This window comes from Winogradskyella costae, from assembly GCF_013403865.1.
Taxonomy (GTDB): Bacteria; Bacteroidota; Bacteroidia; order Flavobacteriales; family Flavobacteriaceae; genus Winogradskyella; species Winogradskyella costae.
This window is the reverse complement of sequence record NZ_JABFDK010000001.1, coordinates 1,614,798-1,672,468: the sequence shown is the minus strand read 5'-3', so window position 1 is coordinate 1,672,468 and position 57,671 is coordinate 1,614,798. Positions and strand designations below refer to the sequence as shown.

Sequence of the window (57,671 nt, the reverse complement as noted above, 5' to 3'; positions counted from 1 at the left end):
GATCCCAAATCGGCTGATTTACTGAAGTGACTGCACTTTTTAACATTTTAAGAACCAAACTTTGGTTATTCACAACTTCTGTTCCGGATGTATTATCTACCGTCGTAGCATCGACACCATCATTGGCAAATTCACCCACCTGAAACACCTCACCTCCAATAGTATATTGAAATGCAACAGCCAAAACTTCATCATTAAGTAAACGTTGATTTAAAGAAATATATCCTAATTTTTCATTTAAAACATACTCTTGTCCTTCAACTAACTTTCGCGCAGATTCTAATTTTCCATAATCGAAACCTTCGTTTGCACTAACAGAAATACCAGCTTCTACATTAGTGATATCTCTTACATTTTGATTCAATATAGATGTCGTTCCAATTGCTGTTGGGTCTAAATCATTATTTTTATTGTTTGGAAATGAATTTGCTGGGACGTTAAAAAATGTTGCAGCTGGAAAACCTGGAATTGGGTTGCCCAAGTTATCAAAAGGTAAGCCTGTTTTATCTGGTGAATTGTTTGATTCACCTAAATCTTGAAATGCTACAATATTTCTTACATTATCAGTTTGATTGTTTCTATTGGTTACCCAAACTTCTACTCTCGTAATTTGAAGTCCTTGGTTATCTATAAAAGGATATTGTAGTAACGCTTTATCATAAGTTTCGCTAAAATGTTGCGCTAAAAAGAAGTGTCTATTTTCATCGTAGTCTTGTGCAAAAAACTCAAATTCTTCAACAGTTCCACCACCTTCAGCTACAACTGATGTAGATTGCGATTGCTGCTCAGAAAATACTGCCGTAACTCTAGTTTTACCAAATTGCAATTCTGTTTTAACACCAAAAAGACTTTGAGCACCTGTAATTAATGAACTATTAAGAGGCATACTAACATTACCGACTTCAATTTTACGGATGATATCGTCTTCGGTTGGAGTATACTCTAACTTTACAACTTGCTGAAAATCAAAAGTAGCTTCGGTATCATAATTAGCTGTTACTTGAAGACGAGTTCCCACTTTACCTAATAAACTTAAACTAATTCTTTGGTCAAAATCGAAAGTAAAATTCGTTCTGTTTCTTGGGGAAAAGGAAGGGTTATCTTGTTTTGAGAATAATATTCCTAAATCGACCTCCACAGAACCTTGTGGAATAATATTTATGGTATTGCCACCAAATATGGTTTCAAATAAGCCTGAATTCACGTAAAATTCGGGCAATAAATTTTTCTGATCTTCTTCTGAACCCTCTTTTTGTCCAGCTTTAGCATCAGCCATTTTCTTATAATAGTCCTTTAATTTTTCTTCTAACACTAGTTTTTGGAATTCTTCTGGTGTAAGTATTAAAGGGTAGTTAATATTAAAATTCCCTATTTTTTCAGAGTAGACATAACGGTCTAAAACAGGGTCATAGGTGTATTTTGAAACAATGCTATTTGGATTTGGCATCTTTAATTTTCCAAATGCAAATGTTGTCTTTGTAGAGTCTTGTTCTGTTTCTGTTTCCTGAGCAATAACCGAATTACCAATTAGCATTGTAAAAGCTAATATGCATAAGTATCGATAGGAGAAGCGCTGTTTATGTAGAGTTTTATTCAATTGCATTATAAGTTTTTTAGAGCTTCTTTTATAATTTGCTCCACTTGGGCGTCTGGTTGGGCTTGTAAAATTTTATCGACAACTTTTTCGGATTGTTTTTTATTAAATCCTAAAACATCTAATGCTGATAACGCTTCATCTTTGTGTGTATTGTTTGCTATAGCAGAAAGTTCGTCCATACCATAGACTTTTAACACTTTATCCTTGAGATCAATAATAACACGCTGTGCTGTTTTTAACCCTATACCTTTTACGCTTTGAATTAAAGCTACATCTCCACCCGCAATACCTTCTTTTACTTGATCTGGGGATAACGACGACAGCATAGTACGCGCTGTGTTAGTACCAATGCCACTTACAGAAATTAGTAGTTTAAAAATTTCGCGTTCAACATTAGACGAAAACCCATATAAACTGTGAGAGTCTTCACGAACTTGAAGATATGTGTAAACTCTTATATGCTCTTTATCTGGAATTTGAGAATACGTATGTAATGATATATTAATAAAATAACCGACACCATTGCAATCTATAACAATGTCTGTCGGATTTTTTTCTACAAGTTTACCCTCTATGTGTGTAATCATTTATGACGAAATGTTGAAAAACCAAATGTAATAAAATTATTTTCATTAGAACACTTAGAATTCTAGTATGAAAGATCGATGCAATTACATTAGGCTTTTTAAGAGCTTAGTCACATTTCAGTAAATCTTAAAAGACAAGATTACCCCAACCTAGGCGTCCTTTTTTCTCGTTCTTGTGCATCAATAACTGCTATTGCAGTCATGTTTACAATCTCATCTACGCTGGCACCTAGTTGCAAAATATGAACAGGCTTGCGCATTCCCATCATAATTGGCCCAATAGATTCTGCATTATTAAGTTCCTTTAATAATTTATACGTAATATTTGCCGAATCTAAATTCGGAAAAATTAAGGTATTAACTTTTCGACCTGCCAGCTTTGAAAATGGAAAAATATCCTGAAGCATTTTCTGATTAAGTGCAAAATCCGTTTGCAATTCACCATCAACAACCATTTCTGGATGTGCTTTATGTAAATACGCAACAGCTTCTCTTACTTTTTCCGCCCTTGGATTGTCTGAAGAGCCGAAGTTAGAATACGAAATCATTGCCGTAACCGACTCTATTCCAAACATTTTTGAAACTCGCGATGTCATACGCGCAATTTTAGCCAAGTCTTTAGCTGAAGGATCAATATTTATAGAGGTATCACTTAAAAACATTGGACCACGTTGCGTCATCATTACATTGGTCGTTGCTACTCTTGAAACACCATCTGCCATACCTATTAGCTCTAACATAGGTCTTACCACTGATGGATAATTACGAGAGTACCCTGTAATTAATGCATCTGCATCACCAACATTGACCATCATTGCGGCAAAATAATTACGCTCGCGCATTACTTTTTCTGCAGAATAAATGGTGACTCCTTGACGTTTTCGCTTTTCCCAATATGCTTTTGCATATCGATTTTTACGATTGGTTTCTTTGTCTGATTTTGGATCTATAATAGCAACATCGTCAGCATTAAACTCAATCTCTGCCATCAATTCTAAAATGACTTTCTTTCTACCCAGAAGGATGGGATGCGCAATGCCTTCTTCGTAAGCAATCTGTGCTGCTTTTAAAACATCTAACTGATCTGCTTCAGCAAAAACAACACGTTTTGGGTTGGTTTTTGCTCTACCCATCAGCATACGCACCAATTTATTATCGGACCCTAATCGTTCTAATAATGAGTTTCTATAACGATCCCAATCTTCTATAGGCTCTTTTGCAACTCCACTTTCCATTGCTGCTTTAGCAACTGCTGGCGGCACTACAGCAATTAATCTTGGATCAAATGGTTTTGGAATAATATACTCCTTACCAAAAGTTAATTTTGTTTCTGCGTAAGCGATATTCACTTGTTCTGGCACGGATTCTTTTGCCAGATCAGACAAAGCTTTAACGGCTGCCATTTTCATAGCTTCGTTAATTTTTGTTGCTCTAACATCTAAAGCTCCTCTAAAAATAAAAGGAAATCCTAAAACATTATTCACTTGGTTAGGATGATCACTACGACCCGTTGCCATAATGATATCTTCTCTAGTATCTATCGCTAATTGGTATTGAATTTCTGGGTTTGGATTTGCCATCGCAAACACAATAGGATTAGCCGACATAGTTAGCAGCATCTCTGGCGTTACAATATCTGGTTGAGATAAACCAACAAACACATCTGCATTTTGCATCGCTTCTTCTAAAGTATCTATTTTTCGATGGGTTGCAAATTCAGCTTTTTCAGAGGTTAAACTAGTTCTATCATCTCTGATCACGCCTTTACTATCTAACATCACTATGTTTTCACGCTTTGCACCAAATGCTTGGTATAAACGTGTACAAGAGATTGCCGCAGCGCCTGCGCCACTAACCACTATGGTGACGTCTTCTATTTTCTTTTTAGCAATTTCTAAAGCATTTAGCAACGCTGCTGCCGAAATGATTGCTGTACCATGCTGATCATCGTGCATTACAGGAATATCTAATTCTTCCTTTAAGCGGCGTTCTATTTCAAAAGCTTCTGGAGCTTTTATATCTTCTAGGTTAATACCACCAAAAGTTGGTGCTATATTTTTAACTGTTGCAATAAATGCTTCAACATCTTCCGTGTCAACTTCAATATCAAACACATCAATGTCTGCAAATATCTTAAACAGTAACCCTTTACCTTCCATCACTGGTTTAGAGGCTTCTGGACCAATATTTCCTAAACCTAAAACCGCAGTTCCGTTAGAAATTACGGCGACGAGGTTTCCTTTAGCCGTGTATTTATAGACATTTTCTACATCTTTGGCTATCTCTAAACAGGGCTCAGCAACACCTGGTGAATAGGCTAAAGACAAATCGCGTTGCGACGCATATTTTTTTGTTGGTACAACTTTAATTTTACCAGGAGTTGGTTTTGCGTGATATACTAAGGCTTCTAAACGTTTGCTTTGTTTGCTCATAATTTGAATGGGTTAGATATTAAACAAAAATGCATTTAATACAAGCTGCAAATATAAGAAAATGAACGTTCGTCTTTGGTTTCTGTCTTTTTAAAAATAAAGATTACGTTTAATCAATTCATCGATAATTTACTACATTGTTGCACCTAACACGTTGTAAAATGAAAAAAGTAGTAGCATTAACCATTGTATTCGTTTTTTTAAGTTTAACAAGTTATAGTCAATCCTTAAAAAAATTCAAACTTATTGATGAAGATAGTGGTACCGTAATTCCATTTGCTAATATTATTTTTAATGACTCCCCTCATAAAGGGACTGCAACTGATATTGATGGTGTCTTTTTTGTTAATTCAGATATTAAGCAAATCACCATAAGTTATGTCAGTTATGAGACAAAAATCTTAAGGATCGCAAATATAAAAAGCGAAATCATTACGCTAAAGCAAGCTGTTAGCGAACTTGATGAAGTGGTTATTGATAGAGAAAATCCGGCACATCGGATTATTAGATTAGCGGTGGCTACTAAAGAGCGTAATAATCCTGAAAACCTAAATTCCTTCACCTATAAATCTTATGACAAAGTTTATGTCGACATCAATGAAGACCAACTCGAAAGTGATTCGCTTAAAGCCGTTGATTCAATTTTTAAAGATTCTTATTTTTTTATTACAGAAACCATTGCTAAGCATAAATATTTAAAACCAAAATTTTCTGAAGATAGTGTTATTGCTAGAAGAACTTCAGGTTTTAAAAATCCTAATTTTGCTGTTTTAGCCAATAGTTTTCAACCTTTTTCTTTTTACGATGAGCACATCTCTCTGTTTGAAACAAACTACCTAAATCCCATTTCAAAAGGGAGTACGAACAAATATAAATTTAGACTAAAAGACGAATACGTAAAAGGACAAGACACTGTATTTGTTATTTCTTTTGAACCTAGAGCAAATCGCAACTTTGAAGGCTTAGAAGGTTTGCTTTATATTAATTCTAACCAATATGCAGTAGAAAGTGTTAATGCCTCAACTTATAATTCTGGAAAAATAGATTTTATGATTCAGCAGAAATATAAATTTATAGACAACGACCATTGGTTTCCAGAACAGTTAAATTTCGTTATTATTCTAGGTGAAGGCTTTGGCAGTTTTAAGTATGTCGGTAAAAGTTATTTATCTGAAATTAACCTAAATACTCCACTAGAAAAGAAAGACTTCCCATTAGTTTCGCTCACCTTACCTGATGGAGTAGAAGGTCGATATTCTCAATATTGGGATCAGTACAGAAAGGATACATTAGATGTAAAAGAACGGCGCACTTATGTGTTAATGGATAGTATTGGGGAGGAATTGAAATTGGACAAGTTTTTAAAGTGGGCTCCTAGTTTGGCTAAGTGGAGAATTCCATTAAAATATGTTGATCTAGACCTAAAACATCTAATTAGATATAATAAATACGAAGGCACAAGATTAGGGCTTGGACTTTATACAAATGATGATATTTTTAAACACGTGTCTATTGGTGGCTATGGTGCCTATGGGTTTAAAGACCACACTTGGAAATATGGAGGAGAGGTTTTAGTCAATGTTCCTGGAGAGAAAGATATTTCAGTAAGCTTAAAATACAAGAATGATTTACGAGAAACAGGAACCTATTCTGGAAATACTACTGATAACCCTTTTGTTCAACGCAATTGGATTGCAAGTCAAATGGACGCTCTAGAATCCTTTAGTATTCATACAGAGATGAAACTTTGGCGGAATATAAATTGGAATTTGGGTTTTAATACTGCTGATGTGACTCCGCTTTACGATTATCAATTTATGACTAATGGATTACCAATGACAAATTATACCAATTCTGAAATCAATGTCGGTATTGGCTATCATGTTAATGAACAACTAGTAAGAACCTTCGGAATAACAACCAGACTACCTAGCGATGCACCCGTTTTTAACCTGATTTACTCGAGAGGATTAAAAGGTACTTTTGACAGTGATTTTAATTATAACAAATTACGCTTTACATTAGATCATAGTTTTATAACTAAAGGACTTGGAAAAACAACATATCGCTTAGACTTGGGTTATATAGATAGTGCGCTACCTTATGGATTACTATTTACAGGCGAAGGAACTTTAGACAAAAAAATTCCTTTTGTGGTGAAGAATTATTTTCAAACCGTAACACCCTATGAGTTTTTATCTGATCGCTATGCTAATTTGTTCATAACACATAACTTCGGACGGCTATTTAACAACAAAGGCCAATTTCAGCCTGATGTTCTGCTCTATAATAATCTCGGAATAGGAAGTTTAGATCATACGGCATATCATCAGAATATTGAATTTAAAACCAAAGAAGAGTTATTTTTAGAAACAGGACTAGAACTTCAGAATATTATTAAAATTCCGTACTTAAATATTGGTTACTTAGGGATTGGTGTTGGTGCTTTCTATCGGTATGGGTATCACAATCTTGACAAATCGAGCGATAATTTTACTTTTAAATATTCTATGGGCTTTACGTTTAAGTAATACTATTTAATCTTTTAAAAACTAAGTCCATTTCAAATCTGATTTTTACAATATCTATAATGTAAAATTCAATCGAGTATCGTTATTGCTTCAATAGATCGCTCAGACGCTCTGGATTCATTTTATTATTAAAAAAGTAATTAAGTAAATGTTGTTTTTATCTTCCTTGTAAAATAAGGAGACGTTTTTGCGAAGAACAATTTTTCTAATTCCTAATGCTTTATTGACAATAGAGAATACAATTTGCCTTTTTTGAATTTTGAACAAAACATCGTTAGTTAATTCCTTAAAAGCTATTAACTACCTTTTTGTCCATTGTATTTTAAGGTATTCTAAAATCTCTTTATAATTCCATGATTAAATATCATAAGCAGCCTTAATTTCTTCCATTACTTGGTTATGAGTCTTTGTATTTCCTGCTTCAATATCTTTAAATCCAGCTTCAATTAGCAGTTTTTCCGTATCTGAAATACCCTCATTCCAATCCGAAGTATTAGATAAATTTGATTTAATCTCTTTTAATTTAGAAATAATGGTTTCGTCATTCAAACCAACCATTCCATTAACTTATATTTTTCTAATTGAATATCCATAGTATATTATGTTCTTATACAAATATAACGAAATTAATGATTTGATATTTTGGGTATATTAATCCTTCAAAAACTTAATATTCCACTCTAAACCAAGAAACTTAGTGCGTTTTACAGCCGATTTCTGAAACACTTTTTTAAGGGTGACTTCAGTTATTTATTCTTTTATCATTTCTAGTGTGATCGTAGTATCTTCAATTGTAGAAAACTTCATTTTTACAAAACCCAATTCGTCATTATATAAGAATTCTGCTGTCGTTTTACCAATACGACTCTTAGTTATAGCATCAACCAAAATACATTTAAGCTGACCTAAATTGGAATCATAAATGCGCTCTTCATTTTTCTTGTAATGATGCGTTAACTCTACGCTCTCATAACTACCATAAGTACCGACAAGTTTCCATTTCCAATTTTTAATAGCATTCAATTTTATATATGGAAAAGCAGAAAGCTGCAATACATGCAAGTCTGTTTGACGTGGCGGATGTAACCATATATTGATTTTATTTTCAACCAAACCTGTTCTTTCTCTAGTAATCTGTTTTTTGCTGTGATCTAAATATTCATACTTAACAACTGTTTGATTATAAGTCGGATCAAAACTAGAGAAAGGTTTTGTGGTTCCTTGAATTATCATCCTTACATATCTCAAATCTGTATCTAAAAGCTTGTTATTATGTTCAATAGTGCATTGATATAAGACCTCTCTATTTACTGGGTAAACTACATTATCCAAATCAAATTTATAGTCATTATCAGCATATTGACTGGGAATACTCTCAAAATAAACAGAATTTCTTTTAGAGGAACAACTAAAACATAAAATTAGAAAAACTAAAATATAGTATAATTTCATACTTACTATTTTAAGAATTTAATATTCCGTTCTAAACCAGGAAACTTAGTCCGTTTTACAGCCGATTTCTGAAACACTTTTTTAAAGGTATCTTCTGTAATTTCTTCCCAATCCTTTTTGGTCATATCCAGTAATTCAGGATGCGGATTAAATAAAGGCTCATTGTGTGGTTTGCTAAATTTATTCCAAGGACAAACATCTTGGCAAACATCACATCCAAACATCCAATCGTCAAATTTGCCTTTAAATTCTGTGGGTAAATTTTCTTTAAGTTCTATGGTGAAATAGGAAATACATTTACTTCCATCCACCACATACGGTTCTGTAATGGCTTCAGTTGGGCAAGCATCTATGCATTTAGTGCACGTACCACAATGATCTGTCGTTATATGGTCGTATTCTAATTCTAAGTCTATGATTAATTCGGCTATAAAATAAAAAGAACCTACTTGTTGGGTTAATAAATTTGAATGTTTACCTATCCAACCCAAACCAGACTTTGCAGCCCAAGCTTTATCTAAAACTGGTGCGGAATCAACAAAAGCACGTCCGCCAACCTCTCCTATTTCATCTTGAATAAAATACAATAATGACTTTAGCTTGTGTTTTATGACATGATGATAATCGTTTCCGTAAGCATATTTGGAAAGCTTATAAGAATCGTCCGTTTGAGTTTCTGACGGATAATAATTCAACAGTAAAGACACCACACTTTTTGAACCTTCAACAAGTAATGTTGGATCTAAACGCTTATCGAAATGGTTTTCCATATAATGCATTTCACCATTCATATTCTTATTTAACCATGCTTCTAATCGTGGTGCTTCGGTTTCTAGGAATTCAGCCTTACTAATGCCACAAGACAAAAAACCGAGGCGTTTGGCTTCGGCTTTAATCATCTCACTGTATTTAGCTTTATGGTTTAACACTACTATCGTTTTTCAAACTTTAAAAAAGCATTTTTAGGTTTTAGAGTGATTAATGGTGTGATATCAATGGTATCAAACTTTGGAATTACCTTAAAGGCAGAAACCAATTCTGAAACCGCAATAATCATTTCGAACATGGCAAAATTATTTCCAATGCATTTCCGTGGACCTGCTCCAAAAGGAAAATAGTGAGATGAAAATTTACGACCACCTTCACTAAAACGTTCAGGTAAAAAGGCATCGGGTTGCTCCCATAATTTAGGATGACGATGCATTTCATAAACAGAGAATAAAAGATTACATCCAGCTTCAAAATCCATGTCATTAAAAGTATCCGCTTCTTTGTTTACACGATCTATAAAGTACACTGGTGGATATAATCGCATGCCTTCTTCTATAACTTGCTGACAAATTTTAGATTGGGTTACCAAGTCCATTAAATCATCGCTATTTGAAAGAATTATAACCCGTTCTTTTAGAATTTTTTCTTGCCACTCAGGATGTAACGCCAAGAGTTGTGTTATGAATGTGAGCGCGTTAGACGTAGTTTCATGACCTGCCGTAAATAGAATTAAGATTTCATCAATGAGCTGCTCTTCTTCCATTGGATTGCCATCATCATATCTAGCCTCTAACAGCATGTCTAATAAATCATTTTCCTTTACTTCAGAAGCTCTTCGTTCGTTGACAATACGTTTTAGTATTTGTCGTGCCTCACCGGTTAAATCTATGTGTTTTTGAATTTCTCCACTCACATTAAACCACCATCCTAAATACGGTTGGCGTAACTCTTTAACAAGCATTTTTTGAGCAGCTTCTGTAATATATTGCAACCGATTAATATCGTCTTGATTAGCCGCACTACTAAACAATGATTTTACAACGGCTTGAAATGCCAAGTCATTAAGAATGGGAAATATGTCTATAGTAGCATTCGTAGTAATCTTGCTATATTCGGAAAGAATAGCATTTTTAATACTATCTAAAAGATTTGCTAATTGTTTTTTATGAAAGGCTGGCTGAATGAGTTTGCGTTGTTTCTTCCAATGCTCTCCTTCTGCAGTTAACAATCCGGTACCAACATATTTTACTAAATCTTCTGTTTGGATTTTAGATTTGGTATAATTCTTTTGATTCTTTTGAAGGACATATTCTGCAAAGGCCGCATCTCTAACAAAGACCACACTATTTTTAAATCCAATTTTTAATCTGAAAACATCACCTTGCGCTTCAAAGTTTTGATGATGAAAAGGCAGTGGATTTTTAAGAATCTCTAAAGAGTGTTTAAAAAATCGACTTAAAGGAACCGTAGGTATGTTGCTTTCTGATTTCAATATATAATTAGCGGTATTTAAATTAAGTTTAAAACAGGTTAGCTACTAAGAATCTATACGATTTTAAAACAAACCTCCTTGTGTTGGTCCTTTTACCTTGCCCAAATGTTTATAAGCTTGTTCTGTAACTTCACGTCCACGAGGTGTTCGCATTATAAAGCCTTGTTGAATTAAAAAAGGTTCATATACTTCTTCTATCGTTTCTGTACTTTCACTTACAGCCGTAGCAATAGTGCTGATACCAACTGGCCCACCTTTGAATTTTTCAATGATAGTAGTTAATATCTTATTATCCATTTCATCTAATCCGTAAGCATCAACATTCAGCGCTTTTAATGCAAATTTAGCGATGGCGATATCAATCTTACCATTCCCTTTTATTTGAGCAAAATCTCTAACACGTCTTAATAAGGCATTGGCAATACGAGGTGTTCCTCTACTTCTACCCGCAATTTCAATAGCAGCTTCCATAGATATTGGCATATTTAAAATAGACGCACTACGTTGCACAATTGTTGTGAGCAAATCGGTTTTATAATATTGTAACCGACTTTGAATACCAAATCGAGCACGCATGGGTGCTGTTAACAATCCTGAACGTGTCGTGGCACCAATTAATGTAAATGGATTTAGACTCAATTGAACCGTTCTAGCATTTGGCCCAGATTCAATCATGATGTCTATTTTGTAATCTTCCATTGCCGAATATAAATACTCTTCTACAATTGGACTTAAACGATGAATTTCATCAATAAATAAAACATCACGTTCATCTAAGTTAGTAAGAAGACCTGCTAGATCACCAGGCTTATCTAAAACTGGCCCAGAAGTAACTTTAATACCAACATCTAACTCATTAGCCAAAATATGTGCTAAGGTTGTTTTCCCAAGACCGGGAGGTCCGTGAAATAAGGTATGGTCTAATGCTTCACCTCTTAAATTAGCAGCTTGTACAAACACCAGTAAATTTTCGAGTACCTGATCCTGGCCTGTAAAGTCTTCAAACGTTAATGGTCTTAATTTCTTTTCGACATCTAGCTCTTCTGGACTGAAATTATCGCTATTTGGATTTAGGTTTTCGTTCATCTATACTTCTCACGCAAGTGGGAATCTTATTTAAATTATAAAAAAACATTCTGAAACATATTTAGAATGCTCAACTATGGTAAACAAATATAAAGAAAAAGACCTTTGGATAGCTATCCAAAGGTCTTTTCTAATCTATTATAAAGTTCCTTTTTTCAAAGGAAATTATCTAATGTTGAAGCTCTTCTTCACCTTCCATTAAAGGCACATTCTGAGGTACAAAATCCACATCATGTCCTGGCTTACTATAATCGTAAGACCAACGGTAAACGTGTGGTATCGCACCTGGCCAGTTACCATGTATGTGTTCTACTGGTGTTGTCCACTCTAAAGTTGTAGATCTCCATGGGTTTTGAACCGCTTTCTTACCATAGAACATACTCACAAAGAAGTTGTATAAGTAAATAATCTGAGCCAAACCTCCAATGATTGCAAATATCGTAATGATCACATTAGTGTTTGCTAAATCATCAAATAATGGGAAGTTAGAGTTAGTATAATAACGTCTTGGTAAACCTGCCATTCCGATAAAGTGCATTGGGAAAAATACTCCGTAAGCACAAATTGCCGTAATCCAGAAATGTAAATACCCTAAATTTTTGTTTAGCATACGTCCAAACATTTTTGGATACCAATGGTAAATCCCTGCAAACATTCCATAAAGAGCTGAAATACCCATTACTAAGTGGAAATGCGCAATTACGAAATACGTATCATGAACATTAATATCTAAAGCACTATCTCCTAGGATAATTCCTGTTAAACCACCTGTAATAAATGTAGAAACAAAACCGATAGAAAACAGCATAGCCGGATTCATTTGTAGGTTCCCTTTCCAGAGTGTTGTTATCCAGTTAAAGGCTTTTACAGCTGAAGGAATCGCAATTAATAATGTTGTAAATGTAAATACAGATCCTAAGAAAGGATTCATACCAGAAATAAACATATGGTGACCCCAAACAATAGTTGACAAGAATGCAATAGCTAAAATTGAAGCAATCATTGCACGATATCCAAAGATTGGCTTACGTGAACTCGACGCCATAATTTCAGATACTAATCCCATTGCTGGTAAAATAACGATATATACTTCCGGGTGTCCTAAGAACCAAAATAAGTGTTCAAATAATACTGGTGATCCACCTTGATAATGTAATACTTCACCTTGTATAAAAATATCTGATAAGAAGAATGATGTACCAAAACTTCTATCCATTATTAATAATAATGCCGCTGATAATAATACAGGGAATGATACCACTCCAATAACAGCAGTTACAAAAAATGCCCATATTGTAAGAGGTAATCTCGTCATAGACATACCTTTTGTACGCATGTTAATTACTGTTACAATGTAATTTAACGACCCAAGTAATGACGATGCAATAAAGATAGCCATGGATACCAACCATAAGGTCATACCTAATCCAGAACCACCAGAAGCCATTGGTAACGCCGATAATGGCGGGTAAATTGTCCAACCTGCAGCTGCTGGTCCAGCCTCTACAAATAACGAACTAATCATTATAACACATGATATGAAAAATAACCAATACGATACCATATTAAGGAATCCTGAAGCCATATCACGTGCACCAATCTGCAATGGGATTAATAGGTTACTAAAGGTACCACTCAATCCTGCCGTTAATACGAAGAATACCATGATAGTACCATGTATAGTTACTAATGCTAAATAAACATCAGCATCCATAACTCCGTCAGGAGCCCATTTACCTAATAATGCCTCAAATAATACATTTGGCTCTTCTGGCCATGCAATTTGCATACGAAACATTATAGACATCAAAACACCAATAACACCCATTAGAGTACCTGTAACAAGGTACTGCTTAGCAATCATTTTGTGATCTTGACTAAAGATGTACTTGGTTACAAATGTTTCTTTGTGGTGATGTACGTCGTGATCGTCGTGACCGTGTGTATCTAATATTGCTGACATAATCTGTTTATCTTTTTCTTAAAACCTTAGTTAATTTAATGAATTTGGGAATGTAGTTTGTTCTTTCATCCATGCATCAAATTCTTCTTGAGTCTCTACAATAATCTTCATTTGCATATTGTAGTGCGACTTTCCACAAATTTTATTACATAATAGTAAGTAATCAAATTCGTATATTAATTCTTGACCCGATTCTTCAATCTCTACTTTTCTCTCATTTCTAAGGTCATTAATGTTTTTAACTTTCTCAACAATGTCTGGATTTTGACGCATATCAGCCGTAGTTACTGTTGGAGTAAAAGCGAATTGTGTTACCATACCAGGAACACAGTTCATTTGGGCTCTAAAATGCGGCATATAAGCTGAGTGTAAAACATCTTGAGAACGCATTTTAAAAACTACTTGTTGACCTACTGGTAAATGCAGTTCTGATACTATAACATCATCCTGAGCATTAGGATCTTCTTCATCTACACCCAAAACATTAGCACGATCTATATCAATTAATCTTACATTAGCTTTACCTAAAACATTATCATTACCACTATATCTAGCTTTCCAGCTAAATTGTTGTGCATATAATTCAATAACCATTGGGTCTTCATCTTCATCGACATTCATAATATCGTTCCAAGTAAATAAACCGTAGATAATTAATCCAGCCAATACGATAACAGGAATAATTGTCCATATAAACTCCAAAGTATTGTTATCGGCATAGAAAAATGCTTTCTTACCTTTTTCACCTTTGTATTTAAAAGCGAAATAGTGTAATAAAAACTGTGTTATGGTTTGTACTACAAAAATAACAACCATAGAGATAATCATAAGATTATCAACTTCTGAACCATGTTCTGATGCCGCATTAGACATTAAAGGTAGATCTCCAATATACCAAAAGCAAAGTATAGTAATCAAATAGATGAATACTAAGAACCCCATCATTAAGTAACCATTGATCTTGTTATCTTGATCGTCTGCAACTTGTGTATTTGTTGTACCTACTTGGGCTAGATCAAATATCTTCACCATTTGCCAAATGGCAACCGCTACAAAAATTACAATTATTATCGTTAATAAAGCCGTCATTATCGTTTCTTTTCTTATTTAATATTAATAATGGAAATGTTCACTTTCCTTAATAAAAGGACTCCCTTTTGCTAATAATGGATATTTACCAAGTGATGTAAATACGATAAGCATAAATAACCCACCGAAAAACAATACTGATCCTATCTCAGGAAAACCAATAAACCATCTATCTCCTACTGTTGCTGGCATAATCATATTGAATATGTCTAGATAATGTCCAAATAGTATTACAACACCTGCCATCACTACAAACCAAGGAATACGTTTATAATCGCTATTCATTAAAAGTAATAATGGGAATAAAAAGTTCATTGCAACCATACCGAAGAATGGTAAATTATAATCCTCTATACGTGTAACAAAGTAAGTCACTTCTTCTGGAATATTAGCATACCATATTAGCATGAATTGAGAGAACCATAAATACGTCCAGAAAATACTAATACCAAACATAAATTTAGCTAAATCATGAATATGACTATCATTTACAAATGGTAGTAATCCTTTAGATTTTAAGAAAATAGTAATTAAAGCTATAACTGTAATACCACTTACAAACATACTTGCAAATACATACCATCCAAATAAGGTACTAAACCAGTGTGGATCCACACTCATTATCCAATCCCAAGACATAATTGACTCAGTATAGATATAAAATACTAAGAATGCTGCAGATATTCTGAAGTTCTTCTTAAAGTTGCTATTATCATTAATATCAGCAAGGTCTTGTGCTACAGAAAATTTTCTTGAGAAATGACGGTAAGCTGACCAACCTCCTAAGAAGATCAATCCTCTAATCATAAACCAGGTTTTATCTAACCAACCAGACTTATTTTGAATTATGGCATCATGTGCTACCACATTTTCATCCATCCAAATAAATATATGACTATCTGCAAAAAACGCAATTAGTAATACAAGTGCACCACCTGGCAAAACATATGATGTAATACCTTCCATGACTCTAAATAGTACTGGTGACCATCCTGCTTGAGCAGCATACTGAATTGCATAGAATGCTAAAACACCAAGTGAAATCATAAAGAAAAAGAATGCCGCTACATATAGCGCTGCATATGGTCTATTATGTAATTGGTGTAACACATGTTCTTCATGAGTCATTTCATGACCTTCAGCTTCAACTTCGGCACCATGTGCATCATCTGCATGACTTTCCTCAGCATGTGCTGTGGACATATCGTGCTCTTCTCCATGCGATTCGGTAGCATGTTCATCTCCATGATGATCCTCGTTTGCTAGAAATTCAGTTATATTGTCTTCATTAACACTATACGCATCCATAAAGCCATAACCAACACCTAATACTCCCAAGATCATTAAAATGATAGCTCCTGTTCTTAATCGATTTGAAATTTTATATTCCATTTATATAATCTTTATCTAAATCTTACTTTTCTAAATCTGCCTTAAGCTTCTGAACATATGCAACAACTTGCCAACGTTCTTCTTCATTCAATTGGTTAGCATAAGAACCCATTGTATTCTTACCGTAATAAAGGGTATGATAGATACTACCTTCTGTAATTGCTCTACCAACATCTGCATAACTCGGCACACCTAAAATCTTTTCACGTTGTACCAATTTACCTTTTCCATCACCTTTGTTACCATGACAAATACCACAGTATATACCATATAACGGACCTGCTCTATCATAATCAACTTGAGTAGAATCTAATGGACTTGTTAGGTTCGCTTTAGCAAATGCGTAGCCTTCATTAGTGTTTTCAATTTCAAAAGGCATAAAATCACCTCTTGGTATAGAACCTTCAGCTGGCAATTGTGCTTCAACACCGTTTGCAAATGCATCAGATTCTTGATAGGCTTCATAACCAATTGATTCGTACATGTTAGGCATATACTGGTAGTTCGGCCTAGAGTTCTTTTGGCAAGACATAAAGCTAACCAACACTGCTAATACAACGATATATTTTGTGGCTTTCTTCATATTAATGTGCATCTTCATCTTTGTTAACAATGTTTATCTCAACTGCACCTGTATCTTTCAACAGATTGGTTAATGATTCTTCGTTATTATGAACTGCAATTTCCATTAAAAAATGGTCATCTGTAGTTCTAGGATCTGGATTTTCAGCTTTTTTAAATGGCCATATTTTACTTCTCATGTAAAATGTTATCACCATTAAATGCGCTGAAAAGAACACTGTAAGCTCAAACATAATTGGAACAAAAGCTGGCATGTTTTCTAAAAAACTAAAACTAGGTTTACCACCAATATCTTGAGGCCAATCTTGGATCATTATATAGTTCATCATTACAGTGGCAACTGCTAAACCAACAGCACCATATAGAAATGCTGTAATAGCTAAACGCGTTGGTGCTAATCCCATTGCCTTGTCTAGTCCATGAACTGGAAAAGGTGTGTATATCTCTTCAATGTGATATCGTTCTGCCTTTACCGTTTTAACGGCTGACATTAAAACATCATCATCGGTATAAATAGCATGAATTACTTTCGAAGCTTCCATAGACTATATTAGTTGTTTATTAAGTTTTTAGCTTGTCCTGACCAATCATCACGTTCTGCTCTTCCTGGGAAAGAACCTGTAATTTCGTCTAACAAGTCATATTCTCTCTTTGTCATTTTACTTACTTGTGCATAAGTAAAGATACCAATGTTATTAAGTACTTCTTCCATTTTAGGACCGATTCCATTAATAACTTTTAAATCGTCAGCCGTTTGTAATGAAGCATCGAATCTACCAACACCTTCCAATAAGTTACCTAATTTCTCAGTGGTATCTTGAAGTGGCTTTGAAGCTGTCGTTTGCTCTGGAATCTTAAAATTAGATGTTCTAGAATCTGCACCAGTACCAGAAAGTGTTTCTCCATTCTCTCTTATGCGCTTATAACGTTCACCTGAAGATTTTAATATTGTTTTAATTTCAGCCTGTGCAATTACAGGGAATGTACGTGCATATAACAAGAACAATACAAAGAAGAAACCAATAGTTCCGATGAAAATTCCAATATCTACAAACGTTGGAGAAAACATTGTCCAAGATGATGGCAAATAATCTCTATGTAATGATGTTACTATAATTACAAAACGTTCAAACCACATACCTATATTTACTACAATAGAAATAAAGAATGAGAACATGATACTTGTTCTAAGTTTCTTAGACCACATAAATTGTGGTGAGAAGACGTTAAAACTCATCATACACCAGTATGCCCACCAATAAGGACCAGTCGCTCTATTTAAGAATGCAAACTGCTCATATTCTACCCCAGAGTACCACGCAATAAATAACTCTGTAATATATGCAACACCCACGATAGAACCTGTAAGCATAATTACAATGTTCATTAACTCGATATGTTGTACTGTGATATAATCTTCTAAATTACACACTTTTCTCATAATAATAAGAAGTGTGTTTACCATGGCGAATCCAGAGAAAATTGCCCCTGCAACGAAGTAAGGAGGGAAAATTGTAGTATGCCATCCTGGAACAATCGATGTGGCGAAATCAAAAGATACAATAGTGTGTACAGAAAGTACTAAAGGTGTTGCTAAACCAGCAAGGACTAAAGATACTTCCTCAAAACGTTGCCAATCTTTTGCACGACCAGACCAACCAAAACTCACTAAAGCGTAGATTTTCTTTTGGAAAGGACGAACAGCTCTATCTCTCAACATTGCGAAATCTGGTAATAAACCTGTCCACCAGAATACTAATGATACCGATAAATACGTCGAGATTGCAAATACATCCCAAAGTAAAGGTGAGTTAAAGTTTACCCATAATGACCCGAATTGGTTTGGAATTGGTAAAACCCAATACGCCAACCAAGGACGACCCATGTGAATAATTGGAAATAAACCTGCTTGAAAAACCGCGAAGATTGTCATAGCTTCCGCAGAACGGTTAATTGCCATCCTCCATTTTTGACGGAATAATAATAGTACCGCAGAAATAAGTGTTCCTGCGTGACCAATACCAACCCACCAAACGAAGTTAGTAATATCCCAAGCCCAATTCACAGTCTTGTTCAGACCCCAAACTCCAATACCCGTAGATACTGTATAAATAATACAACCTATTCCCCAAAGGAATGCGACCAAAGCTATACTGAAAACAATCCACCATGCACGGTTGGCCTTGCCTTCAACAGGTCTTGCGACATCAACTGTAACATCGTGATACGATTTTTCTCCAGTTACTAAAGGTCTTCTAATAGGTGCTTCGTAATGAGACGCCATAATTATATACTTGTTTCTTAATTTAATTTACGCTTTTGATGTATTTCTCACTTTTGTCTGATAGATTACGTTAGGTTTTGTACCCACATACTCTAATAAATGATACATACGATCGTCTTCTTTTAATGCTGTAATTTGACTCTCTTTGTCATTAATATCCCCGAAAATCATAGCTCCATTTCCACATGCCGCTGAACACGCTGTTTGGAATTCACCATCTTTAACAAGGCGTCCATCACGCTTAGCATCAAGAATCGTTTTTTGTGTTTTTTGAATACACATAGAACATTTCTCCATAACCCCACGAGATCTCACTACGACGTCTGGGTTTAATACCATACGACCCAAATCATCGTTCATATAGTAATCAAACTCATCATTCTTATTGTATAAGAACCAGTTGAAACGACGTACTTTGTAAGGACAGTTGTTTGCACAATATCTAGTACCTACACAACGGTTATAAGCCATGTGGTTTTGACCTTGACGACCGTGAGCTGTTGCTGCAACAGGACAAACAGTTTCACAAGGTGCATGATTACAATGTTGACACATTACGGGTTGGAATACCACTTGTGGACTCTCAGCAGGATTCTCTAATTCACCAAATTCACTTAATGAACTACCTAATCCTGAAATGTTATTTTTCTTATCTAAATCATCCTTAAAAGTATCTTCAGAAGAATAATAACGATCAATACGCAACCAGTGCATATCTCTACTACGTCTCATTTCTGATTTACCAACAACTGGCACGTTGTTTTCAGCGTGACATGCAATAACACATGATCCACAACCTGTACAAGCGTTTAAGTCAATTGATAAATTAAAATGATGACCTATAGAACGATCAAATTCATCCCATAAATCTACATCAGGAGATGTTACAGGAGTTTCTATATGATTCAATGAAACCTGAGGAATTGAATTCCAATGCTTCTTATCTTTTGTATTGAATATCTCTAATGTAGTCTCTTTGATGATATCACCACGTCCCATTAGCGTATTATGTAACTGAACACAAGCAAACTCATGCTGACCAGCTACTTTACTAATAGTTACTTCTTGAACTGAGTTAAACCCTTGGTATAATGGGTAAGCATTAACACCAGTCTTCATCTCCTCTTTAAGCGCTTTTGAAGTTCTACCAAAACCAAATGCCATACCAACCGATCCTTTTGCTTGACCTGGTTGAATTAATACGGGTACCTTAGGAACAGTAACACCATTAACAGTGACATCAACATAACTTCCGTTAAGACCGCCATTAGCAACATTCTCGTTAACTAACTCATAAGTTTTAGCATCAGCCTGAGATACTGTAATGTAATTGTCCCAAGATGTTCTTGTAATAGGATCCGGGAATTCTTGTAACCATGGGTTATTAGCTTGTTGGCCATCTCCCATACCTACTTTAGTATAAAATGACAACTCTAAATTACCATCTTTAGCAGAAGCTGCAAGAGCTCTTGCCGCCGCACCACCTGATAAAACAGATGCCGTATCTACACCATTTACAGTGGTAGATGTTGTTGTCTTATATTCGTCTTTGTCTTCTTCTTTTATTCCAACACCTACAGCAACATCATGAATAACACCACCTAAAAATGTTCTATCTTTTTTATCCGCTAATTCTGTTGTTGTAGAAGTCGTTGTTGCCAATCCTGTTCTAGTTGAGCCAGAAACAAAAACACCATCTTGAACAGCTTTATTAAATGAAGACCCATTTAATATACCTGCTGTCCAAACAGACTTTAAATAATCTCTATAAGAACCTGACGTTTCCGTCCAGCTCATTAATACCTCTTGAAATTGCTTCGTATCAAATAAAGGACGAATTGTTGGCTGCATCATAGAATAATGACCAGATTTAAATTCGAAATCACCCCAAGATTCTAAATTATGTGGCGTAGCAGCAATATATTGACAATTTGATGACGTTTCGTCTTGTTTCATCGAAAACGCAATCGATAATTCTGTCTTTTCTAATCCTTCCTTAAAATCTGAAGCATTTGGTAATGTATACATTGGATTAACACCATTCATGATGATTGCCCCAATTTTACCAGCCTTCATATCAGCTACTAATTCTGTTACTGCTTTATTACTTCCAAGTCTCGTCTTAACAGTTGTTTTAGGATCAAAAGCTTTACTTCTTAAATGCTCGTTAATTTCTAAAACTGTTGTTTGTGCATTGACATCTTGAATTCCAGTAACAACAACTGCATTACTACCAGCTTGACTTAATTCTTTTGCTGCATCCTTTACTGCTTTATCTAAAGCTTCTGGTAAAGATCCTGGCAACGCAACACCTGTAACATAACTATACAACTTAGCAAGTGCTAATTTTTGTTGACTAGGTGTTAATGGAATACGCTTATCTGCATTGGCACCCGATAAAGACATATTAGATTCAAATTGAATATGTCTAGACATTTTACCATTAGCCGGAATACGTTTTTTTGCATATGCTGACTCAAAGCCACCACCTTGCCAATCCCCTAAGAAATCAGCACCAACAGCAACAATCGTCATAGCTTTTGAGAAATCGTAATTAGCCATTCCCCTAGAGCCATACTTTGCTTGGTATGCATCTAAAGTTGCAGAATCTGAAACCGCATCATAAGATACGTGGTTTACATTTCCGTATTTAGATTTAAATGTTGCAATTAATTTATCTGTTGATGGACTAGGCATTGATTGTGTTAATAACACAATTGGTTTTCCATTAAGTCCATTTAATTTCGAAGCCGTTTCTGACATAAAAGTATCCCACGAGATTGTAGACTCACCTTTCATTGGTGACTTCACCCTAAGGTTGTCATACAATCCTAATACTGAAGCGTTAACTCTAGCATTTGCAATACCATTAGATGATGCATCCGTATTATTTTCAATTTTAATAGGACGCCCCTCTCTTGTCTTAACTAAAACACTGGCAAAATCAAAACCATCCGCAATTGTAGTTGCATAATAGTTAGCAACACCAGGAATAATTTCCGTTGGTTGCACTATATAAGGAATTGACTTAATCACTGGACCTTCACACGCGGCTAAGGAAGCTGCTGCAGTACTAAAACCAACGTATTTTAAGAAATCACGACGCGATGTAGACGAAGACTCTAATGAATCTTTATCTCCCAAAAATTCATCTGTCGGAATCTCTTCCACAAATTCATTCTGTTGAAGCGCCTCAACAATAGAGCTATTCTCGTTTAGCTCTTCAACACTTTTCCAGTATTTCTTGTTTGATGACATAGTGTTTATTTATAATTTTCGATTTACGAATTTAAGATTTAAGCTTTGAAAAACTTTAATCAATTCCATCTAAATATTTAACTCTTTAAATTTTATTTTCTTTCTCTTTACTATAATTTCTAATTCCTCAAAAATTATACTAAAGGCATTTTAGTAATGACATTTACCACATTCTAAACCACCCATTTGTGCAACAGTTAACTCTTCTACACCATACTTCTTAGATAGTTCTTCGTGAATTTTAGTATAATAATCGTTATCCTTAACTTTTACATTTGTTTCTCTGTGACAGTTAATACACCACCCCATAGTTAAAGGAGAGTGCTGATACATAATCTCCATTTCCTCAACAGGACCATGACATGTCTGACATTCAATACCACCAACCTCTACGTGCTGTGAGTGATTGAAATAAGCAAAGTCTGGCAAATTATGAATACGTATCCATTTTACTGGTTTAGAATCTCCGGTGTAACCTGTACCATCCCATCCCACAGCATCATATAACTTTTGGATTTCAGCATTATAATCAACACCATAGTCAGTGCCTTCAGCTAATGTTTCTGGTGCGACTTCCGAAATTGACTTATGACAATTCATACACACATTTAATGATGGAATACCAGAAGTTTTACTCACTCTAGCAGAAGAGTGACAGTACTTACAATCGATACCATTATCACCAGCATGAATTCTATGTGAATAATGAATAGGCTGAACAGGCTCGTAACCTTGATCTACACCTACCTGCATAAAATAACCATAAACAAAATAACCACTAGCTAATAAAAAGATAATAGCCGTTACCAATACTAAAAATTGATTTTGAACAAAAGCTTTCCATAAAGGCGTTCTTTTTTCTTGCTCAGTTACAACCTTAATATCTTTAGCCTCTGCAAAACGGTTTAAAGTACGATTCACTAATACTAAGGCTATTGCTAATAATGCAAATAATAAAGCTAACGCCCCAAGAATTAAATCATTTGACACACCGCCTTCTTGCACAGGACCACCTTCAGCTACAGGCGCAACCACAGGCTCAGGAGCCGGCGCCGCCGTGTAAGCTAACATATCAGAAATATCCTGATCGCTTAACTGAGGAAAAGCAGTCATTGCTGTTTGATTGTATTCGTTGTAAATCTTTACAGCGTATGCATCACCACTTTTAATTAATGACGAACTATTTCTAATCCATGCATTAATCCATGTGCGATCTAAACCTTGCTCATCTGCTAATCTAGCCTCTACATTACGTAAAGCCGGACCAGTCATTGGCTTATCTAACTTATGACACGCGGCACAATTAGAATTAAAGAGCGATTTCCCATTCACTGGATCACCTTCTTGAGCTATAAGGGAGGTTGAAAAAGAAAGCAATAGAACAAGACAAAGACTAAAAATCTTCGAGGTTAAACTACAGTAAATCACCTGTTTCATATTATAAGTTGGATTATCTTCTAAACTTTGGTACGGTTTTTTCATTAAAAAAGTGAAAAAAGATGTTTGTAAAAAACTCAGGCAAAAGTAACATTTAAAGTCGATTTTGAAAATCTTAGAGAAGTGTTAATAGATAATTTATACTAATTCTAAATAAAGCATTTTAAAATTTTATGTGTGAATATTCGTTCCGTAATTATCGACAGCTTGAATCGCAATTGATTACAATTGAAATGACAATAAAAAAATTTGCATTGATTGACTTGAAAATTCTACCTTTGCCTAATAAATTTAACTTATGAAATTGAAAAATAAAACTTTTGCACTTTTAATTTTAGGTTTTAGCCTAACCGTTGCCCTACCTGCACAAGAAGGAGTGGTTAAAGTTAGCCAAGATAGTGACATTGATAAATTGTTAGAATACAAAAAGGATATTAAAACATCAAAAGTATTTAGAATTCAAGTGTACCAAAATGTGGATATCGATATGGCGCAACGTGAGAAACAAAACTTTTTAAATCTATTTGATGAGTGGCCAGCAGAAATAGTTTGGAACACTCCAAATTATAAAGTTTGGGTAGGCAACTTTGTTAATCGTTTAGAAGCCGATCGTGCTTGGGCAAAAATTAAAAAGGAATATATGAACGCTATTATTTTTCAGCCTAAAACGGATTAATAGCATTTCACTTAACCGCATAAAAAAACCGACAATTAATTGTCGGTTTTTTTGTTTCTATAAATTGAATATATATTACTTCAATTTTTTCTTAACTTCTACTTCTTGGAAGGCTTCAATAACATCACCTTCTGTAATGTCGTTATAGCCTTTAATTTGCATACCACAGTCATAACCTTTAGAAACTTCTCTAACGTCATCTTTGAAACGTCTTAGAGCTTCTAATGTACCTGTATGAACAACCACACCATCTCTAATAATTCTGATTCCAGAATTTCTAAAGATTTTACCGTTCATTACCATACAACCTGCAATGTTTCCAATTTTAGATACTTTAAATATTTCTCTAATTTCAGCTGTACCTGTAACCTCTTCTTTAACTTCTGGAGACAACATACCTTCCATAGCGTCTTTAAGATCATTAATGGCTGCATAGATAATTGAGTAGGTTCTGATATCAATCTCTTCCTTATCTGCAATCATTCTTGCATTTCCAACAGGACGTACATTAAATCCAACAATAATAGCGTCTGAGGCTGTTGCTAACAATACATCACTTTCTGTAATAGCACCCACACCTTTATGTATAATATTAACTTGAATTTCTTCAGTAGATAATTTCTGGAAAGAATCTGTTAATGCTTCAACAGAACCATCCACATCACCTTTAAGGATAATATTCAATTCTTGGAAATCACCAAGGGCAATACGTCTACCAATTTCATCAAGTGTAATATGACGTTGTGTTCTAACGGATTGTTCACGTTGTAACTGTGCACGTTTCGTTGCTATTTGTTTCGCTTCACGCTCATCAGAGAAAACATTAAACTTGTCCCCCGCCTGTGGTGCTCCATCTAAACCTAGAATAGATACAGGAGTTGCAGGACCAGCTTCTTTAACATCATGTCCACGCTCATCTTGCATGGCTTTTACCTTACCACTATTCTTACCAGCTAAAACATAATCACCAACTTTTAATGTACCTGCTTGTACTAAAATAGTTGACACATAACCTCTACCTTTATCTAAATACGCTTCAACAACAGTTCCGCTTGCGGCTTTATTAGGATTCGCTTTTAATTCTAAAAGTTCGGCTTCAAGCAATACTTTTTCAAGTAAATCCTTAACACCTGTTCCTTGTTTAGCAGAGATATCATGAGATTGAATTTTTCCACCCCAATCTTCTACTAACAAGTTCATTTGTGCCAATTGCTCTTTTACCTTTTCAGGATTTGCATCTGGCTTATCAATTTTGTTTATCGCAAAAACGATTGGCACTCCTGCAGCTTGTGCATGAGAAATCGCTTCTTTCGTTTGAGGCATTATAGCATCATCCGCTGCAACTACTATAATAGCAATATCTGTTACTTGTGCACCACGAGCACGCATCGCTGTAAAGGCTTCGTGACCTGGTGTATCTAAAAACGCTATTTTCTGACCATTTTCTAACTGTACTCCATAAGCACCAATGTGCTGCGTTATACCTCCAGATTCACCAGCGATTACATTTTCTTTACGTATATAATCTAATAATGAAGTTTTACCATGATCAACGTGACCCATGACGGTAACAATTGGTGCTCTTTCAACTAAATCTTTTGGATCGTCTTCAACAACTACAATTGATTCTTCTATATCTGCTTTGATAAATTCGACATCAAAACCAAACTCTTCGGCAACGATAGTTAATGTTTCTGCATCTAATCTTTGGTTCATGGTAACCATCATACCTAAAGACATACATGCTGAAATAACTTGTGTTACTCCAACTTCCATCATCGTAGCCATTTCACTTACAGTAACAAATTCAGTAACCTTAATAGTTTTACTTTCTGCTGCTGCAATTTCTTGGTCTATTTCCGATTGTTGGCGGTGTTGATCTCTCTTATCTCTACGATATTTAGCTCCTTTACCTTTATTAGACTTTCCTTGAAGCTTTTCTAAAGTTTCACGGATTTGTTTTTGAACATCTTCTTCACTCGGCTCTTCCTTAACCACTTTTGGTCTTGCAGCATTACCTCCGCGACCTCTTGGTCCACTACCTCTTTTATTATCGAAGTTTGGTTTGCTAGATGTATCACTGCCCGTTTTACTAATTCTACGTCTTTTACGTTTATTAGCATCACCAGGTTTAGCCGTTTCTACTTTTTTCTTCTTAGGTTTATTAAATTGAGATAAATCAATTTTTTTACCTGTTGTAGTTGGCCCTGTTAATTTTTTATATTGAGTCTTAAGTGTTTCTTCTACTGGTTCAGTTGAAGCTTTAGCAGCTTCCTCTTTTTTAAGATCCACTTTCGGTTTTGGCTTATTAGCTTCGACCTCTCTTTCAATTTTACTAACCTCTGGTACCCTTTGGACCTTCTCAACTGTTTCCACCTTTTCAACTTTTTCAGTCGCTTTAGGTTTCTCCACTTCTTTAGGCTTTTCTACCTCTTTAGGTTTCTCAGCAGCTTTTGGTTCTTCCTTAGGTGTTTCAGACTTTACCTCAGGTTGTTCTGCTTTAGGAGTTTCCTTAATCTCTGCAGCTTTAGGCTCCTCCTCTTTTTCAGTTTTTGGCTTCTTATCTAAGTCAATTTTACCGACTTGTTTTGGGCCACTTAACTCAGCTTTAGCCTTAACCACAGATTCTCTTTCTGCTTTTTGCTTTTGCTTCTCTTCAATTTCGCGTTCTCTTTGTTCGCGAAGCTCCTCTTTCTCTTTGAGTTTTGCTTCACTTACTTCTTGAGCTTTTTCACGCTTAGATGCATCTGTCTGAAATTCATCTGAAAGCGTTTTGTAAACCTCTGCTGAAATTTTAGTATTGGGACTTTTTTCAATTTCCACACCTTTGGATTCTAAAAAATCCACAGCACGGTCTATTGAGATATTCAATTCCCTTAATACTTTATTTAATCTTGTTGTTTGAGCCATAAATTGCCTGTAAAATACTTAAATATATGTTATACCAATTCAACTTCAAAATGAATTACAAAATTCATTTTGAAAATAAATGGATATTATTCTTCAAATTCCTCTCTTAGAATTCTAATGACATCTAAGATTGTTTCTTCTTCTAAATCTGTACGCTTCACTAAATCAACAATATCCTGTTCTAAAATACTCTTTGCAGTATCTAAACCAGCTTTGCTAAATTCTGAAATTACCCAACCTTCTATTTCGTCTGAGAATTCTTTTAATTCAACATCTTCTTCTGCTCCTTCTCTAAACACGTCTATTTCGTAACCTGTTAACTGACCAGCCAAACGAATGTTGTGACCACCTCTACCAATAGCTTTTGAAACTTCTTCTGGTTTCAATAACACTTCAGCTCGCATATTTTCTTCATCTAATTTCAAAGATGTTACTCTTGCCGGGCTTAATGCTCTTGTTACAAAAAGTTGAATATTGTTAGTGTAATTAATAACGTCAATGTTTTCATTCCCTAACTCACGCACAATACCGTGAATTCTTGAACCTTTCATACCAACACAAGCACCAACTGGGTCAATTCTATCATCATAAGAATCTACTGCAACCTTCGCTTTTTCACCAGGAATACGCACCACCTTTTTAACTGTAATTAAGCCATCAAAAACTTCTGGTATTTCTTGCTCAAATAATTTCTCAAGAAATACAGGAGAGGTTCTAGACATTACAATTGCTGGCTTACTTCCTTTTAATTCAACACTTTCAATAATCCCTCTCACATTTTCTCCTTTTCTGAAGAAATCCGAAGGAATTTGCTTGTCTTTTGGAAGTATAATTTCATTACCATCATCATCTAACAAAATGATTGCTCTATGACGAATATGATGAACTTCTGCTGTATAAATCTCACCTTCAAGCTCTTTAAAGTGCTTGTAAATGTTTGTATTATCGTGTTCGTGAATTTTAGAAATTAAATTTTGTCTCAAAGCTAAAATTGAACGTCTTCCAAGGTCAATTAATTTCACTTCTTCAGCAACATCTTCACCAACTTCAAAATCAGGCTCAATTTTCTGAGCTTCTGATAATTCAATTTCTTGATTTGGCTCTTCTACCTCACCATCAGCAACGACGATACGGTTTCTCCAAATTTCTAAATCACCTTTATCTGGGTTTATAATGATATCAAAGTTGTCGTCATCACCATACTTCTTCTTCAATGCATTACGTAATACATCCTCAAGAATTGCCATTAGCGTAACTCTATCTATTAATTTGTCGTCTTTAAATTCTGAAAATGACTCAATTAACGCTATATTTTCCATATATTGATATGAATTAAAATTTTATTTTAACTTTCGCTTCTTTAATATTATCGAAAGCAATAGCTGCTGTTTTAGCGACTGTTACTTTTCCTTTCCCTACTGGTTTTGGCTCTCTAGCTTTCCAGCTTAAAACCACTCCATCTTCGCTTACTTCTGTAAGCTCTCCTTCTAAATCTTGATGATCTAAGGTTTTTACCTCTAAATTTCTACCTATATGCTTATTATACTGTCTAGGCAAAGTTAATGGAGATGCTGCACCAGAAGATAAAACTTCTAAAGAAAAATCATATTCTTCTCTATCTATGTTGTTTTCAATAGCTCGACTTATAAACATACAGTCTTCTACTAACACACCATTATCACCGTCTATTACTACTTTAACCGCATTATCTCCAGACAAAGTAAAATCTATTAAGAACAGATCTTGTCTTTCTTCTAATGCGTTTTCTAATAAGTCTTCTACTATTTTCTTAAACATTTGTTGATATAAAAAGAGAGGACTTTTCGTCCTCTCGCTTATTCATTTTTAGTAAATAACGGTGCAAATATACGAATTTTATATTAAATCACCCAAGCTATGTAATACGGATTTATTTCCTTAAATTTAGAAGGACTAACATAAACCAATAAACATGAATAGAATACTCGTTCCAACTGATTTCTCCGAACAAGCAGAAAACGCATTAAAGGTAGCCGCCATACTTGCTAAAGCGCATAACGCAGAGATCTATTTATTACATATGATGGAGATTCCTATGCAGCAAACGGACCCTGGCCAAGCACAAAGTGATATTCCTGAAACTTTATTTTTTATGAAGTTAGCCCAAAAAAGATTTAAAAATCTCATGGCTCAAGACTATTTAGAAAACATAACAGTTCACGAAACTGTAAAAGCTGATATCACTTTTAACGAAATTAAGGATTCTTGTAAAGAACTTAACATCGACCTAATAGTTATGGGATCTCACGGAGCTACAGGTATGAAGGAAATGTTTGTGGGCTCTAATGCAGAAAAAGTAGTACGCTCTTCTGATGTCCCCGTATTAGTGATAAAAAATGAACATGAAAATTTTGAAGTATCAGATTTTGTATTTGCATCAGACTTTAAAAATGATAATAAAGAAACCTACATGCAAGCCGTGAAGTTCGCACAGGCTTTTGGGGCTAAAATACACTTACTACTCGTTATAACCTCTAGCAACTTTATGACGTCTTACGAGGCCAAATCGAGAATCAATGATTTTATATCTGGCCAAACATTTGATAATTACACCATTATTATACACAATGATCATACTGTAGAACAAGGTATTTTAAATGTCTCTAAAGACTTAGACGCAGATCTCATTGGCATTAGCACTCATGGCAGACAAGGTATTGCACATTTTTTTAACGGAAGCATCAGTGAGGACTTAGTAAACCATGCCAAGCGACCAGTTATTACTTTTAAAATCTAATTCGGAAAGAATCTAGATTTCTATAATCTCAAAGTTAAGACTAATAGTTTTTTAAAAGACACGTCTTAATTTTAGAAGTACCATGAAAAAATCCTAATCAGTATTGATTAGGATTTCTCTTTTCCAATCGTTCTACTCCATAAAACTACTGCGTTTAACATGGTTTCTCAGCGCATTAGACAATGTCTTAAATAAAAAAAATCCTAACTCGTAATCGAATTAGGATTTAAACTTTGGTTGGCCTACTAGGTTTCGAACCTAGACTCTTCTGTACCAAAAACAGATGTGTTAGCCAGTTACACCATAGGCCAATCTCTTATTTTGAGGGTGCAAATTTAATACAAAGTTTTACTTCTGCAAAAAAAAACAGGAAAATTTTTAAAAATACTTAACGTTACCTTAAAAATGAGCACGTTTGGCTAATAATTAGTAAATTCGCGAGCATTAATAAGCAAAGTTTTCATGACAGATTTTAACTTTAAAAAGTGGAACAACATATTAGGATGGGTTGTTTTTGCCGTAGCATGCGTCGTTTATGCACTTACCATAGAACCAACAGTTAGTTTTTGGGATGCGGGTGAGTATATATTAACCTCATCTAAACTACAAGTAGGACATCCACCAGGAGCACCTTTATTTCAAATGTTTGGTGCGTTTTTCTCCATGTTTGCTTTAGAACCTTCGCAGATTGGAGCCATAATGAACATGATGAGTGGTGTTGCAAGTGCATTTACCATACTTTTTATGTTTTGGACCATTACTTTACTGCTTGTAAAACTTACTAAATACAATGAAGATAAAAACCCCAATAAAGCCTATGCTATTTTAGGAAGTGCTTTAGTTGGTAGTTTAGCATTTACATTTACCGATTCATTTTGGTTTAATGCTGTAGAAACAGAAGTGTATGCCATGGCCACATTAATAATGGCTGTCTTATTTTATTTAGGACTCCGTTGGGAACAAGATATGAATGAGCCGCGAGGCAACCGTTGGCTCGTTCTCATAGCTTTTGTTATTGGTTTATCCTTTGGAGTTCATTTTATGGGATTATTAACGATTCCTGCAATTGGCCTACTCTATTATTTTAAAAATTATAAAACAATTACGGTTAAGAATTTCATTATTGCAAATATTGCCTCCGCCGCAATTCTACTTTTTATATTTAAATTTCTATTGCCCTCAACCTTAAAACTTTTTGGATATTTAGAAGTGTTTTTTGTAAACACTATCGGTTTACCATTTAACTCAGGAACTATTATTACTGGTTTAATGGTTATTGCCTTGTTTTATTTTGGCCTGAATTACACCCGTAAAAAGGGCATGAAGCACACCAACACATTAGTGCTATGCCTTATGTTTATTTTTATAGGGTTCTCATCTTGGATGATGCTTCCTATTCGTGCAAATGCTCAGGTTGTGATTAATGAAAACAACCCTTCAGATGCGAGAGAGCTCTTGGCGTATTACAACTTGGAACAATACCCTGAAACACATTTATTCTATGGTCCTTTCTTTACAGAAGTCTATTCTGGAGCAGATAAGGATGAACCATTTATTGATGATAAAAAGAATTACGAACGCGATGATGAGCTTGGGAAATACGTTATTATAAACGATTGGGAGAAAAGTAAGCAGAATTACAATCACGAACATGCCTCTATACTACCACGTATGTGGAGCTCAGAACATGCTGAAAACTACATGATGTTTACTGGGTTAATAGACTTTAAAGTTGATCCAAGTTTACAAACACGTGCTTACAATGAAGCCCTAAATGCTGGTTTAACAGAAGAACAATCGGCACAGTATGCCCTGGGAGAAAAACAACAATTTGACCAATTAATCAACGACTTTAGAATGCGTGTAGCTAATGGAGAAATAGATTATGACGGTTATAATCAATTTTTAAAACGTTACGGTCAACAGTATTTGATTATTGAAAAACCAACCTTCATGGACAATATTATGTACATGTTTCAATACCAATTTGGTTATATGTACTGGCGTTATTTTATGTGGAATTTTACAGGGAGACAAGATGACATTCAAGGACGGTATACGCATAAAAACGGAAATTGGATATCTGGAATTAATCCTATAGACACCATTCACTTAGGTATATCTCAAGATAATTTACCCACAGATGTGCTAGAAAACAAAGCGAGAAACACTTACTACTTCTTACCTTTAATATTAGGACTAGCAGGTTTCTTTTTCTTAATGTACTCTGACTTAAAGCGTTTTTGGGTATTGTTAGTATTCTTCCTATTGACGGGTTTAGCCATTCAATTTTACACCAATGTAAGACCTTTTGAACCTAGAGAACGTGATTATTCTGTTGTAGGCTCATTTTATGTTTTTGCCATATGGATTGGTTTTGGCGTGTATGCCATTTACGATTTGTTGCAGTCGCGCATAAAAACAAAACTTTTGGCTCCGGTTGTAACATTAGCTTGCCTTGTTATCGTTCCGGGAGTTTTAGCAGCAAACAATTGGGACGATCATGACCGTTCTGGTAAGTACACCACCAACTCTATGGCTCGGAAATATTTAGAGTCTTGCGCACCAAACGCTATTCTATTTACCATTGGAGATAACGATACCTTCCCACTGTGGTATTTGCAAGAAATAGAAGGTGTGCGTACAGATGTACGTGTCGTTAACACAAGCTTATTTCAAACGGATTGGTACATTGATCAAATGAAACGTAAAGCATATGATAGTGAACCCATTCCATCACAGCTTACACACAACCAATATAGAGGAGGCACAAGAGATGTCATTATTAGAAGAGAAATCACCAATGACACGTTACCTATTAAGGATTTTATGGATTTTGTTTCTAGTGAAAAGCCTAGTACAAAATTTAAGTATGTTACAGAAAAACAAGGTGAAGATTCTAGCCAATACCCAAAGCATTTATTGAATTCCAATTATTTCCCAACACGTAGTATCAGTATTCCTGTAAATAAGGAAATGGTACTAAAAAATGGTGTGGTTAAGCAAAAGGATGCTAATAAAATAGAGGACAACCTCTACACTCAAATTGAAGGTAGTTACATTTATAAAAACCGTCTTTTAATGTTAGATATCATTGCTAACAATAATTGGGAACGTCCTATTTACTTTACAGGCGGTGCCTTTGGTGCTGAAGATTATGTTTGGTTAAAAGATTACTTACAGCTTGATGGTATGTGCTATAAACTCGTACCAATTAAAACAGCCGTAGATCGAGCTAATCCATATGACATGGGACGTGTAGATCCAGAGCTTATGTACGATATGGTTAAGAACTGGGAATGGGGAGGCAGTGGTGAAGAGATGTACTACGATATTGAAACCAGAAGAAATGGTATTACATATAGAGGTAATTTAGCGCGCCTAATTGAGCAACTTATCAATGATAAGGAGTTAGATAAAGCTGAAGAAATAGCAGATATTGCTATGGAAAAAATGCCTGTTGATAAATTTGGTTTTTATTCATTATTAGAACCATACGTTAGTGCGTATTATGAAATAGGAAATGTTGAAAAAGGACGTGCTTTATACAAAGACGTCGCTAAAAAATATCAAGAAAACTTAGTTTACTACAGTAATCTTTCAATTGAAAACCAAGATCGCATGGCGGGTGAGGACATTTATTTAGACATCCAACGCTACAGAGCATTGATAGATATTTTAGTCATCTATAATGACAAAGAATTTGCCTTGCAAGAAACAAAAACCTTTAATAGCTATTTGAGTTTGTTCGATGAACTTATGAATCGTTACAGTCAAGATGAGCTACCAGAAATTCCAAGTGATATAGATTTTAATGAAGCTATTAAGGATACCATAGATCTCATAGCACCAGAGCAGTAATTAGGGTATGCAGATTATTCCAGCTAAAACGCCAGACTTTGTAAAAATAGTGTTTCCAAATTTTATCTGGAATATCAATACCAAAAACAAGGAGCTTTATTTAACGTTTGATGATGGCCCAACACCTGAAATTACAGATTGGGTCCTTTCAACATTAAATGATTACAATGCAAAAGCTACCTTTTTTTGTATTGGTAATAATATTGAGAAACATCCCGATATCTTTCAGTCTATTATATCTGAAGGGCATACGATTGGCAATCATACATACAACCACTTAAAAGGTTGGAAGCATAACGTTAAGGATTATATCGATGATGTCGAAAAAACCCAGCATCTTATAAATTCCAAATTTCAAGAATATCATAAGCACAGTCAAGATGCTTACGAAAACAATTCTGGTTTAACGTTATTCCGGCCTCCATATGGCAAAATTAAACCTAAACAAAATAAGCAGCTTCAAGAATTAGGCTATAAAGTTGTATTGTGGGATGTTTTATCTTACGACTGGGATAATTCTGTAACCGAGGAAGCCTGTCTTAAAAACGTAACCTCTGCCGCTGTGAAAGGAAGTATTATTGTGTTTCATGATAGCGTAAAAGCCTCACAACATTTAAAACATGTACTCCCAAAAGTCTTAGAATATTACGATAAGAGAGGTTTTAAATTTAAAAGTATAAACAACACTTGTCTACACTTATTTTAAAAGATTAGGATTCACCTAAATATATTCTTGAATAATAGTAATCAGAGTATTAACATCTTGCTGCCCACTATGTCTCCATTTCATATCTCCATTCTTGTAGATAATTAAGGTTGGCAATCCTTTAACACGCAATGCTTCAGCGAGTTCTTTATTTTTCTCAACATCAATCTTAATCACTTTAGCTTTATCACCCAATGCAGCTGCGACATCTCTAAGAATAGGATGCATAGCCATAGATTGCTCTTCCCTATCGGTATAAAAATCCAGAAGTACTGGAATTTCAACATCTATTAATTCCCCAAATTTTGACATATATTTTAGTTTTAGTCAAATATATAAGTACTTCAAACTTGTAAACAATTAATGCATAGTTGCTACAAATAAGGTACTCATATCATAAAAATAAGCAATTCTTTACAATTACGCACTTTTCGACCCTTTTTTGAGTTCAATCACTGTGATTTCTGGCCAAATACCAACACGACCAGGATATCCTAAGTAACCAAAGCCTCTATTTACATTAATGTGCTGATCTAACTCTGTATAAATCCCTGCCCATTGCTTATAACGCCATTTCGCGGGACTCCATTTTATCCAACCTGGTATCTCAATTCCGAATTGCATACCATGTGTGTGCCCACTCAAAGTTAAATGGTAATGATATGGATCTTTTAATACTTTTGCCTCCCAATGACTTGGATCGTGTGTCATTAATATTTTAAAATCATCGGCCTGAATTTGAGATGCAGCTTTACCTAAGTCCCCTACTTTTATAAAACCTCCCTTTCCCCAATTCTCTACACCAACTAATGCTATGCGCTGTCCATTCTTTTCAAGATAGCGACTTTCGTTTAACAATAAATCGAAACCAATATCTTTTTGTATCGTTTTTAAATCCTCTAGGTTTTGAGCTTTTTCTTCAGGTGAATTCCAATCGACATAATCTCCATAATCATGATTCCCTAAAACAGAAAATTTACCATCTTTAGCTTTCAATCTTCCGAAGGTATCAAGCCAAGGTAACATTTCAGAAGCTTTATTATTCACCATATCACCTGTAAATAATAATACATCAGATTGTTGCTCATTGATTAAATCTACAGCATATTCAACCTTCTCATGATTATCAAAACTACCCGAATGAATATCACTAATTTGAGTTATTTTATACCCATCAAAGGCTTCTGGAAGATCTTCGTAATGCAATGTATATTTAAGGACTCTAAAGTTATACTTACCTTTAAACATACCATAAAGCAATGAAGACATCGGTATTGCAGCTAATCCTAAGGCGACTTGACTCACAAATTTCCGACGTGATGGCACGTAAAATGTATTATTCTTTGTAACTACTTTATCATACAAACTAATGACACCTCTAATAATATCTTCTCCAATTAAAACTGGTACTAAGACTAAATTAAAGGCCATAAATGCCAATAAAAAACCAAAGGCAAAACTTTTAGATGGTGTTAAAACCCGACCTTCACTAGCAGCCACAAACTGATAGATAAAATTACCGACCACAACAATGGCAATTGCAAAGAATAGATAATAGACCCAAGTCTGTTTGGTTACAGTTCTTACAGCTTGAAAGCCATAAACTGTAATTATTATAAATAAAATAGCAAATAGTATCCAGCGAATCATTTTGTTCTTTTTGAATTTACAAAATTAATAGATATGGCAAGCCACTTCTCTTATTAAAGTGTTAAAGGTTTTTATTTAAGGACTTTAAACTTATTAAAAATTTGGTTTTTAAATTTAGGCCAATAAGAGCGATATTACAAAGGGAATTTTATAAAAACACTCTTGGTCCGCATTTTACTATATTAGATGTCTGAAAATCAGCATTTCTTTTAATCAAGCCTAAACTAAATGCCTTTTATAGGTTTTAATTTGTGTTATAGTTTCCCACAATCGTATCCTTTACTGGCATTACAGAAATACTAAAAAAATTAAGTATGAAGCGTAGAAATTTTATTAAAACAGCGTCTATAACTGGTGTTGGTTTAGCTATAGGAAGTTCTTTAATAAGTTGTAATGACGGAATCTCCAAAGAATCAGCAAACCAAAACGAAGATGCTATCGTTGACACAATGAGACGACCACTAGTTGTGGCTACATGGCATGTTAAAGCTGCAACCGCAAAAGCAATGGAAATTCTCCAAACGGGAGGAAATGCTCTAGACGCGGTTGAACACGGTTGCAAGGTCGAAGAAGCTAATAAAAAGAATCAAACCGTTGGCAACGGTGGTCTACCGGACAGAGATGGTAATGTTACTTTAGATGCTTCGATAATGGATAAATATGGCAATTGTGGATCTGTGATGTATCTTCAAAATATTACACATGCCGTTTCTGTAGCTCGGAAAATAATGGAAGACACTCCACACGTGATGCTCGCTGGCGAAGGCGCCAAACAATTTGCTGTTTCAAAAGGGTTTAAATCCGAAGACTTATTAACGGAATCCTCAAAAAGAGCTTGGGAAAAATGGAAAATTGAAGCCAAATATAAACCCATAATTAACATAGAAAATCACGATACAATAGGCATGCTTGCCATGGATAATAATGGTGATATCTCAGGAGCTTGCACTACAAGTGGTTTAGCCTATAAACTTGGTGGACGTGTTGGTGACTCTGCAATTATTGGATCAGGCTTATTTATAGATAATGACATAGGTGGTTGTGTTGCTACAGGTTTGGGAGAAGCAATTGTTAAAACGGTTGGTAGCTTTTTAGTGGTTGAATTAATGCGACAAGGCAAATCACCGCAACAGGCCTGTGAAGATGCGATTAAAAGAATTACAAACAAACCGAAAAGTAATTTTAGGGATTTTCAAGTGGGCTACGTGGCTATGAATAAAAAAGGCGAAACAGGATGCTACTCTATTCAAAAATCATTTAGCATCACCAAATTCCACAATGGAACAAATGAACATATTCAATCGGATTATTTTAATAAATCCTAAAACCACTTAATAGTTAACCTTGCTAACTTTTCCTTAAACCCAGTATACGGAGGAAACAACAGCTCAGTAACACCATACGTATGTTGTGTCATTACCGAGCGTTCATTACTAAACGCCTTAAATCCAAAGAACCCATGACTTTTCCCAACACCACTATTATTAACCCCACCAAAAGGTAAATTATGGTTGGTATAATGCAATACACTATTATTAATACACGTACCTCCTGCCCTGGTGTTATTTAAAATCGTATTCATATTGGCTTTACTGTTACTATATATATAAAGTGCTAATGGTCGTGGTTTAGAATTAATGTACGCAATGGCCATATCCAAACTATCATAAGTAACAATCGGTAAAATTGGTCCAAAAATTTCGTCTTCGAGCAATTTAGCTTCTGATTTTAAATCGGAAATTATAGTCGGTCCTATATATTTTAAAGCACTATCGGTTTGTCCATCGACTTCAAATTTAGCTTGTAGCGTTTTTGCATTTTCGAGATAAGAACTTAAGCGCTCAAAATGTTTATCGGTGACTATCCTTCCATAAGAATCGGATGCTTTTGGATTATCGCTGTAAAACGTATCAAGCCACTTTTTACACGCCTCTATGAACTGAGTTTTTACACTTTCATCAATCAACACATAATCTGGTGACACGCAAATTTGACCACAGTTTAAAAACTTAGCCCATATGATTTTCTTTGCGGCTTTATCTATGTTAGCTGTTTCATCGATTATAGTTGGTGATTTCCCACCCAATTCTAAGGTTACAGATGCCAAATGTTCCGATGCGGCTTTCATTACAATCTTCCCCACATTTGGAGAGCCTGTAAAAAAGATATGGTTAAAAGGTAATTTTAATAATTGGGTAGAGACTTCAACTTCACCTTGAAGCACTGCAACTTCATCTTCAGAAAACAGAGCCGCAACAATCTTAGCCATTAACGCTGATGAGTTAGGCGTCATTTCAGATAGTTTTATAATAACGGTATTGCCTGCTGCAATTGCAGATATTAAAGGGCCAAACGTAAGATTGAAAGGAAAATTCCATGGCGAAATAATTAAACACACTCCTTTAGGTTCATGCTTTATATAAGAACTAGAGCCTAACATCGCTATTGGTGTTTCTACGCGTTGCTTCCGCATCCATTGATGCAGGTACTTTTTGGCATATTTTATATCTCCTATAATAGCATAGATTTCTGTAAGCTCGGTTTCTACAACTGGTTTACCCAAATCGTTTTGTAATGCAACTTGGATTTCAGTTCTATAAGTCACTTCTATTGCATGTTGAAGCTTGTTTAAAAGTTTCACTCGTTCTTTATAAGTCCGATTACCTACAGCATACTGATTAATGTGTTGTTTCGAAAACAATTCATAATAGGGATTATTGCTAAAATCATTCATAATTAATTGTCTATTTATGGGTACTTCAAGCTTATTTTGTGCATTTCATCGATATTTTCCATCTGGAAGTGTTTTTTATCCAACAAATCATATCGTTTAACTTAAAACGCAACGTATCTAAAGGGCTATGAGCGCATATCATGCATTTCATCGGTGATTTTTACGAGCGGTTTCCAATTAACAGTTTATCGACCGATTTCATCTAAAAATTTCAATCACACTAAATATGTTGCGTTTCTTTGACTCGAAGTTAAAACAAATATAGCTTCCTACAATTATGAAAAAAGGTTTATTCATCATATTATTTTTAACAATGTCTCTTACAAGTTTTGCACAACAAGATGTAAAAACAACTAACGAAACTACGATTGTTGAAACTACTAAAACGGAAAAGCCTGAAACGAATGAAGCTGCTATTTCTCCAGAAATTAAAGCTAAAGTTTTAAAAATGAATCGTAAAAAGAATAACGAAATCATCAGTATCAAATCTTTCAGAAAAAGTCTTCAAATTAGAGTAAAGACTATAAAGCTTTGTTAAGCCATTATAAAAACGCTATTAACCTTATTAAAAAAGCCGAAACTCACGTTTCGGCTTTTTTTCATTATATAATCATTAGTGGATTAATCCGCATAATTTAATTCACCATTCGCTTCTTGCTCTTTAAATTTCTTCACCAACTCTAAAGCATCAGGTATCACGTCACTACACAATATAATAAGTGATCCTTTAACCGCATTCCTAACAGCAAATTTAATCGCTTCTTTTTCTGATGGAATTATAGTCGTTTTCTTATTTGGATCTCGTTGCTTAATGCCATCATCGAGCATCTTAATTAATTCTTGCTCTGTTTTACCTCTTAAACGTTTATCTTGTCTAATAATAATTTCATCAAACATGTCGGCGGCAATCGCTCCCATTTCGTTGTTATCTTCAACACGTCTGTCTCCAATACCTGCAATGATGCCAACTTTTACGGTGGCTTCTAGTTCATTTGTAAACGCTTGCAAAGCTCTCATTCCTGCAGGATTATGAGCATAATCTAATAGAATAGAAAAATCCTTAAATTTAAATAAGTTTAAACGTCCTGGTGTCTGCGAAGCCGAAGGAATAAACGTTTCCAAGCCAGCTTTCATATCTTCAATACTAATACCTTGCACGTGCGCCCCTAAAACGGCTGCTAACACGTTCTGAATCATAAATTTTGCTTTCCCACCATAAGTTAACGGAATGTTTTCTGCTTTCATGAGACGCATTTTCCATTCGCCTCTACAAATGGTGACATAGCCATTTTCATAAACTGCTGTAATACCGTTTAAGCGTTGTAATGCTTTAATATGTGGATTGTTTTCATCCATAGAAAATAAGGCTACATTACAATCCAAACTGCGTCGCATATCGTAGACTAAATCATCATCAGCATTTAAAATCGCATAGCCATCTGGTAAAACCGTTTCTGGCACAACTCCTTTTACTTTTGCTAATTGTTCTATAGTATGAATCCCTTTTAAGCCTAAATGATCTGCTGCCACATTCGTTACAATAGCCACATCACACTTTTTAAAGCCTAAACCAGCTCTAAGTAAACCACCACGTGCACATTCTAAAACCGCAAAATTCACAGTAGGATCTTTCAATACAAATTCTGCACTTGCAGGGCCAGTACAATCGCCCGTCATCAATAAACGATTCTGAATATAAACACCATCACTAGTAGTATACCCCACACGATAACCATTCATTTTAGCAATATGCGCTATTAATCTAGACGTTGTGGTCTTTCCGTTGGTTCCGGTAATGGCAATAATTGGAATACGCCCTGTGTCTCCTTTATTTGGAAATAATTTATCAATTACTGGAGCGGCTACATTTCTTGGCAATCCAGAGGTTGGTGCTAAGTGCATTCTAAATCCAGGACCAGCATTAACTTCTAACACAGCTCCTCCGGTTTCGGATAAGGGCTGCGAAATATCAGTGGTCATAATATCGATACCACAAATATCTAAATCAATAATTTTAGAAATACGTTCTGCCATACTTACGTTTGCAGGATGTATAATATCTGTAATATCTTCAGCGGTTCCTCCTGTACTTAAGTTAGCGGTGTCTTTTAAAATTAAACGCTCACCTTCTGCAATCACAGATTCCAACGTATAACCTGCATCTTTTATAATGGTTAGTGTTAGCTCGTTTGTAGTGATTTTCGTCAATACGTTTTCATGTCCAAATCCACGTCGAGGATCGCTATTCACTTTATCTATTAATTCCTGAACCGTAGATGTCCCATCTCCAATAACATGCGCAGGAGTTCTAATAGCTCCAGCGACTAACCTATTATTAATAACTAATAATCTATAATCTTGACCAACAATAAACTTTTCAACGATAATGGCTCCACTTTTTGAACTTTCCTTTGCATGGTGAAACGCCGCTAAGGCATCGTCATAATTTTGAATATCTACAGTAATACCGCGACCATGATTACCATCAATAGGCTTAATTACTAAAGGATAACCAACATAGTTACAGGCCTCTTCTAAACTGCGTTCACGACGAATAATATCTCCACGGGGCACTTCAACCTCAGCTTGTTCTAATAAAAACTTAGTATCTTCTTTATCGCAAGCCAACTCTACACCAATACTACTTGTTTCAGATGTCACGGTAGCTTGAATCCGTTTCTGATTCGCCCCATAACCCAACTGACACAATGAATATTTATTTAGTCGTATCCAAGGAATACCCCGAGCTTCGGCTTCTTCTACAATAGAACCCGTACTAGGTCCTAAACGATCGGCTTCACGCAATTCTCTCATTTCCTGAATATCGTCAGACAAATCATAAGCATCACCAGCAATTAAGGCTTCACATATTCTCACAGCAGATTTAGCGGCAAAACGTCCTACAGATTCTTCCATATATGAAAACACCACACTATAAACACCGTGCTCTCCATAACCTCTAGTTCTTCCAAAGCCCGTATCCATTCCTGCAAGGGTTTGAATCTCTAAAGCAATATGCTCTATAATATGCCCCATCCAAGTACCGTCATCAACTCGCATAAAAAAACCACCTTCACAACCTTCAGAACAGCGGTGCGAATACATTGTAGGAAACATCGTTTTTAATCGCTCTGGAAAACCTTCAATTTTATTTGAAGGTAAGTCTTCCATCTCTTCAAGATCGAGAACCATTACAATTAATTTATGTCGTCTTACAGACCAGTAATTAGGTCCTCTCATCGCATTAATTTCGCGTATTTTCATGTTCGTTGGTTTGTTTTAGTTATTGAAAGATTCTAAATATAGTATTTTTCACTAAAAAAAATGGCTTATTTTTGGCCTATATTTTTAGATGTAAATTATGCAGAAGATAAAGGGAACTTTAATACCTATTGGAGGAAATGAAGATAAAGGTATTGAAGAAAGTGAAATCTACACACTAGAGTTTATTGACGAAGGAATTTTATTCCATGTCGTTAAAGAAGCTGGAGGGGTTGATGCTAAAATTGTGGTGATACCAACGGCATCTAGTATTCCTGTGGAGGTTGGTGAAAATTACTTAACCGCATTTTCTACATTAGGCTGTACAAATGTTACTGTTTTAGACATTCGCTCTAAGGAAGATTCTGAAACTCCACACGCTATTGAACTTATAAAAAGTGCAAACTGCGTTATGTTTTCGGGCGGTGACCAATCTAAGATTACCGATAAAATTGGAGGGACCATCATCCACACCATTCTAGCGGAACGCTTTGTTAACGAAGCTGGTTTTGTTATTGCAGGTACAAGTGCTGGCGCCATGGCAATGGCCAACGAAATGATTGCAGGCGGAAGTGCTTCTGAATCATTTATTAAAGGTGCTGTGAATATGTATAAAGGCTTAGGATTGATACCTGAGTTAATTATAGATACTCATTTTGTTCGTCGTGGTCGCTTTGGAAGACAGTCTGAGGCTGTTGCTAAATTTCCAAATTTAATTGGACTTGGATTGGCAGAAGATACAGGTATGATTATTAAAAATGGAAATGACTGTACGGTGATTGGCTCTGGGATGGTTATTGTTTTTGACGGAAGTACTTTAACGCATAACAACGAAAAGATATTAGAAGAAGGCACTCCGATGACTGTTGCTAATCTTACAATTCATGTATTGTCTAACGGTGATGAATACAATATTAAAACGCGAAAAGTAAAGGTGTTACCTATTGAAGCCGACTTCATCTAAAAAATCCCTTTGAAAAAAGGGATCTCATTACTATATATTTAGTTTTCAATATTTTACTAAAATCCAGACACGGCTTTAGTCTCTGCAGTTATTACACAGAGATGCGCAGTGGTTTCACGGAGTTTCATAGAAAAATAGGTCTAAACAACTTCCAACTAACCATAAATAGCAACTTCATTAACACCATTCGACGATTTCTGTCCACGATACATCCCTTCCGTATTAAAAGGCATCGCAATATTCCCTTTCGCATCAACAGCAATTAAACCACCATCACCACCAATGTCTAGAATTCTTTTATTGATGACTTCGTTTGAAGCGTCTTCTACTGACATGCCTTTGTGCTCCATTAAACAAGCCACATCATAAGCCACAACCCCTTTAATAAAAAACTCACCGCTTCCGGTGCAACTGATGGCGCAAGTTTTGTTGTTGGCATAATTCCCAGCTCCTATCATTGGAGAATCTCCTACACGTCCCCATTTTTTATTCGTCATACCGCCAGTTGAGGTTGCTGCTGCGATGTTACCATCTTTATCGCAAGCTACCGCACCAACGGTTCCGAATTTAGAGTCTTTTTTTGTAGAATGATCTAACTGAAAACTGTCGGTATCTTTAATTTCTAACCATTGTTTGTGTCGAAACTCATCATAGAAATAAGATGCATCTTCCAACTTATAATTAAGTTCTTTAGCAAACTGCATGGCTCCATCTCCGGCTAAGAATACATGTTCGCTTTTTTCCATCACATCACGAGCCAAAGACACCGGGTTTTTAATTCCTGTAATTAAGCTCACGCCTCCTGCATTCAGGGTTTTACCATCCATGATACTCGCATCCATTTCATGCGTTTCGGTAGCTGTAAACACAGAGCCTTTTCCGGCATTGAATAAATGTGAATTTTCTAATAATTTTACAGCTTCTTCAACAGCCTCAATTGCAGACTTTCCGTGGTCTAATAGTTTATAACCTTCATTTAAAGCCGACTGTAATGCCGATTTATACTGTGCTTCTAATTCTGGAGTCATCATCCCTTTCACTAAAGTTCCTGCTCCTCCGTGAATGGCTATTGAGAATGTTTTCATGGGTATCATTTAAGTTTGGAAAATTACAAATTGCTTTTTAAATAAACGCTTTAGTTTTTGTAATTTGCAGGCTATTGTTTTACTTAAGCTAAGCAATTGTATTCCATTGTCATTTCGAGCGCAGTCGAAAACTTAAAACCTAGTGTTTTAATGAACTTTCGACAGCATTCAAGGTGACATTAATTTTCAAATTGAAAAACATGTCAGACCAAAAACGCCTATTTCTCGTCGATGCTTACGCCCTTATTTTTCGTGGCTACTACGCTTTTATAAAAAACCCAAGAATAAATTCTAAAGGAGAAGACACCTCAGCCATCATGGGTTTTATGAATTCCCTATTAGATGTCATTAAGCGTGAACGCCCAGATCATTTAGCCGTTTGTTTTGATAAAGGTGGAAGTGCAGACCGCGTGGAAATGTTCGAGGCCTACAAAGCTAACAGAGACGAAACACCTGAAGGCATAAAAACAGCTATTCCATACATTTGTAGTATTCTAGAAGCCATGCACATTCCTATCATGGTGAAAGAAGGCTATGAAGCCGATGATGTTATTGGAACGCTAGCTAAAAAAGCGGAAAAAGAAGGCTACAAAACCTTTATGGTGACTCCAGATAAGGATTTTGCGCAATTGGTTTCTGAAAACATATTTATGTACCGACCTGTTTTTGGAGGTGGTTATGAAACTTGGGGTATCCCAGAAGTTCAAAAGAAATTTGAAGTTACCGATCCACTACAAGTCATTGACTTTTTAGGGATGATGGGAGATGCCTCTGATAATATTCCTGGATTACCAGGTGTTGGTGAAAAAACAGCCAAGAAGTTTTTAGCGGCTTATGGCAGCATGGAAAACCTTTTTGCAAATTCACATGAGCTCAAAGGCAAAATGAAAGAGAAGATTGAAGCCAATCAAGAACTCGGGCTATTATCTAAAAAATTAGCCACCATTATGCTCGATGTTCCGGTGGATTTTAATGCCGAGGATTTTGAAATGTCAGAACCTGATATTCCAAAAGTGACCGAAATTTTTCAAGAGTTAGAATTTAGACGTCTCATTGATAATTTTAATAAAACCTTTGCTGCTGAAGCCATGCAGTCCGCCGGAACTTCTACTCCAACTTCAGATAAAAAGGAAGCACCGAAAACCACTCCTACGGAAGAAAAATCAGCAGGAGCTGGTCAATTCTCTTTATTTGGAGGTGGCGAACCATCAACCACTGAAACTATTTCAGAAAATACTAGAAAAACCTCAGCAACCTATTCTCATTTTTACCAAAGCGTTGCGCCTGGTATGGCAACCAAATTGTTTCTCAAAAATCTAATGAGTCAAACGTCTGTGTGCTTTGACACCGAAACCACAGGCTTAAATCCATTAACCGCAGAATTGGTTGGGATTGCATTTTCTTGGGAAGTCGGTAAAGGGTTTTACATACCTTTTCCAGAAGATAAAACAGAAGCACAAGAACTGATTGAAATACTAAGACCATTTTTTGAAAGCGAAACCATCGAGAAAATTGGTCAGAATTTAAAATACGATATCAAAGTATTAGCCAAATACAATGTTGAGGTAAAAGGCAAATTATTCGATACCATGTTAGCGCATTATTTAATTAATGCAGACATGCGTCACAACATGGATGTTCTTGCTGAAACGTATTTGAACTACACTCCAATTTCTATTACCGAATTGATTGGTAAAAAAGGAAAGAACCAGTTATCTATGCGCGATGTGCCCTTAGAAAAACTCACCGAATACGCCGTTGAAGATGCCGATATCACCTTACAACTAAAAGAACATTTCACTACCGAATTAGGCGAAGCCAATACCCAAAAATTATTCGATGAGATTGAAATTCCGCTTTTGCGTGTGTTAGCGGCTATGGAATTAGAAGGTATCAATCTCGATACAAAATTTTTAGATTCCTTATCCGAAGCACTAAATAATGACATTGCAACGCTTGAACAAGAAATCTATGCCACGGCAGGTGAAGAATTCAATATTGCATCTCCAAAACAGTTAGGTATTGTATTGTTTGAAAAAATGAAACTGGTAGATAAACCAAAGAAAACCAAAACCGGACAGTATAAAACAGGTGAAGATATCTTATCCTATTTAGCAAAAGACCATGAGATTATTCAGAAGATTTTAGACTTTAGAGGCCTTTCAAAATTAAAAAGTACCTACGTAGATGCCTTGCCTTTACAAGTAGAACCGTCTACAGGTCGCGTGCATACCGATTACATGCAAACCGTTGCAGCAACAGGGCGTTTAAGTAGTAACAATCCTAATTTACAGAATATCCCAATTCGTACCGAACGTGGTCGCCAAGTCCGTAAAGCCTTTGTACCAAGAAACGAAGAGTACACCTTACTGGCTGCCGATTATTCGCAAATAGAATTACGAATCATTGCCGCTTTAAGTGAAGAAGAAACCATGATTGAAGCCTTTAAAAACGGCGAAGATATTCATGCCTCAACCGCATCCAAAGTATTTGGTGTGCCACTGGAAGAAGTGACCAGAGAACAACGTAGCAATGCCAAAACCGTGAATTTCGGAATCATCTATGGCGTGTCTGCCTTTGGCTTAAGTAACCAAACCGATTTATCGCGTGGTGAAGCCAAAGAACTCATTGACACCTATTACGAAACCTATCCAAAATTAAAAGCCTACATGAGTAAGCAAGTTGATTTTGCAAGAGATCATGGCTATGTTTCTACCGTTTTGGGTCGTCGTCGGTATTTAAAAGACATCAACTCGCGTAACGCTGTGGTTAGAGGTGCTGCTGAACGAAATGCCGTTAACGCACCCATACAAGGAAGTGCTGCCGATATCATTAAAATCGCCATGATTAATATTTTCAACAAGCTTGAAGCTGGCAATTATAAATCGAAGATGCTCTTACAAGTGCATGATGAATTGGTCTTTGACATCTACAAACCAGAACTCGAAGAACTCACCACATTAATTAAAACCGAAATGGAAAGTGCGTTTAAATTGGATGTACCGCTTGATGTTGAGGTGGATACTGGGCTGAATTGGTTGGAGGCGCATTAGAATTCTTTCAAAAGTTGACCCTAAATTCGCAAATTATAATTACATTTGCTAAAAATAGGTCAACTTGACTTTAAAATAAATACAATGGCAGGTTTCGGACAATTTATTAAGAACGAACGAGAAAAACGAGATTGGACACAAACTGAATTTGGTAATCAAATTGGTATAAATACCAGTGCAATTTGCCGAATTGAAAATGGAACACAGAAGTTCAGTATTTCAAAACTCGAAAGGCTTTCTAAAATCTTGAAAATTGACAATCAGAAAGTTAATGACTTGTTTTTTGCTGACAAATTTGCAAAAGAAGCTTTAAAATACAAATGCTCTGAATCAGTTTTTTCAGTTGCAGAAAACAATGCCACTTATTTCAGAAATACTAACGTAAAACAAGCAAAATTAAATTTTGAAAATGAATAGAAAATTAACCGCAATCGACTTATTCTCTGGATGCGGAGGATTCTCTTATGGATTCCAGCAAGCTGGATTCCACGTTATTTTAGGTGTAGATAATACAGAAATAGCTTTAAAAACATTTGAACAAAACCATAACGATTCTAAAACACTTCTTTTAGACTTGCACGAAGACGACTCAATAGATAAAATTGTAGAATCAAAGGGAGAACATAAAGTAGATGTTATAATCGCTGGACCACCTTGTCAAGGTTTCTCTTTGACTGGAGCAAGGAATGAAAATGACGAAAGAAATACGCTTTTTAATGCTGTATTCAAACTTGCTAAAAGAGTAAATCCAAAAGCTATAATTATTGAAAATGTTCCAGGACTACTCAATCTATACAAAGGAAAAGCAAAAAAAGAGATTATTGAATTGTGCGAAGAAATGGGATATAACTGTAATCCTAAACTTTTATATGCACCAGACTACGGAGTTCCACAGATAAGAAAACGAGTGTTTTTTGTAGCACTAAAAAAAGAATTAGGAGTTTTTGAATTTCCAGAAAAAACTCATAAACCAGAAGAATATATTGGTTGTAAAGATGCAATTGGAGACTTGCCAAATTTAGTCAGCGATTTAGGGAATGAAGAATTATCGTACGACAAAAAAGCTTCTAGTCAATATCAGAAAACAATGCGAAATGGAAACAAAGTTTTAAAAAACCATCTTGGAACACAACATACTGAACACGTTATAAATGTTATTTCACAAGTTCCCGAAGGCGGAAATCATAAAGATTTGCCACCAGGAGTTGGAGATTCTAGAAAATTTAATGAAGCTTGGACTAGATATCACAGTAAAAGACCATCTAAAACTATAGATACAGGTCATAGAAATCACTTTCATTATAAATGGAATAGAGTTCCTAGCGTTAGAGAAAATGCGAGATTACAATCCTTTCCAGACGAGTTTGTTTTTTTAGGTAATAAAACTCAACAATACAGACAAGTTGGAAATGCTGTTCCACCATTACTAGGAAAAGTTCTTGGTACTCACTTAATAAACTATTTGAAAGATGAAAATTAACGTAATTGACTTATTCGCTGGTTGTGGTGGATTAACAGACGGATTTCTTCAAACAGAAAAGTACAATACTTTAGCTGCTGTCGACTGGGAATTTCCAACTGTTCAAACTCTTAAAAAGAGATTGAACATAAAATGGAATTATGATTTAGACCGCAATAATATATTACATTTCGATATTCAAAGAACAGAAGAATTAATCAATGGTTTTGATGATTCAAAATTTGGAAAAAGTGAAGGACTTGATAAAATCGTTGGAGACAAAAATGTAGACCTAATTGTTGGAGGTCCACCTTGTCAAGCATATTCAATGGCTGGAAGAGTTAGAGATGAAAATGGCATGCAAGACGATTATCGTAATTTCTTATTTGAGAGTTATGTAAAAATGGTTAACCACTTTCAACCTAAAGCATTTGTTTTTGAAAATGTAGAAGGGATTCTTTCTGCAAAACCAGGCGGAATATCTATTGTCAAAAGAGTTAGAAAAGCTTTTGAGGAAATCGGTTATGAAATAACTGAAAACTTAAGAGAAAATGCTTTGTTTGACACATCATACTATAATGTTCCTCAAAAAAGAAAAAGAGTCATCATTTTTGGTGTGGAAAAAAGCGAAAATAGTACAAAACAAGTTCGTAGATTTTATTCACTTATGAAGGAAAAGGCAAGTTCAGAACCTATGAATTCTAAAGTTGCTTTCGAAAATTTACCTAAAATATATCCTTCAAAATTAAATCCAAAACATTCGCATTCAGTAAAATTAAATGGTGTGGCTTTACCAAATAACCACGAACCAAGAATGCACAGTGAAAGAGATATAGAAATCTTTAAAATGCTAACAGAAGATATTTTGAGTGGAACTGAAAAATACACTTCGAGTAAAGCTCTAATTCAATTATATAAAGAAAAAACTGGTAAAGATTCTAAATTTCATAAATACCACGTTATACGAGAAGATAAACCAAGCAATACAATTCCTGCTCATTTATATAAAGATGGTTTAAGACATATTCATCCAGACCCAAACCAAGCTCGAACAATTACAGTAAGAGAAGCTGCTAGAATACAAACTTTTGATGATGATTTTGAATTTTTAGGTTCAAGAGGAGATCAATATAAAATGATTGGAAATGCTGTTCCGCCTCAATTTTCAAAAGTAATTGCAGAAACTGTATGCGAAATATTTGAAACTGTTGACAAAACGTTTAGAATGAAAAATGGTCTTTTTGAAGAATTAAACGAACCTAAACTAAAATATGCTACACTATAAAAATCTAAACAAACTGTTCTTTGAATCAGTTCCACAACAAGCAACTGATTTTATTGCATTAAGTGGTTTTTTGGGTCCAGACCCAATCAAAAAATTGGGAGAACTACCTTTTAAGAGTACAATAATTTACGGTCTTCAAAAAGAAAATCGAAAATTTCTATTACACCAACAACTTGTTGGACTTCATAACGAAAACAGAAAAATTTTCTATCCAGATATTGCTTGTCACTCAAAATGTTATTTGTGGCTTAATGGCAATACACCAATCAAAGGGTTAATTGGTTCGGCAAATTTTTCTTCAAATGGCTTATTTAACGACTATCGAGAAACCTTACTAGAAGTTGATGAAAATCAACTTTACGTAATGAAAGGATATATTGAGATAATATTAAATTCAGCACGAGAATGTAATACTGTAGAAATAAAAGAATCTGAAAAAGTTGAGGAAACTTATGACAAAGCTGTTTGTGAAATGATTCTTTATGACCCTAGAACTGGTCAAACTCACAATGGACACGGTTTGAATTGGGGATTTGCAGATGCTAATGTTAGACCAAATGATGCTAACATTCCAATCAGAATGGAGCACATAAGAAAATATCCAAAATTATTTCCTATACTTCAACCTGACCCTGAAAGTAGAAAAGGAACACTTAAGGAAGTAATTGAATTTGTTTGGGATGATGGAGTAATTATGCAAGGTAGATTGGAAGGTTCTCAACCGTTACCTAATAGCGATATAAAATTACCAAAACAAATAGCTTCATTTCCTCATAAAGACGAATTGGGTATTTACATACGTGAAAGATTAAATATTCCATTAGGACAAAGAGTATTGCGTGAGGATTTAGTAAAATATGGTAGAGACACTATCTCTGTATCGATTATCGAGGAAGGAGTTTACTATTTAGATTTTTCTGTTTAATTAAAATTCACCAAAAAATATCGTAATTAAAATTATGAGCAGCTCAAGACCAACAAAATCAATAGAAGAATTAATAACAATGTACGATAATGGAAAACTTCTTCTTCCTGAATTCCAAAGAGATTTCAAATGGCCATTGGAAAAATCAGAAACTTTATTCGACTCTATTTTTAAAGACTTGTTTATTGGTTCTTTAATTCTTTCAAAACCTCAATTTGATTTAGCTTGTAAAAAATTAGACTTACGAGAAAGAGGCTCTAAAAAAAGAAGACCAATTCCTAAAAAGTATACTGAACAAGAATTTGAAGTAGATGATATCTATACAATTTTAGATGGACAACAAAGAGCTACTTCAATATATAGAACTCTTAAAGGTCCAGATGTTGTTAATTTATTGTTTAAAGATATAGACACACTATTATCTGACGAATATTATGACTATGAAAATAAAAAAATAAAAGTAGGGTATGACGAGTATGTTGATGGCTTTGACTCAAGCAAACCTGATGAAAAGACTTTATTTATTAGTTTAAAAGATTTGTACGAAGCTAGAAGCAATAGAGAAGCGCCTTTTCTTGATGAATACATTAATCCAATTCTTGATACTTTTTCTCTAGATAACGAGAAAAAAGAAGTTCTACGTGATTTTGCAATTCAACTTAAATCTGATTTTAATTCTTCCATTCTAAAACAAAAGACATTGATTTCTGTTCAATTGTTAGATATGAGTATTGAGAAATTCTGCTTGTATTTTGAACGTAGTAATTCACAAGGACTTACACTTTCTTTTACAGACATAATTACAGCGAAAGTATATACCGAATTTAATTTAAGAAGTGAAATTGACAAAGCAATAAAAGAACACACTTTCTTCAATGAGAAGCTAGTAGATTCTACTGTTAGATATATCAACTATGTAGCTAATGATGCAGTTACTAAAAAATCTATCTTAAAAGATTTAAACGGTTCAGATTTCAATGATTACTGGAAAGACACCGTGAAGGATTTATCTACTATTCAAGGTTGGTTAATTGAAAATAAATGGTTGTTTGACATTGATAAAATCCCTTATAAAACAATGCTTTTACCTATTTTATCTTTTTATCAAAATTTAAAACATAAAGAGTTTTCTCAAGCAAGTCAGAAACAACTTGACTTACTTAAATTCTGGTTTTACGGTTCTATTTTAGATACGAGATATGGAGGGGCAAGACACGGTTCAACAAATGTCGTAATAAAAGAAGATTGCGATATAATGAAAAATTTGGCACGGAATAAATTTCCAAATAAAACATATTGGCAAAAAATCAGAATTGATTATTCTTTCGATGAATTTAAAAAAATAGACAGTAAATCAAATGCCAAATTTTTAGCATTGAACTACTATATGTGGCATAAAACACCTTTTAAAAACTTAAACAATAATGCGGACGTTAGTTTCAACGAAAAAGTTGATGTTCATCACATCTTCCCTTCAGATTATATAGAAACTAAATTTGGTAAAGATTCTACAGAGTTTGATTTTTCGGATACTATTCTGAATAAAGTGAGAATTAACAAAATAGAAAACATCAAAATTAGTAATAAACCACCAAAAATGTACTTGGGAGAAATAAAAGCTAAAAACCGTAATCTAAAACAATCTTTAAATACGCATTATATTGGGAATGCTGACAAACTAATTAATGGAGGATATGATTTAGATTATTTTAATTTTTTACAAAATAGATTCGATGCAATTGAACCACTTTTATTGGAATTAAAAAGTGCTAGTGAGAAATTAAGTTCTGGCAATTCAGATGACATTTGGATATAACTAAATCATTGACAACCTCATCTAATACTTAAACTTATTCTTTTAATTATTAAAGTGTAATGCATTCATTAAAACTGTTTTAAATATCAATTCTATTTCACACACCTAATGTCTGCTCAAGGAACAATCCATAACGAGGACGTATAGGCAAAAATTAAATATCTAAGACTTTCATAGAGCTTGTATCATTAAAACAGTAAATTTAATACAAATCAAACCAAGGGTTCACCCATAGTAACTTCGGGTCTTAAGCGGGTCATAAGCGGGTTATCCTCGGGTATATACCGACCTATTCTAAGCTAAAAGGCCAAGAACAAATACTATAAAACTTCAATTAGAATAAAGCAAACACCTAAGAACTATCGGCGCTTTTTCTAGTTGTATTTCTTTCCCTCAAATCGCACCTTATGTTCTGGTTTTCGCTGATTAAAAGGCAACAACATCATTAAAACTGTTTTAAATAGCAACCTTATTTCACACCCCTAAGGTCCCCTCAAGGGGACATTTGATTAAGGAAAATAGAATATTCATAGGATATCAGATTGGGTAATGGTAAAATCAATTTTAATTTTTAAAACTTTTGCTTGTTGGTTAGGATTGTCCCCTCGAGGGGACTTTAGGGGTGTTTTCCCAACTTACCCAACCAATTCCCTAACCGTCTCTTCTATAACCAACAACACACTAAACATATTCTTTTTAACCTCCTCATTAGAAAACCTTAAAAAAGTAACATCATAAGCCTCTAGTTCACTTTGCCGTTTGGTATCATATATAAAACGATGCTCATGGCTATCCCCATCAATTTCAATAACCAAACCTATTTCATGGCAATAAAAATCTACAATGTAATTTAGCATTGGTACTTGCCTATGAAACTGAACACCATAAGCACGCTGTTTTATATGTTGCCATAATAAGACTTCAGGTAATGTGCTATTTTTTCTGAGTTGTCTAGCGCGTTCTTTTAACTCTGGGTTGTATGGTATTATTTTGTTTTTCATTGTACTAATTTATCACTCATCTTTTCCACACCCCCTCAAGTCTCCGCAAGCTCAAGGGGACATTTGATAAAGGAAAATATAATATTCTTAGGGTTTATAAATTGGGTATTGGGAAAATAAATTTAATTATTTATGTTTCTCGGTTAGGATTGTCCCCTAAAGGATTATTGAGATGAAAGAATTCTTTCTTCAAAAATACCAAACAAAAAAAAGCCTCAATTATAAAAGAATCAAGGCCATTTAAATAAGATTTACGTATCGCTATTTTTTCAAAAGCTTATCTGTATGGGTCTTACCATCTACTGTTACAACATTCAACATATAAACGCCTGCAGCAAGACTACTAACATCTAATACATCTGCAGAAGTACGTTCCATTAATTGCTGTCCATTCAAATTATAAATAGACAACTGTAAAATCTGTTCGTTCTGAATGCCTGTAATTTTTAATTCATCAGCAACCGGATTTGGATAAATGCGAAACGCTGAAGCATCTGCAAAATCATCAACACCTAAGGTGCCGCTCTCAAAACTAAAATTATCGTAATAAGCATCACCGCCATAATTGTTATGCAACATATTAAAACCTACAATATCAACAGACGTAAAATTGCTACGCGTATGTGCTAATACATCATTTAAGTAATACTTAAGTTCAGTTGCCGTTACTTCAATTTTAATATTTACCCAGGTATTTGGAGTCCATGTCGCATCCTCGATATAAGCAGCTGTATAATTAATATTATCAATCGTATAAATTAACCCTTGATATTCCATAGCAATACCTGCTACAGGAACAAAATTATCATCAGCATCAATACCAAAAAGTGTCATTTCAAAATCTGCTCCATTACTTTCGGTTACCATAACATCGTAAGAGAATGTAAAATCCTCAAATGATTTTGGAGTATCAAAACTTTTTACAGCACCAAAAATTGGTAACCATTGAGGTTCAAAACCAGACTCATAAGAATTTTTAAAAGCATAAGCACCATCTGAAGATTGCTCATTAGAAATAACCTGATTCTGAAGAAAAGCGTCATCGCTATCTTCTGTAACTTCCCAACCATTTTGATTGTTTAGTGTTCCTAAAGTATAAGACTCACTGGTTTCAAAGGAAATTGTTTCCTGACTAAAGACACCTCCTGTAAGTAATAACATGAAGGCAATTGTGTAGTTTTTTATCATTTTTATTTATTGTTTAGAGCAATAAAATTAATATAATCACAACAGAAACACGAAATAATTAACACTTCAAAAAACCCAAACTTAGTAGTTAATTGAGTTTCTGACACCTATCCTTTCTTAGTATTTAAGAACGCTAATATAATTTCACAGTAGTAAAGACTGAGTAATTGATTTTAGGCATATCACCATTTAGGTTCACCCATAGCATCCCCGTATCTCACCCGTATCTTATCCGTATCTAAAGCGGGTTATCCTCGGGTATAAGCGGACATATCCTGAGCTAAAAGACCAAGAACAAAAACTTTTAAAACATTCATTCGATTAAAGCAAACACCCTAGAACTAACGGCGCTTCTTTTTATGGCGTTTCTTCCCTTTAAATCTCACCTTATCTTCGGCTTTACGCTGATTAAAAGGTACAGCATCATTAAACGTATTTTTAGCATCCCCTTTCGGTTTGTTTTTACGCCACTTTTCTGTTTTCTCTGGAAGTAGAACGCTTAATAAATCCTCACGGCCTAATTTGTTTAAGGTCTTTTTAATCCACGCTTTATTTTCATCCTTGTACCAGAAGAAAAAACGGTGTTGTTCGTCCTTTTCCTTTTTAGTAATAGGCGTGTTGACTTTCTTTAAAGTGTAAGGATGGTAACCACTATAATAAATAACCGTAGCAACCGTCATTGGTGTTGGTGTAAAACCTTGTACTTGCTCTAACTGGAAACCCATATCTTTAGTTTCAGCAGCTAGATTAGCCATATCTTCCACTTCACAAGCCGGATGATTCGATATAAAATAAGGGATCAATTGAAGCTTTAAACCCTTCTTAATATTAATCTTATCAAAACGTTCCTTAAACTTATGGAAGTATTTAAACGACGGTTTACGCATCAATTTCAATACAGGATCACTTGTATGCTCTGGTGCTACTTTCAATCGGCCAGAGACGTGCTTCGTCATGACCTCTTCCGTGTAATCATCTAACTCTTTAGGATCGGCATTTTTATTAAATTCTGGCACCAACATATCATGTCTAATCCCCGAACCGATAAATGATTTCTTTACTTTTGGATGCTTATCTACCGCTTGGTATAATTCCGTTAACGGTTTGTGAGAGGTATCTAAATTACTACAAATCACTGGCGAAATACAACTCGGCGCCACACACTTGTCGCAAATAGATTGCACTTTCCCTTTCATCTGATACATATTGGCACTTGGTCCACCAATATCAGACAAATACCCTTTAAAATCAGGCATATTAGCCACTGTATCTACTTCTTTTAAAATAGACTCTTGACTACGAGACGCAATAAATTTCCCTTGGTGTGCCGAAATGGTACAAAAGCTACACCCACCAAAACACCCACGGTGAATATTGATGGAAAACTTAATCATTTCAAACGCAGGGATCGGTCCTCGTTTATTATATTTAGGATGTGGTAATCGGGTATAAGGATAATCGAAAGACGCATCAATTTCGGCTTCCGTCATGGTTGGATACGGCGGATTAATCATCAAGGTCTTATCCCCTATTTTCTGAAAAATTCGTCTTGCAGCCAACTTATTAGATTCCTGCTCAATCACCTTAAAATTAGAAGCGTATTTCTTCTTGTCTTTTAAACAAACTTCATGCGAAGAGATTTCAATATCTTCCCAATTACTATTCTTCGGTATTTTTTCATCTTCTTTTAAAAGCACTGCCGTTTGTAAAACCGTATTTATGCTATTAAAAGGCACGCCTCTTTCTAGTAAACGTACCACTTCACGCAAAGGTTGCTCACCCATGCCGTACACCAACATGTCTGCTTTAGACGTTTCTAAAATAGAAGGCATTAGCTTATCACTCCAAAAATCGTAATGTGTAACACGACGTAATGATGCTTCAATACCACCAATTAAAACCGGTGTATCTGGCCATTTTTCTTTTAAAATATTAGTATAAACGCTTGTTGCATAATCGGGTCTAAACCCAATATCTCCATTAGGCGTATATGCATCCTTATCTCTACGTTTTTTATTTGCGTTATAATTGCTAATCATAGGATCCATACAGCCACCTGTAACACCAAAAAACAGTTTTGGTTTCCCCATTTTCACAAAATCCTGAAGATTATCTTTCACATTAGGTTGCGGCACAATAGCGACGCGTAACCCAAAACTCTCTAACATACGTCCTATAACCGCAGGACCAAATGTTGGATGATCTACATAAGCATCTCCGCTAAACAGAATAACATCGAGTGCTTCCCATCCGCGAATTTTCACCTCTTTGTTTGTGGTAGGTAACCAATCTGAAAGTTGTAATTCGTTCTTCACGTTGCAAAAGTAGTTAAAATATTGCCGCTTAGGCAGTACAAAAAGTTAAGGTA

General features: G+C 34.9%; 41 protein-coding genes and 1 tRNA gene (1 of these 42 only partly in view). 14 read left to right on the top strand and 28 right to left on the bottom strand.

Features of this window, described 5'->3' with window-relative positions; genetic code table 11:
• The 3 genes from sov to HM986_RS07090 form a co-directional block, all read right to left on the bottom strand.
• Window positions 1-1,603, bottom strand: partial view of a T9SS outer membrane translocon Sov/SprA gene (gene sov / locus HM986_RS07100; RefSeq protein ID WP_179334335.1) — the 5' end (the start) only. Its footprint begins 5,774 nt before the window's first position; the window shows 1,603 of its 7,377 coding nt (coding positions 1-1,603); its start codon is at window positions 1,601-1,603; its stop codon lies beyond the left edge, outside the window.
• Window positions 1,603-2,184: a Holliday junction branch migration protein RuvA gene (ruvA, locus tag HM986_RS07095; protein WP_179334334.1), complete on the bottom strand. Its 582-nt coding sequence runs from the start codon at window positions 2,182-2,184 to the stop codon at window positions 1,603-1,605. Before ruvA ends, sov begins: the two co-directional genes overlap by 1 nt.
• A gap of 140 nt (window positions 2,185-2,324) precedes the next feature.
• Window positions 2,325-4,616, bottom strand: coding sequence for an NADP-dependent malic enzyme (locus HM986_RS07090; protein ID WP_179334333.1), 2,292 nt, complete (start codon window positions 4,614-4,616; stop codon window positions 2,325-2,327).
• A gap of 161 nt (window positions 4,617-4,777) precedes the next feature.
• Between HM986_RS07090 and HM986_RS07085 the strand changes: the two genes are divergently transcribed.
• On the top strand, window positions 4,778-7,147 hold the full coding sequence (locus HM986_RS07085; protein WP_179334332.1) for a DUF5686 family protein: 2,370 nt from the start codon (window positions 4,778-4,780) through the stop codon (window positions 7,145-7,147).
• A 357-nt stretch (window positions 7,148-7,504) separates the two neighbouring features.
• On the opposite strand, the gene HM986_RS07080 is transcribed toward HM986_RS07085, so the two are convergent.
• From HM986_RS07080 to HM986_RS07020, 13 genes are all read right to left on the bottom strand, one after another.
• Entirely contained in the window at window positions 7,505-7,705 is a 201-nt protein-coding gene (locus HM986_RS07080) for a hypothetical protein (RefSeq protein ID WP_179334331.1), read from the bottom strand.
• Window positions 7,706-7,897: 192 nt separating this feature from the next.
• Window positions 7,898-8,479: a hypothetical protein gene (locus tag HM986_RS07075; RefSeq protein WP_218841401.1), complete on the bottom strand. Its 582-nt coding sequence runs from the start codon at window positions 8,477-8,479 to the stop codon at window positions 7,898-7,900.
• 125 nt (window positions 8,480-8,604) lie between these two features.
• Window positions 8,605-9,528 (bottom strand): tRNA epoxyqueuosine(34) reductase QueG, encoded by a 924-nt coding sequence (queG, locus tag HM986_RS07070; RefSeq protein WP_317167333.1) that lies wholly within the window; start codon window positions 9,526-9,528, stop codon window positions 8,605-8,607.
• Between the two features lie 2 nt (window positions 9,529-9,530).
• Window positions 9,531-10,862: a cytochrome P450 gene (locus HM986_RS07065; protein ID WP_179334328.1), complete on the bottom strand. Its 1,332-nt coding sequence runs from the start codon at window positions 10,860-10,862 to the stop codon at window positions 9,531-9,533.
• Window positions 10,863-10,925: 63 nt separating this feature from the next.
• Window positions 10,926-11,948: a Holliday junction branch migration DNA helicase RuvB gene (ruvB, locus tag HM986_RS07060; protein ID WP_179334327.1), complete on the bottom strand. Its 1,023-nt coding sequence runs from the start codon at window positions 11,946-11,948 to the stop codon at window positions 10,926-10,928.
• Between the two features lie 169 nt (window positions 11,949-12,117).
• Window positions 12,118-13,911, bottom strand: coding sequence for a cytochrome c oxidase subunit I (locus HM986_RS07055; protein WP_179334326.1), 1,794 nt, complete (start codon window positions 13,909-13,911; stop codon window positions 12,118-12,120).
• Between the two features lie 30 nt (window positions 13,912-13,941).
• On the bottom strand, window positions 13,942-15,000 hold the full coding sequence (locus HM986_RS07050) for a cytochrome c oxidase subunit II (RefSeq protein WP_179334325.1): 1,059 nt from the start codon (window positions 14,998-15,000) through the stop codon (window positions 13,942-13,944).
• Window positions 15,001-15,024: 24 nt separating this feature from the next.
• The gene (locus tag HM986_RS07045; RefSeq protein ID WP_179334324.1) at window positions 15,025-16,392 is read right to left on the bottom strand and encodes a quinol:cytochrome C oxidoreductase; all 1,368 of its coding nucleotides are present in this window, start codon (window positions 16,390-16,392) and stop codon (window positions 15,025-15,027) included.
• Window positions 16,393-16,414: 22 nt separating this feature from the next.
• Window positions 16,415-16,975 carry a c-type cytochrome gene (locus HM986_RS07040; protein ID WP_218841400.1) on the bottom strand — a complete coding sequence of 187 codons (561 nt, stop codon included), beginning with the start codon at window positions 16,973-16,975 and terminating at the stop codon, window positions 16,415-16,417.
• 1 nt (window position 16,976) lies between these two features.
• Window positions 16,977-17,516, bottom strand: a complete 540-nt coding sequence (locus tag HM986_RS07035) for a DUF3341 domain-containing protein (protein ID WP_179334322.1) — start codon at window positions 17,514-17,516, stop codon at window positions 16,977-16,979.
• A gap of 8 nt (window positions 17,517-17,524) precedes the next feature.
• Complete coding sequence (gene nrfD / locus HM986_RS07030; protein WP_179334321.1) at window positions 17,525-19,258, bottom strand: NrfD/PsrC family molybdoenzyme membrane anchor subunit; 1,734 nt, start codon at window positions 19,256-19,258, stop codon at window positions 17,525-17,527.
• A 27-nt stretch (window positions 19,259-19,285) separates the two neighbouring features.
• A complete protein-coding gene (locus tag HM986_RS07025; RefSeq protein ID WP_179334320.1) occupies window positions 19,286-22,516 on the bottom strand; it encodes a TAT-variant-translocated molybdopterin oxidoreductase in 3,231 nt (1,076 codons plus the stop codon).
• Between the two features lie 150 nt (window positions 22,517-22,666).
• On the bottom strand, window positions 22,667-23,953 hold the full coding sequence (locus HM986_RS07020) for a c-type cytochrome (protein WP_179334418.1): 1,287 nt from the start codon (window positions 23,951-23,953) through the stop codon (window positions 22,667-22,669).
• Between the two features lie 298 nt (window positions 23,954-24,251).
• Between HM986_RS07020 and HM986_RS07015 the strand changes: the two genes are divergently transcribed.
• Window positions 24,252-24,629 (top strand): SPOR domain-containing protein, encoded by a 378-nt coding sequence (locus HM986_RS07015; RefSeq protein WP_179334319.1) that lies wholly within the window; start codon window positions 24,252-24,254, stop codon window positions 24,627-24,629.
• A 75-nt stretch (window positions 24,630-24,704) separates the two neighbouring features.
• Here the strand turns inward: HM986_RS07015 and infB are convergent, their stop codons facing one another.
• From infB to rimP, 3 genes are all read right to left on the bottom strand, one after another.
• On the bottom strand, window positions 24,705-27,539 hold the full coding sequence (infB, locus tag HM986_RS07010; protein ID WP_179334318.1) for a translation initiation factor IF-2: 2,835 nt from the start codon (window positions 27,537-27,539) through the stop codon (window positions 24,705-24,707).
• Window positions 27,540-27,625: 86 nt separating this feature from the next.
• Complete coding sequence (gene nusA / locus HM986_RS07005; RefSeq protein WP_115810445.1) at window positions 27,626-28,858, bottom strand: transcription termination factor NusA; 1,233 nt, start codon at window positions 28,856-28,858, stop codon at window positions 27,626-27,628.
• A 13-nt stretch (window positions 28,859-28,871) separates the two neighbouring features.
• Entirely contained in the window at window positions 28,872-29,336 is a 465-nt protein-coding gene (gene rimP, locus HM986_RS07000; protein WP_179334317.1) for a ribosome assembly cofactor RimP, read from the bottom strand.
• A 154-nt stretch (window positions 29,337-29,490) separates the two neighbouring features.
• Between rimP and HM986_RS06995 the strand changes: the two genes are divergently transcribed.
• Complete coding sequence (locus tag HM986_RS06995; protein ID WP_179334316.1) at window positions 29,491-30,315, top strand: universal stress protein; 825 nt, start codon at window positions 29,491-29,493, stop codon at window positions 30,313-30,315.
• Between the two features lie 234 nt (window positions 30,316-30,549).
• Here the strand turns inward: HM986_RS06995 and HM986_RS06990 are convergent.
• Window positions 30,550-30,626, bottom strand: a tRNA-Gln gene (locus HM986_RS06990).
• Window positions 30,627-30,777: 151 nt separating this feature from the next.
• Between HM986_RS06990 and HM986_RS06985 the strand changes: the two genes are divergently transcribed.
• Together HM986_RS06985 and HM986_RS06980 are read left to right on the top strand one after the other, a co-directional pair.
• Window positions 30,778-34,176: a glycosyltransferase family 117 protein gene (locus HM986_RS06985; protein WP_179334315.1), complete on the top strand. Its 3,399-nt coding sequence runs from the start codon at window positions 30,778-30,780 to the stop codon at window positions 34,174-34,176.
• A 7-nt stretch (window positions 34,177-34,183) separates the two neighbouring features.
• Entirely contained in the window at window positions 34,184-34,882 is a 699-nt protein-coding gene (locus HM986_RS06980; protein ID WP_179334314.1) for a polysaccharide deacetylase family protein, read from the top strand.
• Between the two features lie 15 nt (window positions 34,883-34,897).
• On the opposite strand, the gene HM986_RS06975 is transcribed toward HM986_RS06980, so the two are convergent.
• Complete coding sequence (locus HM986_RS06975; protein ID WP_179334313.1) at window positions 34,898-35,194, bottom strand: thioredoxin family protein; 297 nt, start codon at window positions 35,192-35,194, stop codon at window positions 34,898-34,900.
• Window positions 35,195-35,302: 108 nt separating this feature from the next.
• Window positions 35,303-36,532, bottom strand: a complete 1,230-nt coding sequence (locus tag HM986_RS06970; RefSeq protein WP_179334312.1) for a metallophosphoesterase — start codon at window positions 36,530-36,532, stop codon at window positions 35,303-35,305.
• A gap of 314 nt (window positions 36,533-36,846) precedes the next feature.
• Here HM986_RS06970 and HM986_RS06965 point away from each other — a divergent pair, with 314 nt between their 5' ends.
• Window positions 36,847-37,857 carry a N(4)-(beta-N-acetylglucosaminyl)-L-asparaginase gene (locus HM986_RS06965; protein WP_179334311.1) on the top strand — a complete coding sequence of 337 codons (1,011 nt, stop codon included), beginning with the start codon at window positions 36,847-36,849 and terminating at the stop codon, window positions 37,855-37,857.
• On the opposite strand, the gene HM986_RS06960 is transcribed toward HM986_RS06965, so the two are convergent.
• Complete coding sequence (locus HM986_RS06960; RefSeq protein ID WP_179334310.1) at window positions 37,854-39,266, bottom strand: aldehyde dehydrogenase family protein; 1,413 nt, start codon at window positions 39,264-39,266, stop codon at window positions 37,854-37,856. The two genes, HM986_RS06965 and HM986_RS06960, sit on opposite strands and share 4 nt — an antisense overlap.
• Before the next feature lie 277 nt (window positions 39,267-39,543).
• On the opposite strand from HM986_RS06960, the gene HM986_RS06955 reads away from it, so the two are divergent.
• Window positions 39,544-39,804, top strand: coding sequence for a hypothetical protein (locus HM986_RS06955; RefSeq protein ID WP_115810461.1), 261 nt, complete (start codon window positions 39,544-39,546; stop codon window positions 39,802-39,804).
• Between the two features lie 83 nt (window positions 39,805-39,887).
• Here HM986_RS06955 and cphA read toward each other — a convergent pair whose 3' ends face one another.
• A complete protein-coding gene (gene cphA / locus HM986_RS06950; protein ID WP_179334309.1) occupies window positions 39,888-42,530 on the bottom strand; it encodes a cyanophycin synthetase in 2,643 nt (880 codons plus the stop codon).
• A 97-nt stretch (window positions 42,531-42,627) separates the two neighbouring features.
• On the opposite strand from cphA, the gene HM986_RS06945 reads away from it, so the two are divergent.
• Window positions 42,628-43,491 carry a cyanophycinase gene (locus HM986_RS06945; protein ID WP_179334308.1) on the top strand — a complete coding sequence of 288 codons (864 nt, stop codon included), beginning with the start codon at window positions 42,628-42,630 and terminating at the stop codon, window positions 43,489-43,491.
• A gap of 155 nt (window positions 43,492-43,646) precedes the next feature.
• Here the strand turns inward: HM986_RS06945 and HM986_RS06940 are convergent, their stop codons facing one another.
• Entirely contained in the window at window positions 43,647-44,576 is a 930-nt protein-coding gene (locus HM986_RS06940; protein WP_179334307.1) for an isoaspartyl peptidase/L-asparaginase family protein, read from the bottom strand.
• A 200-nt stretch (window positions 44,577-44,776) separates the two neighbouring features.
• Between HM986_RS06940 and polA the strand changes: the two genes are divergently transcribed.
• The 6 genes from polA to HM986_RS06910 all read left to right on the top strand — a co-directional run bounded on the left by polA (window position 44,777) and on the right by HM986_RS06910 (window position 53,114).
• Window positions 44,777-47,629: a DNA polymerase I gene (gene polA, locus HM986_RS06935; protein ID WP_179334306.1), complete on the top strand. Its 2,853-nt coding sequence runs from the start codon at window positions 44,777-44,779 to the stop codon at window positions 47,627-47,629.
• 84 nt (window positions 47,630-47,713) lie between these two features.
• A complete protein-coding gene (locus tag HM986_RS06930) occupies window positions 47,714-48,046 on the top strand; it encodes a helix-turn-helix domain-containing protein (protein WP_179334305.1) in 333 nt (110 codons plus the stop codon).
• Window positions 48,039-49,109: a DNA cytosine methyltransferase gene (locus HM986_RS06925; RefSeq protein ID WP_179334304.1), complete on the top strand. Its 1,071-nt coding sequence runs from the start codon at window positions 48,039-48,041 to the stop codon at window positions 49,107-49,109. The genes HM986_RS06930 and HM986_RS06925 overlap by 8 nt, the downstream gene beginning before the upstream one ends.
• A complete protein-coding gene (locus HM986_RS06920) occupies window positions 49,099-50,373 on the top strand; it encodes a DNA cytosine methyltransferase (RefSeq protein ID WP_179334303.1) in 1,275 nt (424 codons plus the stop codon). Before HM986_RS06925 ends, HM986_RS06920 begins: the two co-directional genes overlap by 11 nt.
• Window positions 50,360-51,298, top strand: coding sequence for a restriction endonuclease PLD domain-containing protein (locus HM986_RS06915; protein WP_179334302.1), 939 nt, complete (start codon window positions 50,360-50,362; stop codon window positions 51,296-51,298). Before HM986_RS06920 ends, HM986_RS06915 begins: the two co-directional genes overlap by 14 nt.
• A 34-nt stretch (window positions 51,299-51,332) precedes the next feature.
• Window positions 51,333-53,114 carry a DUF262 domain-containing protein gene (locus tag HM986_RS06910; protein ID WP_262890552.1) on the top strand — a complete coding sequence of 594 codons (1,782 nt, stop codon included), beginning with the start codon at window positions 51,333-51,335 and terminating at the stop codon, window positions 53,112-53,114.
• A 635-nt stretch (window positions 53,115-53,749) separates the two neighbouring features.
• Here HM986_RS06910 and HM986_RS06905 read toward each other — a convergent pair.
• The 3 genes from HM986_RS06905 to HM986_RS06895 form a co-directional block, all read right to left on the bottom strand.
• A complete protein-coding gene (locus HM986_RS06905; protein WP_179334300.1) occupies window positions 53,750-54,115 on the bottom strand; it encodes an endonuclease domain-containing protein in 366 nt (121 codons plus the stop codon).
• 261 nt (window positions 54,116-54,376) lie between these two features.
• A complete protein-coding gene (locus HM986_RS06900) occupies window positions 54,377-55,303 on the bottom strand; it encodes a T9SS type A sorting domain-containing protein (RefSeq protein WP_179334299.1) in 927 nt (308 codons plus the stop codon).
• Window positions 55,304-55,644: 341 nt separating this feature from the next.
• Complete coding sequence (locus tag HM986_RS06895) at window positions 55,645-57,618, bottom strand: YgiQ family radical SAM protein (RefSeq protein ID WP_179334298.1); 1,974 nt, start codon at window positions 57,616-57,618, stop codon at window positions 55,645-55,647.
• Window positions 57,619-57,671 lie beyond the last annotated feature (53 nt).

Bases quoted from the DNA above. Each gene is read 5' to 3' on its own strand.
- HM986_RS07045 (WP_179334324.1), bottom strand. From the start codon at position 16,392: ATGGAATATAAAATTTCAAATCGATTAAGAACAGGAGCTATCATTTTA.
- HM986_RS06975 (WP_179334313.1), bottom strand. From the start codon at position 35,194: ATGTCAAAATTTGGGGAATTAATAGATGTTGAAATTCCAGTACTTCTG.
- HM986_RS06970 (WP_179334312.1), bottom strand. From the start codon at position 36,532: ATGATTCGCTGGATACTATTTGCTATTTTATTTATAATAATTACAGTT.
- HM986_RS07090 (WP_179334333.1), bottom strand. From the start codon at position 4,616: ATGAGCAAACAAAGCAAACGTTTAGAAGCCTTAGTATATCACGCAAAA.
- HM986_RS07035 (WP_179334322.1), bottom strand. From the start codon at position 17,516: ATGGAAGCTTCGAAAGTAATTCATGCTATTTATACCGATGATGATGTT.
- HM986_RS07085 (WP_179334332.1), top strand. From the start codon at position 4,778: ATGAAAAAAGTAGTAGCATTAACCATTGTATTCGTTTTTTTAAGTTTA.
- HM986_RS06980 (WP_179334314.1), top strand. From the start codon at position 34,184: ATGCAGATTATTCCAGCTAAAACGCCAGACTTTGTAAAAATAGTGTTT.
- ruvA (WP_179334334.1), bottom strand. From the start codon at position 2,184: ATGATTACACACATAGAGGGTAAACTTGTAGAAAAAAATCCGACAGAC.
- HM986_RS07055 (WP_179334326.1), bottom strand. From the start codon at position 13,911: ATGTCAGCAATATTAGATACACACGGTCACGACGATCACGACGTACAT.
- HM986_RS06925 (WP_179334304.1), top strand. From the start codon at position 48,039: ATGAATAGAAAATTAACCGCAATCGACTTATTCTCTGGATGCGGAGGA.
- HM986_RS06930 (WP_179334305.1), top strand. From the start codon at position 47,714: ATGGCAGGTTTCGGACAATTTATTAAGAACGAACGAGAAAAACGAGAT.
- HM986_RS06905 (WP_179334300.1), bottom strand. From the start codon at position 54,115: ATGAAAAACAAAATAATACCATACAACCCAGAGTTAAAAGAACGCGCT.
- HM986_RS07025 (WP_179334320.1), bottom strand. From the start codon at position 22,516: ATGTCATCAAACAAGAAATACTGGAAAAGTGTTGAAGAGCTAAACGAG.
- HM986_RS06910 (WP_262890552.1), top strand. From the start codon at position 51,333: ATGAGCAGCTCAAGACCAACAAAATCAATAGAAGAATTAATAACAATG.
- infB (WP_179334318.1), bottom strand. From the start codon at position 27,539: ATGGCTCAAACAACAAGATTAAATAAAGTATTAAGGGAATTGAATATC.
- HM986_RS06920 (WP_179334303.1), top strand. From the start codon at position 49,099: ATGAAAATTAACGTAATTGACTTATTCGCTGGTTGTGGTGGATTAACA.
- HM986_RS06940 (WP_179334307.1), bottom strand. From the start codon at position 44,576: ATGAAAACATTCTCAATAGCCATTCACGGAGGAGCAGGAACTTTAGTG.
- nusA (WP_115810445.1), bottom strand. From the start codon at position 28,858: ATGGAAAATATAGCGTTAATTGAGTCATTTTCAGAATTTAAAGACGAC.
- HM986_RS06965 (WP_179334311.1), top strand. From the start codon at position 36,847: ATGAAGCGTAGAAATTTTATTAAAACAGCGTCTATAACTGGTGTTGGT.
- cphA (WP_179334309.1), bottom strand. From the start codon at position 42,530: ATGAAAATACGCGAAATTAATGCGATGAGAGGACCTAATTACTGGTCT.
- polA (WP_179334306.1), top strand. From the start codon at position 44,777: ATGTCAGACCAAAAACGCCTATTTCTCGTCGATGCTTACGCCCTTATT.
- HM986_RS07015 (WP_179334319.1), top strand. From the start codon at position 24,252: ATGAAATTGAAAAATAAAACTTTTGCACTTTTAATTTTAGGTTTTAGC.
- HM986_RS07020 (WP_179334418.1), bottom strand. From the start codon at position 23,953: ATGAAACAGGTGATTTACTGTAGTTTAACCTCGAAGATTTTTAGTCTT.
- HM986_RS07080 (WP_179334331.1), bottom strand. From the start codon at position 7,705: ATGGTTGGTTTGAATGACGAAACCATTATTTCTAAATTAAAAGAGATT.
- nrfD (WP_179334321.1), bottom strand. From the start codon at position 19,258: ATGGCGTCTCATTACGAAGCACCTATTAGAAGACCTTTAGTAACTGGA.
- HM986_RS06955 (WP_115810461.1), top strand. From the start codon at position 39,544: ATGAAAAAAGGTTTATTCATCATATTATTTTTAACAATGTCTCTTACA.
- rimP (WP_179334317.1), bottom strand. From the start codon at position 29,336: ATGTTTAAGAAAATAGTAGAAGACTTATTAGAAAACGCATTAGAAGAA.
- HM986_RS06995 (WP_179334316.1), top strand. From the start codon at position 29,491: ATGAATAGAATACTCGTTCCAACTGATTTCTCCGAACAAGCAGAAAAC.
- HM986_RS06985 (WP_179334315.1), top strand. From the start codon at position 30,778: ATGACAGATTTTAACTTTAAAAAGTGGAACAACATATTAGGATGGGTT.
- HM986_RS07050 (WP_179334325.1), bottom strand. From the start codon at position 15,000: ATGACGGCTTTATTAACGATAATAATTGTAATTTTTGTAGCGGTTGCC.
- HM986_RS07040 (WP_218841400.1), bottom strand. From the start codon at position 16,975: ATGAAGAAAGCCACAAAATATATCGTTGTATTAGCAGTGTTGGTTAGC.
- HM986_RS06960 (WP_179334310.1), bottom strand. From the start codon at position 39,266: ATGAATGATTTTAGCAATAATCCCTATTATGAATTGTTTTCGAAACAA.
- HM986_RS06915 (WP_179334302.1), top strand. From the start codon at position 50,360: ATGCTACACTATAAAAATCTAAACAAACTGTTCTTTGAATCAGTTCCA.
- ruvB (WP_179334327.1), bottom strand. From the start codon at position 11,948: ATGAACGAAAACCTAAATCCAAATAGCGATAATTTCAGTCCAGAAGAG.
- HM986_RS06945 (WP_179334308.1), top strand. From the start codon at position 42,628: ATGCAGAAGATAAAGGGAACTTTAATACCTATTGGAGGAAATGAAGAT.
- HM986_RS06900 (WP_179334299.1), bottom strand. From the start codon at position 55,303: ATGATAAAAAACTACACAATTGCCTTCATGTTATTACTTACAGGAGGT.